Genomic DNA, 57671 nt, shown 5'->3' with positions numbered 1-57671 from the left:
GACCGTGCCGACCTGGTCGATAATGAGAGGGAAATCCCGCTTCCGGACTTTTTCCGTCTTCCATGCGCCGGGCTGAGGCTTCGCCGCCGGAGCGCCGGGCTCCACCTTGTCGATAAAGGCTCCAGCCAGCCACATCATCATGAGAACCAGGAGCAACAAGACTCCCAATCCCTTCGCGGTCTCTCGCAAAATCTTTCGCTTGTCTTGGCTTTGAGATGTTTCCGTCATTCCACGCCTCCCGGGGATTGTGGTCAGTGGCGGTTGATCGTTGGTGGGCAGTCGGCAGTGAGTGCATTCGACGACGATTCAAGGGAAAATTCCGAGCGAGATCACCTCTACTGCAGATGGTCCGCGAAATCCCCTAAAGACTCTCTCAAGAGGGCCTGCGCGATCCTTCCATCGAAAAGAGCGGCGGTATACGCAACTTCCGCCTGGTTCCAGGCGACTTCGGCCTGCAGAAGCGCATCCACGGAAGCCACCTCGTTGCGGTAAAGATGCCGGACTTCCTCCAATGATTTCTGAGCCCAGCGCCTTCTTTCCTCAGCCACTTTTATCTTTTCGGTCGATTCCTGCACCGCGAGGGCAGCCTGCTGAACCTCCAGGGCGATGTCGAGAGCAACCTGCTGCCCCCGCGCTTCCATTTCCTTGACGCGCGATTCGGCCTCACGCATTTTGGCCAGAGTGAAGCCCCCCTCGAAAAGCGGCCAGGAAGCCTGAAGCCCTATGAACCAGCTCTCGGCGCTCTCGTCCAATTCTTCGGAATCCCATTGATAGTTGACGTTGGCAGCGATTTTGGGAAGGAAACCTCCTCGAGCCGAATTCACCCGATCCCGGGAAGCCTTGATGAGGGAACGAACGGCAGCCATTTCGGGGCGCTTGTCCAGGGCCTGCTTCACCAGTGCAGGGGTATCTTCGGAAACGGTTGTGGGCGGCTCGGAAGCAACGGAAGCGGCACCGTTGGGAACCTCCTCCACTCCTATGGGACGGGCGATGAGGCGTTCGAGCCCCGCCTGCAGCCTGCGAAGCCCCGTCTTTGCCGTGACGAGATTGCTCTCGGCCTCAGTCGTCCGCACCTTGAGGCGCATGAATTCACTGGGCAGCGCCATCTCGGCCTGCACGCGCGCCGCCCCTACCTCCTCATCGGTCCTGGCCGATTCGAGAGCTTTTTCAGCGACCTCCACAAACCCAAAGGACTGCAGCCAGCGATAATAGGTTTCCGACACCTTGGCCACCAAGTGATTGCGGGCTGCGAGCAGTTCCGCATCGATGGATTTTTTCTGTCCCAATGCCGCATTGCGGTCGTACCAGCGGCTGCCTCCCTGAAACAGGAGCCATTCCCCCTGCACTTTCGATGAAAAGTTCTGCTGCCGGCCGGGTTCGTTGAAGTTCACATCGGTTTGGAGGCGCCTCTGATTGATGATGTCCATGAGGGCAAACACGGGATTGTCCGTCGCGTTGAAATCTTCGGCAAGAATCAGACGGGGGTAAAATGAGGCTTCGGCCTGGCGCACCTGCTGTTCCGAGGCATCCAGCCGTTCCCGAATCTGTTCCAGTTCGGGGCTGGCCCTCAGGGCTTCTTCTATGGCCCGATCCAGGGTCAGGAGCCCTTGACGGGCGGGTTCAACGGGAGGAGCGGACGGAGTGGATTGTTCCGGGACTTCCACGGAAGAGGGGGCTGCGGGCAAAACGGTTGATGCATTCGAACCGTCAAAGGGAACACTCTTTTCAGGAGCATGAGCGCATCCCAACAGCAATATTCCCGCCAGGAGCAAGCAGGCCCACGGGAATTTCGATTTTTGGATTCCGAAGATTCGAGACAACCGGTATCGCATGTTGAACCTCCCAATGGGCACTCACTCCTTACATTTCGGACAACGGAGGTTTGAGCAAAGTAACCGTTCCCAGTACAATCATCCATTTTTATCTAAAGAATTACCAATATACCTTGCCTTGCCTTTCACATCTTTAATGTTGCATTTATACTGATCTATCCTTAGGTTTGCAAGTAATCAAGAAAGGACTCTGTATGATGAATGCAAAACCTGTACTGATTCTCGGAGCAACCGGATATATCGGAGGCCGCCTGGTGCCCAGGCTTTTGGAGGCGGGGTACAGAGTGAGGGTGATGGCGCGATCCCTTGCCAAGTTGCAGTGCCGCCCGTGGGGTGGGCATCCCCTGCTGGAAATGGTGGAGGGTGATGCGCTGGATCCGGCGGCTCTCAAAAAAGCCTGCGAGGGATGCGGAGTCGCATTTTACCTGATCCATTCCATGATCTCGGCTGAAGGAAAGTTCGCGCATGCCGACAGGGAATCGGCTCAAAACATGGTCGCAGCGGCAGCCGAAGCTGGACTGGAACGCATCATTTACCTGGGAGCTCTCGGAAACCCCGACGACCCAAAGCTGAGCAAACACATACGGTCGCGCCACGAAGTGGGGAAAATCTTTGAATCGGGACCGGTTCCCGCCACCGTTCTTCGAGCCGCCATGATTCTCGGCTCCGGCAGCGCATCCTTCGAGATGCTCAGATATCTCGTCGACCGCCTTCCGGTGATGCTCACACCTGCGTGGGTGAGAACCCCCGTTCAGCCCATCGGCATAGGAAATGTCCTGGAATATCTCCAGGGATGCCTGGAAAACGAGGAAACCGTTGGAAAGAGCTTCGATATCGGAGGTCCCGAGATCCTGACCTACGAACAGCTCATCCACATTTATGCCGAAGTGGCGGGCCTGCCGCGCCGCAGGATCATTCCCATCCCGGTTTTGTCGCCCTACCTGAGCGCCCTTTGGATTCATATCATCACTCCCGTTCCCGCTTCCATCGCTCAGCCCCTGGCCGAAGGGCTCGCCAACGAGGTCGTGTGCCAGGAAAATCGCATACGATCCATCATCCCGATCAAACTCAAGGACTGCAGGGAAACCATCCGGCTGGCGTTGGAAAAGACTCGGCAGCAGCGCGTGGAAACGTGTTGGACCGATGCGGGAGCCTTGCTCCCGCCGGAATGGACTTATTGCGGCGATGCGCAATATGCCGGGGGAACGATCCTGGAATGCGGCCATCGGATTCGTCTGCAGGCCTCTGCGGAGGAGATCTGGGAGCATGTCGTCCGGATCGGTGGAGAGACCGGATGGTATTTCGGGGACCTGCTCTGGAAAGTGAGGGGGACCCTGGATCGCTTGATGGGAGGCACCGGATTGCGGCGCGGAAGGCGCCATCCCAGTCAACTCTATACGGGCGACGCCCTGGATTTCTGGCGCGTCCTGGAAGTGGATGCCCCCCACAGGCTGCTTCTGCTGGCTGAAATGAAAACTCCGGGAGAAGCCATCCTGGAATTCAAGCTCACTCCCATGGGTGAAAACCAGACGGAACTCCAACAGCTGTCGCGTTTCCTCCCCAGAGGGCTTTTGGGAATCCTGTACTGGTATATACTTTATCCTTTTCATGTCTGGATATTCGGCGGTATGCTGCGCACCCTTTCGAAAAACATTGGAAAACCCATACTGAAAGGACCCGAGCGCTTCACGCCGAAACTGAAAACCACATGCAGGATCTGATGCCGAAGGCAGGTCTGTTCGAGAACGCTCCCGATTTTTCACGGCGCCGATGAATAGGGAGACGAGAATATCCGGGGGGATGATCTTATCTTCAGGTTAACGACCATGCACATTCGGAATTCACATAATGAACGGAGGCATCTCGATGAAAATCAGCGAATATTTCAAGAATGTGAAAGGAAGAGGCGTTCTGGCCACAGCCGATGCGGAGGGCAGAGTGGATGGAGCAATCTACGCGTCGCCCCATATCATGGATGAGGAAACGGTGGCATTCATCATGCGGGACCGGTTGACTCACAGCAACATTCAGTCAAATCCTCATGCGGCTTATATTTTTTCGGAAGACGGCCCGGCTTATAAGGGCATGAGACTCTTTCTCACCAAAATACGCGAAGAACAGGACACGGAACTTCTTTTCTCTTTGCGTCGAAGAGACTATAGAGAAACGGATAAGGACCGGGGCCCCCTTTTCCTGGTCTTCTTCAAGGTCGACAAGGTCCTACCCCTCATCGGGGCGGGAGACGAGGAATAAAAATACCTTTACTCCGGGAAGAGAGGGCAATAAGAACCTATCCAAAAACCTACCTCGGCAGCGGACACCCCCTTTAATTCCCCCCTCGAGGGGGGACCAAGGGGGGTGTCGCAAAGTCCACAGGGGGTTTCCGGATAGGTTCTAAGAAGTCGTCAAACGATAACCTATGGTTTTATGGATTGGGTCTTCAGAACAAACAAGTTGTTCCTTGACAATTCTTCAATCGACTGAACTCACCGCATTGCCGGGAGGAAATGTGAGGCGCGTGAATACGCCGCACAGCCGGCACGAAGCGACGCGGTGAGTTCAGTCGAATTTTTCGGTCATTGCAGGAGGGGTGTAAAGATGACGAGGCAGGATATCGGCGCAACGAACCTGGCGGCATTCGTCGCTAAAACAGAGGGGAGGCATTCTTTGTTCGAAGAGGCCATAAGGGACTTACCCATTCCCGTCTGTTCGGTTTTTCTCGATAAAGACGGCAATATCGGACCGGCTTCATTTGTAGAGACTCAAACCGCTTTCACCTGCCAGGAGCACGGCCGCATCCAGGAAGTGTTCCCCAGGACCATAGCCAAAAGCAGGAACATCATCCTCGAGGCGAAGCCGGATGCAAAACCGCCCAGGGCGGCGGGCAAGCGGGTGGCGGTGCTCTTTTCGGGAGGACCCGCGGCGGGAGGGCACAATGTCTTGGCCGGCCTCAAGGCGGTTCTCGGAAACGAAAACACTCTGCTCGGCATCAGGAAGGGGCCCAAAGGCCTCATCAACGGGGATGTTTTCGAGATCAAAAATTCCGATATCCAGGCCATTATCAATACCGGCGGTTTCAATTTTCTCGGCACGGACCGAACAAAGATCAAGACTCCGGAGCAGTTTGAAAGAGTCAAGGAAACGGTTTTGAAGAATCGGCTGGATGGGTTGATCATCGTCGGTGGCGATGACTCCAACACCAACGCGGCCTTCATTGCCGAATACCTGGAAGAGCAGGGAATCACCTGCAGCGTCATCGGCATTCCCAAGACCATCGACGGGGATATGGCCGCAGGCAACTATCTTCCCATTTCCTTCGGCTACGACACGGCCACCAAAGTCTATTCCGAACTGACGGGCAATCTTGCCCAGGATGCAGCCTCCGCCGTGAAATACTACCACTTTGTCAAGCTCATGGGGCGTACCGCCAGTAAGATCACCCTGGAAGTCGCCCTGCAGACCAAGCCGGCCATTGCACTCATCTCGGAGGAAATCGCAGAAAAGAACATGTCCCTCGAAGCCATCGTGGATGAAATCGTCCGCATCATCGTTCTTCGACGCCTCAAGGGCATCAATCACGGCCTGGTCCTGGTCCCCGAGGGGCTCATCGAATTCATCCCCGAAATGCGGACCCTGATTCAGGAACTCAACAAGATCCTGGCGGAATACGAACGGGACATCAAGGATCTCCCCACTCTCAAGAACAAGCAGGAATTCATTTATCCCCACCTCTCGCCCCAGTCCGCTCAGCTCATGGCTTCCCTGCCCGACGAAATCGAGGAAATGCTCATCCTGGACCGGGACGAGCACGGCAACGTCAAGGTCTCGCAGATCGAAACGGAGAAGCTTCTCATCGAGAAGATTCGATACAAGATGTCGGAAATCAAACGCCACACGGAAAGATACTTCGGCGACCAGGAGGGAAAGATTCCTGCCACGGAAGACCAGATCGAAAAATTCAAGGCGGCGACTTTTTCCACCCAGTCGCACTTTCTCGGTTATGAAGGCCGAAGCGGCAAGCCCACTCTTTTTGATGCAGCCTTCACCTTTGCCCTGGGCCTGACCGCAGGATCTCTTGTTTTGGCCGGGAAGACGGGTTATATGGCCGCGGTGACCGATTTTGACAAGGGCGGGAGAGTGCTGGCTCTTCCTCTCACCGGGTTGATCGCCTGTGAGATGCGCAAAGGCAAGGAGGAGATGGTCATCAATAAATCCCTGGTGGAGACTTCTTCCCCGGCTTTCAAGGTCTTCGCTGAAAACCGCGAGAAATGGGCGACCGACGATTTCTTCAGCAGTCCCGGTCCCATCCAGCATTGGGGGCCGGCAAGCAAGCAGCTGCCGATGACCGTGGCTCTAAACCAGGGATACGCGGATTACAGAACTTTCGACCTGGGTGAAGAACGGAAAATCCGGTTCGATTGATCTGCGGAACGGCCTCAACGAGTCATGAAAGTGCGGGTCGGAATCCTTTCCAGGCATGAAAGCCTCTGGTAGGGAAACCGGCCTGCCGTTTTTAGGGAGTGAGTCGCTCTTGAAATCCCTATTTGGTTGCGGCTTTGGCCGCGCTGTGATCTCTGTACCTCCGTAGTGAATAACGGGATATTGGAATCCGCCCACCCCCTTATATCCGAAAGACAACAGCACATGCTTCTGATTCATCCCCCCGTGGTCAAACCCTGTGAACCTCCTCCCGGCATTGCAAAAATTGCAGGGGCGATGCACCGTAATGGAATACACTGCACAGTGCTCGACGCCAACATGGAAGGGCTGCTCCACTTGATGGAGGGTCCCCAAAGGTCCTCCGACAAATGGACGGCGCGGGCAGCCCGCAACCTTTCGAACCACCTTCATTCCTTGAGAAGCCGTGACGTCTACGACCATTTCGACCGGTACAAGCGGGCTGTCCTGGACCTGAATCGCCTCGTGGAAATGTCCACAACGGTTTCAGAGGGCTCCAGGGTGGGGTTGGGCAACTACCAGCACGCGGAGCTCTCTCCCGTTCGAAGCGAAGATCTTATCCGGGCGGCGGAGCGCCCCGAAGAAAACCCTTTTTTTCCCTATTTCAGCCGAAGGATCGGGCAAATCCTGGATCACCGCCCTTACAAGGTGGTGGGGCTTTCCCTGAATTTTTTGAGCCAGGCCTTGTGCGCCTTCGCGATGATGGGATTCATCAGGAAAGAATACCCTGAATTGACGCTGGCCCTCGGGGGAGGACTGGTTACCTCCTGGATGAGGAGGCCGGGATGGCGAAATCCCTTTGGCGGCCTGGTGGATGAAATGGTGGCCGGACCGGGGGAAGAGGCTCTCCTCTCCCTCCTGGGAACCGGGGGGAAAAGCATGGAACACTGCACGCCCACCTACGAAGCCCTTCCCATGGAAAAATATCTCTCTCCGGGTGCGATCCTTCCCTACAGCGCCTCGAGCGGATGCTACTGGAACCGTTGCGCCTTCTGCCCCGAAAGAGCGGAAGGCAACCCTTACGCGCCCCTTCCCGTAAAGAGGGTGCTCCAAGATCTGAACATTCTGGTGGCGCAAACCAGGCCGGTCCTGATCCATCTCCTCGACAATGCCGTCAGCCCCAGGCTCATGAAAGGCCTCGCCCTCGATCCCCCCGGGCCTCCCTGGTATGGATTCGCCAGGATCACGGATCATCTCGCCGATCCGGATTTTTGCATGGCCTTGAAACGCTCGGGATGCGTCATGTTGAAACTGGGTTTGGAATCGGGGGACCAGGAAGTGATCGACCGGGAAGAGAAAGGGGTGGACCTCGCGGTGGCATCCAGGGCCCTCAAGACCCTGAACCAAGCGGGCATTGCAACCTACGTCTACCTGCTCTTCGGCACACCCTCGGAAACACTGAACGCGGCAAGGAACACGCTCCTTTTCACCGTGAAGCACAGCGACTGCATTCAGTTCCTGAATCTGGCCATTTTCAACCTGCCCGTCTATGGACCTGAAGCTTCCGGGCTTGAAACGAAAACGCTTTACGAGGGAGATCTCTCTCTTTACACGGGATTTTCACATCCGCTGGGGTGGGATAGAGGTGTGGTGCGGCAATTTCTGGACAAGGAATTCAAAAGGCATCCGGCTGTCGCGAAAATCCTGAGAAACGACCCTCCGATTTTTACCTCGAATCATGCTTCGTTCTTCAGGAAGCTCACAATGCCTTCCACTGCCTCGGAGATCTCTGCCTGCAGATCTTCGGCAATCTGAGAGGTAACACCGAGTGCTTTGAAAACGGGATCCGTTTCCGGGTCGACAGCATCCCGCGGCTCCCGCGACTCCTGCATACCATTGACCAGCCGATCGGCAATGTAGACGATGGCCGCCATGTCCTGATCGGTTTTGGCCTTTTGAGGAAAGTGATGGTTCCCGATGGCAACGGTCACTTCGGGGGGAAAATTCCAACTGCGCGCAATGAGCTGCCCCAGTTCCTGGTGGTCTATTCCCAATGCCCTCCGTTCCGCCTCGATGAACTGAATGCCGCTCTTACGGATCTGGTTCAAATCGATGTGCAGATAGATCTTGGCATACAGATCCAGGACCGTCTTGCCGATATCGTGCAGCAAACCCGCCGTGTAGGCCGTGAGCACCCTCTTCTTCCTGAAGCGCAGCGCAAGCTTTTCGGACAGAACCGCCGTGGAAACCGAATGGCGCCACAGTTCGCGCTCATTGAGACGATACCCCGAAACCTGGCCCCGGAAGTAGTGAACGGCACAGGCGGCCAGGATCACTTCCACCAGCTTCTGATTTCCCAGGACCACGATGGCATCCTGCAGGGAAGAGACTTTCCCTGCGCGCCGGTAATATGCGGATTGGCTCAGGGAAAGGATTCGAGCGGCAATGGTCGGATCATATTTGATGACGGATTCTATTTGCTTGACGGAAGCCATTTTCCGGATGAGGCCGAGCACCTTCCATGCCACATCGGGAAAAGGCGGCAGCTTCTCCGCAGCGGTGAGAATATCCTTCAACAGGAGTTCGTAGTTGAGCGCCTTGACTTCATACCCATCGAGTTCCTGGACCATCTATCACTTGCTCCCGTTGAAAAAGGGACATCCGCGGATTTTTTAGCCTTGAGAAACAAAACGGACCACGTAAAACGGGTGGTATTCCACCTTCATAGTCGGATACCACCCGTTACAACTTGAATGCAAAATATGCAATGATTTTTTGAAGCGATTTCGATGGGTTCTGAAAGACCCGCATCATGCGCCGGCTGCGGCCTCCTTCGGAGCCTCCTTCTTCGGAACGATGGCGCTCACCGGGCAGATTTCCACGCAGGCTCCACAGGTAGGACAGGGAAGCTTTGCCGGATCCTGCTCTTCCCCACAGTAGGTAATGAAGGTGTTGATCCCGTTCTTCACCGCCTTCAGGATGGAATAACCTTTTTCCTTACACACATACAGGCACTTATGGCAAAGGATGCACCGTGCCGGGAGAAGATCGAAGCAGGGATGAGTCGGCTGGACCGTCAGATCGCGCCCCAGTTCTTCGGGCTTTTTGGCCTTGAGACGGATGCCCAGGAATTTCGCGATCTTCTGAAGTTGACAGGTTTTCCTGGAAAGGCAATTCTTGCAATCCATGTGGTGGGCGGAAAAAAGGAGCTGAAACACGTTTTGCTGCAGCTGCCGTACTTGTTCCGTGTCCGTCCGCACGACCATTCCTTCTTGAACCTTGCGATTGCACGAAGTGACGGGTTTGCTTTCCCCCTCGATCTGTACGAAACACATCCTGCAGGATGTGGGGGGATGTTCCATCTCTTTCATGTAGCACAAGTTGGGAATAAAAATGTCGTTGTCGAGACATGCCTGGAGAAGGCTGGTTCCCTCTTGTGCTTCGATCTGCTTTCCATCGACGGTAATTTTAATCATGAGCTCTCTCTCATTCCTTGTGTAAGCAGATGACAGGACGGAGGCGGGCCGCCTGCCCTTGATCCATGCCGAATGCGCCACCCCATTTACAATGCGGTCAACTTCCGCATCCCCTTAGACCGACCTGCAAAAAACTTCTCGCTCTCCAAACGTTTACCACACGATTTCTTTCGGGTAAAGCCGAAAGAAACACCCCCCAGGGATTCCCCCCTTGAGGGGGGCAAGGGGGGGTGTTCACTTTTCAAAACGAGAACCACTGAAACGCCCCATTCCGAGGTCACGGCTTTCGCAGCTTAAAAGTAACTTCGAAAAGCCGGGGCCACAATTTGCCCGTTACAAAAATGCGGTCATTTTTGGAATCGTAGGCAATGCCATTGACGACGTCCAACTGCCTGACAGGCCCCAGAGCCGCCCGCAAAGAAGAAAGATCTATCCACCCGAGGACCTCTCCCGACCGGGGAGAAATCCTCGCGATGGCGTCGGTGCGCCAGACATTGGCCAGGATCTCACCCCGAACGAACTCCAGTTCATTGAGATTCTGGACAGGGATTCCGTGATCGCTCACCTCCAGCCGCCGGGTTTCCTGGAATGTCACAGGATCCAGAAAGCGCAAAAGGGAACTGCCGTCACTCATGATGAGCGACACTCCGTCGTGCGTGATCCCCCACCCTTCAGTGGCATAAGTGAATTCCCCCTTTTTCTGGAACGTCTCCCTGTCGTAAATGAAGCCGATCCGGGATTTCCATGTCAACTGGATCAGGTTTCCTTCCCACTGGGTCAATCCCTCCCCAAAAAATTCATCCGGAAGAATACATTTCTTCAGGACCTCTCCTGTTTCGAGATCGATTTTCCGCAGCGACGACTTGCCGTTGCGACCGGTGCTCTCGAAAAGAAAACCATCCGCGAAGACCAGCCCCTGCGTGAAGGCATCCGGATCGTGAGGATAGACATGCACAATCTGGAAATCATAAATGGGAGTCACAGGCTGCGGTGGAGCCGTTTTCCCTTCAGGATGCCACAGCAACAAAATCGGCAGAACCGCCAATGCCGGCAACACACTGGTTCTGCTCAAATACCGAGACCCTTTTCTCAACCCTCCTCCGCCCTTTACCTGCCGGTTACGGCGGCCCTTCCCACGCTGTAATAGTCGAACCCGTTTTCCGCCATCATCCTGGGCATATAGACATTTCTAAGGTCCACAAAAACGGGCCGCTTCATCACTTCTTTGATCCGTTTCAGGTCCAGGGCACGGTATTCGTTCCATTCCGTCATGAGCACCACGGCATCGGCCCCTTCACAGGCCTCGTAGGGATTGGAACAGAACGTAACGCCATCCAGCACCCTGGCGGCCTCCTTCATGGCCTGGGGGTCATGAGCGCGGATGATGGCTCCATGTTCCAGCAGGGTGGAAATGATGGTCAGGGCGGGCGCATCCCTCAGATCGTCCGTCTCCGGCTTGAATGCCAGGCCCAGGACGGCGATGGTTTTCCCGCCCTCGTTGCCTCCCACGGCTTTACGGATTTTCCGGGCCATGCGGGCCTTCTGGGCCGAATTCACCTCAACGACGGATTCCACGATGCGGCAGGCCACACCGTTTTCCTGGGCGATGCGAAGCAGTGCGTGGGTATCCTTGGGGAAACACGATCCTCCATAGCCCGGCCCCGCATGGAGAAACTTCTTGCCGATGCGTCCGTCCAGACCTATGCCCCTGGCCACGTCCTGCACATCGGCGCCGATTTCCTCGCAGATGTTGGCGAGCTCATTGATGAAGCTGATCTTGGTTGCAAGAAACGCGTTGGCCGCGTACTTGATCAATTCCGAGGTTTCAATCCCCGTGATCACGAAGGGAGTTTCGATGAGGTAGAGGGGACGGTAAATCGCCTTGAGCACCTCCTGCGCCCTTTCGGAATCCACGCCGATCACCACGCGGTCGGGATGCATGAAATCCCGGATGGCAGCCCCCTCCCTCAGGAACTCGGGATTGCTCGCGACATCGAAGTCCGCACCGGGGTTCACTTCGGAAACGATGCGAGCCACCTGGCGCGCCGTTCCCACGGGGACGGTACTCTTGTTGACGATCACCGTATACCCCTGAAGATGAGAAGCCAGCTGGCGGGCTGCATCGTGGACATAGGTCAGGTCCGCATAGCCGTCGCCCCGGCGGGAGGCGGGAGTCCCCACAGCGATAAAAATCACCTGGGCCTCGGGGATTCCGGGGTTGAACTCGGTGGTGAAAATCAACCGCCCGGCCGAGATGTTTTTGTGCACCAGCTGGTCCAGACCAGGCTCGTAAATGGGGATTTCCCCGCGCTGCAGGCGGGCGATTTTTTCAGCGTCCTTGTCGATGCAGGTAACTTCGTGGCCGAATTCGGCAAAACAGGCTCCACTCACCAATCCTACATATCCAGTTCCAATAATGGCTATTTTCATCTTGCTCTTTTCCCTTTATGCTGCCAATAAACTGGGTCGTTCATGCGACGAATCCAAAGTTTTAAGTGATAAAAGGCGCTTACGCCACCAAAGCAAATATTGTAAAACCTAAATTCCAAAACCTCAATCTTTATATGAAAAAAGGCTCATGGTTCATAGCTCATGGCTTATGATAACATCGCTTTTCAAGAGCGTTTCCCGCTTTCCATATTGGCTTGCATCTCTTTGCCTTTTTCATTTTTCGTTGTGACCGCTCCGGTCATGGAGGTTAAAAAGCAGCTCCCTTATCATGAGACGAAGGAGTATTCAAAATGCATGTCAAAGGCACAAACAGTTTCAGAACGCTTGCCACGCTGAACGTGGGCGGCACCCGTTTCATTTATTTCCGCCTGGCCGAACTGGAGTCTCAAGGCTGGACGCAGGCGGCGAGACTTCCCGTTTCCATCAAGATCCTGCTTGAAAATCTGCTTCGAAACGAAGATGGCCGCATCGTGACCTGCGATCACATAGAGGCCCTCCTCGCCACCGCCGCTTCTCCTTCCGGCCCGGTGCGGGAAATCCCTTTCATGCCCGCTCGCGTCCTCCTGCAGGACTTCACAGGAGTTCCCGCCGTAGTGGACCTTGCCACCATGCGCAATGCCATGAAGCGCCTGGGGGGCGATCCCGACCGCATCAATCCCCTGGTGCGGGCAGACCTGGTGATCGACCACTCGGTGCAGGTGGACGCTTACGGGACCCGCGATGCCTTGGATCTGAACGAACGGAAGGAATACGAAAGGAACCATGAACGCTACGGCCTTTTGCGCTGGGCTCAAAAAGCCTTCCACAACTTCACGGTGGTTCCCCCCGGAAGAGGGATCGTGCACCAGGTGAACCTGGAATACCTGGCCTCCGTCGTGATGATGGCCTCCAACCCTCAAACCGCTTCCCCGAACGGCGAAGGGATGCTCTATCCCGATACCGTGGTGGGAACGGATTCCCATACCACCATGATCAACGGCCTGGGGGTGCTCGGCTGGGGAGTGGGAGGCATCGAGGCCGAAGCCGTGATGCTCGGGCAGCCCTATTACTTCCCCATTCCACAGGTCGTGGGAGTGAAACTGGAAGGCGAACTCCGCCCGGGCATCACCGCAACGGACCTGGTTTTGCACGTCACGGAACTGCTTCGAAACAAGAAGGTGGTCGGCAAATTCGTGGAATTCTACGGACCGGGTCTTTCCGCCCTCAGCCTCCCCGACCGGGCCACTCTCGCCAATATGGCCCCCGAATACGGAGCCACCATGGGATTTTGCCCGGTGGACGAGAAGACCCTCGATTACCTGCGCCTCACAGGACGGGATGCCTCCCTTGTAAACCTCGTGGAAGCCTACACCAAGGAACAGGGGCTCTTCCAAACCGCCGACAGCCCGGAACCCATTTTTTCGGATACCGTTTCGCTGGATCTGAGCCGGGTGGAAGCCAACCTGGCCGGTCCCAAGCGTCCCCAGGACAGGGTCCCCCTGGCGGCGGCATCCTCCGCCTTCAAGGAAGCGCTGGGCAGGGAAATTTCCCAGTGGGGCTTCGGGTTGAGCGAGGAAGATCGAAAAAAACGGGTCACTCTCCGGCTGAAAAACGAGGAAGTGGAACTCTCCCACGGGTCCGTCGTCATTGCAGCCATCACCAGTTGCACCAACACTTCCAATCCGGCCGTCATGCTCGCGGCGGGAATCCTCGCGCAAAATGCGTTGAAAAAGGGCATCCGGACCAAACCCTGGGTCAAAACCAGCCTCGCCCCCGGTTCCCGCGTGGTGACGGACTACCTCGAAAAGAGCGGTCTCCTTCCCGCCCTGGAAGCCCAGGGATTTTTCCTCGTGGGCTATGGCTGCACGACCTGCATCGGAAACAGCGGCCCCCTTCCGGAACCCGTCCAGCGCGCCATCGAAGAGGGCAACTTGGTGGCGGCCTCGGTTTTGAGCGGCAATCGCAACTTCGAAGGGCGCATCCACGGCTCGGTTCGCGCCAACTACCTGGCATCCCCACCCCTCGTGGTGGCCTATGCCCTGGCGGGGCGGCTCACCATCGATTTCGAAAAGGAGCCTCTCGGCCGGGATGAAGCGGGAAACCCCGTTTTCCTCAAAGACATCTGGCCCGGCAGCGAGGATATCGCCCGCGTGATGAACGAAAACCTCCGAGACGAGTTCTTTTCAAGCCGCTACAAGAACATTTACGAAGGAGACGCCGCCTGGCGGAACCTTTCCGTTCCGGAAGGCGGCATCTATGCGTGGGACACTCAGTCCACCTACATTCGCGAGGCCCCCTTCTTCGAAAAACTCACCCAGGAAGCCGCTCCCATCGAGGACATCGTTGCGGCCAGGGTACTGCTTCTCCTGGGGGATTCGGTCACAACGGACCATATTTCCCCCGCGGGAGCCATCCCGCCGGACAGCCCCGCCGGCCGGTATCTCCAATCCCTTGGAATCGCCCCTGAAGATTTCAACTCCTACGGCTCCCGCCGGGGCAATCATGAAGTCATGATCCGCGGGACCTTCGCCAATACGCGCATTCGAAACCGTCTTCTCGAAAATGTTTCCGGAGGATTCACACGGCATTTTCCGGGCGGGGAGCAGATGACCGTCTGGGAAGCCGCAAGGCGATATGCCGGGGAATCGGTCCCCCTCATCGTGCTCGCCGGCAAGGAATACGGAACCGGGAGCAGCCGCGACTGGGCCGCCAAGGGAACGGCGCTCCTGGGAGTCAAGGCCGTTGTGGCCGAGAGTTATGAACGCATCCACCGGAGCAATCTCATCGGCATGGGGGTTCTCCCCCTGCAGTTCGTCGAGGGGGAATCCGCAGAATCCCTCGGCCTGACCGGCAGTGAAGTCTTTTCCTTCAAAAACCTCGAGGAAAGGCTTGCCTCGGGAAAGGAAATCGAGGTGGAAGCGGCGGCGGCCGACGGCAGCACCAGGTCCTTCACCGTGCTGAGCCGCCTCGACACCCCCATAGAACTGGAATACTACCGCCACGGGGGGATTCTCCCGAAAGTCCTGAGGGAAATGATGCGAAGCGTTTAGGGAGCCGACGGATTCCAGTATCCCTTTTTATTCACCACGGAGACACGGAGGACACGGAGAAGATCTTGGAATGCTTATGTGATCTCTGTACCTCCGTGGTAAATGGGGAAATCCCCCTTTGAAGGGGGACTTTATCCTGAAAATTCCCCCCCTCGAGGGAGGGCAGGGGGGGTGTAAGTTTTTCAAAATGAGAATTGCCGGCGATGATAAGCGCCATGTTGGCTTTTTTTCTCAAAAAGTGTAATATCATTGCACAAAATGAAATCTTGACACCTCCCTGCCCCCCTCGAGGGGGGAATTTTTAAACGGGCTTTAAGCATGCAAGCTTTTTCCACTTCCCTTGAACAGGATCGTGGATTCAAAGTTTCCTCATCTCCGCAAACCCTGCGGAGGAGGGAAGAAGAGGATGTCCTTTGGCAATCATTCGGCGTCAGAAGCGCAACAGATCAAAAGAATACCCTCCTCAGGAAGAGTCGCTTTCTCTATCCAGGAAAGAACAGCCGCGCTTTGAATTTAAGATTCACCGCAGCCTTCGGCCGGTGCTCGAGCGGATCAAGGTCCCCGAGCCCCAGCCCTTCGTTCCGGACCCTTTTCAGACGGAAGCGTTGGAAACCCTGGAAGAATCGGATGTGCTGACGACCGCTCCAACGGGCGCGGGCAAGACGTACATCGCCGTGAAGGCCATTGAAAAGGTCTTTCAAAAGGGGGGCAAGAGCTGGTACGCGTCGCCGCTCAAGGCCCTTTCCAACGCCAAGTACGAGGAATTTTCAGACATTTTCGGTCCCGAGAACGTGGGAATCCTGACGGGGGATAGAAAGGAAAACGCCCAGGCCCCCATCATCGTGGGCACGACGGAAATCCTTCGCAATCAACTCTACGACACGATGCACATGGGGGAAGACATCCAGGTGGACCTGGTCGTCCTGGACGAGGCCCACTACCTGGGCGACAGGGACCGGGGCGTGGTATGGGAAGAGGTCCTCATTTACCTGCCCCCGCGAGTGCGCCTCCTGCTGCTTTCGGCCACCATTCAAAACGCCCGGGAAATCTGCGACTGGCTGGAATGGCTGCGCAAAGCCCCCTGCAAGTGGGTGGCCGCCTTCGAGAGGCCGGTTCCGCTTTTTCCCCTCTATCTCTTTCCGTCAGGGGAGTTGACCCCTCTTGGAACGCGCCGCGGGCTCTTCGCAAAAATTCGAACGGTGGACAGGAGGTCCTTTTCACGAAGCGATTTCCCCAATATCCCCAAGGTGATGGAAGTACTGCGCCAGGCCGATCTCCTGCCCGCCATCTTCTTTCTCAAATCCAGGGCGGACTGCGAAAAAGCCATTTCCCTCTGCCGGCCGGTTCCCGCCCTTCGAAAAGGCAGGAGCAGGGAATCGGATCCCTTTTACAAACGGCTGGACGCACTCCTGGAAAAGTACCCCTTTCTGCGCCGGCACCAGCACCTTTCCATTCTGAAAAACGCACGGGTGGGAGCCCACCACGGCGGGCAGCTCCCCCACTGGAAGCTGCTCCTTGAAAAGCTCATGCAGGACGGGTACCTGGAGGCCATATTTTCCACATCCACCGTGGCCGCGGGAGTGAATTTTCCCGCCCGGACGGTCGTCGTCTTTCAGAGCGACCGGTTCAACGGCAAGGAATTCGTGCAGCTCTCGGCCACCGATCTTCTCCAGATGACCGGGCGCGCCGGAAGGCGGGGAATGGACGAAATAGGATTCGCCCTCGTGGTTCCCGGCCCCTTCCAAGACCCCCAGCTGGTTCACGACCTCTTCAAATCCCCTCCGGACCCCATCATCAGCCAAATCCGCGTCAATCATTCCATGGTGCTCAACCTTCTCCTCTCCCACGAACCCAGAGAAATCCGCTCTCTTTTCGCTTCCTCGCTCGCCACCTATCAAAACCTCAGCAGCGAAATTCAGATCACTCAGGATTTCAAGAAGGCCGAGCAGGAAATGGAAGAATGGATTCCGGACATGGCCTGCGGGTCGCTCGACCGGCTGGCCGAGGTGCGGCCCCAGTTTGCCCTTCTGAACGAAGAATTGAAAAAAACCCGAAAAATCTGGAAACGCCAGGCAAGCCTCGATTCCCTATGCGGTTTGATGATTCCCGGGAGAATTTTTCTCAGCCGTAGAGGAACCCCCTACATCGCCGTCGACGATCCCGACACGGAGCGGGAATCGGTGGAAGCCGTACGCATGGCAGTTCCCCTGCGTCTTCGAAGGGGACAGGTGCGCACCTACCAGGTGGGATTTCACCGGGTGCACCACCTGGGAGAAAAACTGGATCGCCTGCCTCCCCTGAGAGCCAGGAAGGAATGGGAGGCACTGGCCGAGGAATTTGCCAGGGAACCCTTCCGCCTCATGAGCCGGAAATCCGCCGGGGAAGAATCCCCCTCCCTCGAAGCCGTCAATCGGGAGATGGCCAGCCTGATTCAGCTCAAAGCCAAACTGCCCTGCAACCACTGCGTTCTCTTCGGCCCCTGCCAGAAAAACACGTCGCATCCCTTCGCTTCCGCCCTGCAAAGATATCTCAGCTACCAGGCGCAGATGCATTCCATCCAGGACCAGCTCTGGCAGTCTTTTCTGCAGCACCTGAGTCTTCTGCAGGAGGAAGGCTACGTCAACAGCGAGGGGCATCTCACGGACGACGGCCTCTGGGCGTCCAAGCTTCGCCTGGACCAGCCCCTGCTCATTTCCGACTGCATCCGAAAAGGCGTTTTCCCATCCGATCAACCGGAGCTCCTGGCGGCCCTCATCGCCCCCTTCGTCATGGACCGGGAGCGCCCCGGAGACATCCAGCTCTCCACTCTCGTCTGGAAGTATCCGGACCTGGCGGCCCCCTTTTTCAAGATGCTCAAAAGCCTGCAGCCCCTGCGGGAACACCTGCAGGCCGAGGGATTCCCCATCCCTCCCCTGCCCTTCTGGGCCGTCATCACCGCGTATCACTGGGCCCTGGGACACACGTGGGAGGAAGTGAGGGAAATCTCGAGCATGGATGAGGGAGACCTGGCCATGGTCATTTTGCGAACGGCCGAACACCTGCGCCAAATCGAATCCCTCACGGACACGCACCCCCGCCTGGCCGCCTCGGCCCGCCGGGCCATCGATCTCATTTTGCGCGAACCGGTGTTGGTGGCGTAGCTTCGCTACGCCACCAACGGCTGATGGCTGATGGCTGATGGTTGATGGTTGATGGTTGATGGTTGATGGTTGATGGTTGATGGCAAGTAGCTCATGGCTGATGGTTCATGATTGGATGATTGGATGAAAGGAATTTTATCTACTACAATGAGGTTACGACGAGGAGGGCTGAATGTCCGAAGGAGATGGAAAGTTCGCGTTCGAAGAACTGGATATTTGGCATGAGGCGGTTGAATTTGCCGATCAATGTCTCAGTATTGCGGAGAACATGGAAACGGACAGGAAGCATTATCGTCTTATCGAACAAATGGAGAGCGCCGCAACATCTCCTGCACTCAATATCGCCGAAGGAAAAGGAAGGTTCTCCAGGAAAGAATTCATTCAATTTCTCTATATTGCAAGGGGTTCGCTGTTTGAAACCGTTACCCTTCTTGAAGTTTTCCGACGCCGGAACTGGATAAGCCTGGAAAAGTTTTCCAACGTCAAAGGGCATGCCTTAAAACTTGGCAAGCGCATCAGCGCGTTGATCAATTCCATCAAGCCCGATTGAGAGCTAAGAACCTATCCGAAAACCTACCTCGGCAGTGGACACCCCCCTTGGTCCCCCCTCGAGGGGGGAATTAAAGGGGGGTGTCGTAAAGTCCATAGGTGGTTTCCGGATAGGTTCTAAGTCCCTAGACAGAAATTTTTTAACATTTTTACACCGTCATACCGGCGAAAGCCGGTATCCAGAGAATGCAGCGTGTGGCTGGATTCCGGCTAAAAGCATGCCGGAATGACATAATCAATAAGGCTCAAGAATGTTAAATAACTTCTGATCAGGTGTTTATGAGCCAAAAAGCAACTGCCATGAGCCATCAGCCATCAGCCATCAACCATCAGCCATCAACCATGAGCCATTCGCTATGAGCCATGAGCCATGAGCCATCAGCCATGAACCATGAGCCATGAACCATTCGCTATGAGCTATGAGCTATGAGCCATGAGCCATTCGCTATGAACCATCAGCCATGAACCATGAACCATGAACCATCAACCATGAGCCATTCGCTATGAGCCATTCGCTGCAATCTCCCATTGCCATCCTTTCCGATATTCATGGAAACCTGGAAGCCCTGGAAGCGGTCCTGGAAGCTCTGGAAGCGGACGGCATCAAACATTTGATCCACCTCGGCGATCTGGTGGGCTACAATGCCAATCCCAGGGAATGCCTGGAAATTTTACGCCGGCGCAAGGCGCTTTCCATTCTGGGCAACCACGACCTGGGGGTCGTCGATCCTCGATCGTCGGAAGGATTCAATGTGCTCGCCCATGAAGCCCTGCTTTATTCGCAGGAACAGCTCTCTCCCGAAGACAGGCGGTATCTCGAGAATCTGCCCCGCACCGAGATCATCGAAGAGCGGTTTCTTTTTTGCCATGGAACCCCCGAAAACATCGACAGCTACATCCTGAATGTCTTTCAAGCCAAGCGCGTGTTCAACCTCATCCGCAGGCGCCACCCGGCCGTCCGCATCTGTTTCCACGGCCATACCCATATCCAAAGGCTCTGGGTCAGGGATCAGCGGGGGAAAGTTTCCGCCTCGTCGGCCGTATATTCTTCCGTCATTCTGGACGATCAGGTCACGTATCTCATCAACCCGGGAAGCGTGGGGCAGCCCAGGCAGCAGGACAACCGCGCCCGCTACCTCCTTTTTGATCCGCATCGGGGCATCATCAAGTTCAAGGCGGTGCCCTACGACATCAAAAAGGCCCAGAAGAAAATACTGGATGCCCGGCTTCCCGAATATCTGGCCCTTCGGCTCCAGGAAGGAGTTTGATCCCACGGCCCTTATAAAGTGACACAACAACAAATCTTACCCGGGAGGTCTCCACCATGATGTTTGGCGTCAAAGAAGGAATCTTGAAGGATGGCACAAAGATAACGCTGCGTTTTATGGTAAGGGAGGACGAAGAGGCGCTTTACAATTTTTTTCAGACCATCCCGGAAGACCTGTTGATTTTTATCCGTCACAACGTGAAGGACAGGAACGTCATTCACGACTGGGCGATGCGGCTCAACTACGACAGGGCCCTGCCCCTGCTCGCCCTGGTGGACGACAAGATCATCGGCGATGTCACCCTGCACCGGGTTCCTCATGGATGGAAACGCCACATCGGCCGCATCCGGGTCGTCATTTCACCGGAATACCAGGGAAAGGGTCTGGCCACTTTGATGCTCAACGAGATGGTGGGGCTGAGCTACGAACTGGGGCTCGAAAAGCTCTGGGCCGAAATCCCCCTGGATTCCGTCGCGGCCATCCGAGCGTGCAGGAATTCGGGATTCGTGTGCAAGGCCGTAATAGAGGGAATGGTAAAGGACGCCCGGGACCGGAATATCGACATCCTGATCATGACCTGCGACATTTCCTCCTACTTCGACAGGCGGTGGGAGAGGGAAACCGACTGATCCCGGCCACGGCGGGCAAACCGCATCCACCATTGGCATATCCGCAGATTACGCCGATTCTCGCAGATTGAAAAACCTTGCTACGCGCCGCATCCCATGCAGTGAACCTCATCCGGGCAGCACTTTTCCTTCTCCAAAACGTGGGAAACGCAGCAGCAGCTCCGCACGCAGTTCTCCTGCCGACCGATAGCGATTGCGCCAGTCCTTTTGAAGACACTTGAGAATGATCTTTTCCAGCTCCCCGGGCACTTCGGGCTCCAGGTGGCATGGCGATTCCGGCTCCGTTTCCAGGATGCTGTCCATGAGCTCCTTTTCATTTTCGGCATAGAAGGGAAGAAACCCCGTGGCCAAGGCGTAGAGCACCACTCCCAGCGCCCATACATCGCTCGTGAGGCGGCTCTCCCCCATGATCTGTTCCGGGGCCATGTAAGGGCGTGAACCGATGACCGTGCTGCTGATGCTCCGGCGCGTCAAATCCTTGGCCGTTCCGAAATCCAGGAGCTTGAGCTGCCCTCCGGGAGTGAGGAGGATATTCTCGGGCTTGATGTCGCGGTGCATGATGTTTTGTTCGTGACCGTGAGACACGACGTTCAGGAGTTCAAGATAAGCCCGCTCTTTCGCGGCGGGATCCATCCCTTCATCGAGCAGATCCTGGAGGGTTTTCCCTTCCACGTATTCCTGGATGAGGATCACCTTTCCATCCGCCCGGACGACATCCAGCACCTGCACCGCGTTGGGATGACCGGCGAAGTACCTGAGGATGGCCGCTTCCCGAATGAATTTCAGGTTCAACTTCGGAGTGTGGGGTATCTTGGCAACCGCCAGCTTCTCCGTTTCCTTTTCCTTCACGAGCCAGACATCCCCGAAGCTTCCTCCACCCAGGCGGCAGACCTCCACCCATTTGCCCGCAATGAGGTGGGCGGCGTCCGGGGTCAATCTTTCCCGTCCTCCGTAAAAGATACGCAGCAGCCATCCCCTGACACATTCCAGCATCCCCGAAAGCAAAAAGGCAAGACCGCCTTTTCCCGCCCGCCCGGCGCGCAGCATCCCTTCCCTTTCCTCCACCGCGGACTGAGCCCACTGCAGCAGGACATAGAAGCGGGCGGGAAAGGCCTTCGAATCCAGCGGAAGAATCCAGAATTCATCCGACCCGGCGCGAAGGTATTTTTTTATCCTGGAAGCCTGGTCGGGAGTGACCAAAAGCAGCAGGGGAACCGATGGTTGCAGGCAGTTCCTCAGGAGCCGCACATCCTGGTCCGGCCTTTTGCGGCGCCCATCCACGCGAAGGATGGCCAGGAGAATCTCACCCTCGCAGGCAAAGTTTTTCAGGTCTTCCATTTCCTCAAAGGCCATGGATTCCACGGGCATGTCCAGGTGGGAGAGCAGGGCTTGAACCTGTTGGACTTCTTCCGGGGTGAGACGAATGAGCAGCACCGTTTCGGGAAGCATCTTCTGAGGATCGTTGGAATCGTCATCCAAAGAGATCATGAAAGAGCCGCTCATTCAATCGTATGGGTGGAGGACAAGAAAAATCCCCAACGGGGATAAAGCAGAGATGTCCCCCTTTGAAGGGGGACTTTATCCTAAAAATTCCCCCCTCGAGGGGGGGAAGGGGGGGTGTAGGTTTTTCAAACCAAACGACTTCTTGACAATTCCCTATCTGGCGGGTTGATGGGCGGCGCCCGTCTTTTCACTTTCGAGGACCGGCCGTTGAATGATACGGCTCACGATTACCGCCGCTACCAGGATCAGCCCTGAAAGATAGAAGGCATAATCCAGGCTCCCGGTGGCATCCTTGATGTACCCTGCCACCTGCGGCACAAAGAAGGCCAGCCCCCAGCCGATGAAGACCAGCCCGTAGTTGAAGCCGAGGTTCTTGGCACCGAAAAAGTCGGCCGTGAATGCGGGAATCAGGGACAGACCGCCGCCGTACTGCCAGTAGGCAATGCCCACTGCCAGGAAGAGCAGGAAGATGCTTCCGGATTTCATGATGGCGGGCATGGCGAAGAGGCAGACTGACGAAATGATGCCGTTGAGGACATAGGCATTGGAGCGGCCGATTTTATCGGAATAGAGCCCCGTGCCGATACGGCCGGAGGCGTTCACCAACCCCCCGTATGCCGCCAGAAGCCAGGCATTGGCAGCGAAGAAGGCTACTGTGGCGGCTGTCTTGCCCAACATGGGAGTCGCATTGGCGATGACCAGAAGGCCCGACTGGGAACATCCCATGAACATGAAGATCAACGCATAGAATTGAATGGTCTTGACCATATCCGAAGCCGTCCAGTCCACCTTGGTCATGCTCACGGCTTTGCTCGCGGTGGCAGTGGCCGGGGCTCCCGGGGGCACATACCCTTCGGGAGGCCAGGCGAGAAGCTGGCCGGCAACGATCACCACGATGGCGAAGGCCACTCCCAGGGTAATGAAACTTCCCGAAATGCCGTAATTGGCGATGAGCCATTTGCCCAGCGGAGCGATATAAATGGCGGCTCCTCCGTATCCGCCGACCACGAGTCCCACGATCAGGCCGCGTTTGTGGGGACCGAACCATTTTACGGCCGCCGGCGTGGGAGCGGCATAACCGATTCCCATTCCCATTCCGCCGAGCAATCCAAAACCGATCACGAGGCCCGTGTAGCTTTTCATGAGCCCCGCAACGATGCAGCCGAGAGCGAGCAGAAGCCCTCCCAGCGTAGCCCCTACCTTGGCCCCGTATTTATCCTGAATACGTCCGCCGGGGATCATGAACAGAGCGAAGACGACTCCGCAGATGGCATAGGCCCAGGTCGCCTGGGCATCCGTCAAGTAGACCCACCCTTCGTTCAAGCCCGTCATGGCCTCTCCTGCCACGTGTCCCGGGGGAGGAAGCAGGTTCGCCTTCCATACGCTCCAGGCATACAGGATGCCCAGACACAAGTTGATAGCCGTACCGGCAAAAGTAACCACCCACGCCTGTCCGGGAACTTTGTCCACTGCTGCTGCCATGTTTTCCTCCTTCATTCATTAAAGCCTACCCGAAAACCTTAAAGCCTATCCGAAAACCTTCCTCGGCGGCCTTCAATTGCCCCCTTGAAGGGGCAATCCCCTCATTCCCCCTCGAGGGGGGACTAAAGGGGGGGGGCGCAAAATCCACAGGAGGTTTCCGAACAGGTTCTAAATGCTTTGGCCGGACAACCTCTCGAAGCAAACTCCCAAAAGAGGCGCATCGAGGTTGCCATTCGCCCCCCGACAACCAGGCGGGAGAGACAAAACAGCCCCAAGCCCCGAATCGGTCTCACGCAAGACTGCGGAGACGGGCAGGTTTTGTTTCATTGCCTCGAAGCCCTGGCTGATCCAAAGGGCGCTTTGTTGGGCATTTAAAGATTAGAAGTGCTGATTTTATTCAATGATGAAAAAAATGATACGACTCAAAAGTTGCAGATCTGGATGAAGATCCGGACGATTTTGGAGGTGCAGCCGCCGCTCAGACACACAAAAACGCGCATCTCGCGCTCTACAGTAGAAGACGGGAAGATCTTTGAACCTTACGGAACAGCATCCGTAATATTTCTGAACGGAAAAATCAAAAGGAGCGTTGTACCTGGCCGATGCCTAAAACGATACCGACTCTTAACTGCCTCACCTCCTTTTTTTGAAATTGCGTTCACTCCCATTGCTGGCTCTCCCCATACAATTGGTTTCATTTATGACATATGCCAATGAGGAGTGTCAAGACAAATTCCAATATTTTTAGATTGTTATGAATTACACAATCATCGAAAGCAAAATGGATCCTTTTGCCGCACCCACGGAAGTCAAAACAATCTGCTCACATACAGGGGTGGATGAAAGGATAAAGCGGCTCAAAAGGGCTTCTCGAAAGGCTGCAGATGAACATGCTCGATATCGGGTTTGAGAAAAAACCGGCTCTCCTTGACCTTTTTTTCAAGATGCCCCGTGGTGAAGATGACCTTGTTCGCGCATTCGAAACTGCTGAGGCTTTTGACGGCCGCCAGGGTCACCACCGTATCGAAGCAGACGGCATAAAGGATTTCGTGTCCTTCCTTTACGGCGATGAGATCGATGGGGCGGTCCATGATCCTTGGAGGCATGTAGTCCGCAACCACCCGGTATCCCAACTCCTTCAACCGGTCAAAAAGAAAACACTGCAGGGTTCGGTGCACCGTGCGCTCGTTCCGAAAAGGCTTGGGGATCTCTCGCCAGGCCTCTTCCAATTCCCTTTTCCACCTTTCAAGATATTGAAATGCGTCATCCTGCATGTTTCGCCTCCTGAACCAGATAGACTGTCAAAATCCCGTCAGCTGTCTTCCTATAAAAAAAGCGGCGCCGTGTCAACAGGGCAACCGTTCACCTCCCGCAAAGCAAACCCCGCAAGGTGCACATGCCGGCAATTCTCATTTTGAGAAGTGAACACCCCCCTTGCCCCCCTCAAGGGGGGACTTTGCCTTGTCCGTTGATGAGGGTCGCCTTGATACCGCCTGCCCCCTCAAGGGGGACTTTGCTCGAAATACACGGTTTCTGAGGATAACACCCCCCTGCCCCCCTCAAGGGGGGACTTTCCGGGGTAAATTCCCTCCTCGCGAGGGGGGCAAGGCATTCACGGGATCAGTGATGGCAACCGACGCTGTAAATTCCCCCCTTGAGGGAAGCAGGGTCCAGGAAGGCGGCTATGTCGAGAAACTGGGGTAAATTCCCCCCTTGAGGGGGGCAAGGGGGGTGTAAAATGAGAATCGCTGCACACATACGATCTCCCATTGCCCCGCTATAACGAATGGTGTATTAAAACGCATCCCCCCATGAATTTCGGCAACGCGACGGCATGAAATCGAACCCGGCGCCCTTGTATATTAAAAATGGCTCATAGCTCATAGCTCATAGCTGATGGCTCATGGCTGATGGTTCATGGCTGATGATAACATCGCTTTTCAAGAGCGTTTCGAGCTTTTCCTGTTGCCTTGTATCTCTTTGCCTTTTTCATTTTTCGTTGTGACCGTTCCGGTCATGGGAGTTCATTATATTAAACCATGTGAAATCAAAAGGATACCCGATGATCGTCCCCGTCATTTTATCCGGTGGTTCCGGAACCAGGTTGTGGCCTCTTTCCCGGGAGCTTTTCCCCAAGCAGTTGATGCCCATCCTGGGAGGCGAATTTTCTCTCCTCCAATCGACAGTCCTGAGGCTGCGGGGCATTCCCGAAACGGCCCCTCCCATAGTGGTCTGCAATGAAAACCATCGCTTCATGGTCGCGGCGCAGCTGCAGGCCATCGGCATGCCTCCCTCGGCGATCATCCTGGAACCCGTGGGGCGCAACACCGCCCCTGCCGCCGCGGTTGCCGCCTTCGAAGCCATGCGGGACGGATCGGACCCCACCCTGCTCATACTGCCCGCCGACCACATGATCAGGGAAAATACCCCCTTCTCCTCCGCGGTTCAGATGGGGGAAAGGATGACTGCAGACGGCGGTATGATCACCTTCGGCATCCATCCCCATGGACCGGAGACCGGCTACGGGTACATCAAGAAGAGCGGCGCCGTCGATACCGGCGCTACCCCTGGAGACGACGAGGCACGAGCCTACCACGTAAGCGAGTTCGTCGAAAAGCCCGATCACGAAACCGCCTGCGCCTATGTGGCTTCGGGAGGCTACCTCTGGAACAGCGGCATGTTCATGTTCCGGGCGTCCACCTACCTCCGGGAACTGGAGCGGTTGGCCCCGGAAATGATCTCCCCCTGCAAAAAAGCCTTCCTCGAGGCGAAACGGGACCTCGACTTCCTGAGGCTGGACGCGGCGTCTTTTCAATCCTGCCCCGGCGACTCCATCGACTACGCGGTCATGGAGAAGACCTCAAAGGCAGTGGTCATTCCCCTCGTCGGCTCCGGGTGGAGCGACGTCGGGTCCTGGCCCTCCCTGCACGAAGTCCTCGATAAGGACGAGCAGGGAAACGTCGTCATCGGTGATGTGATGATGGAAGATGTCCGCAACTGCTACCTCCATTCCAGCGGCAGGCTGATTGCGGCCGTCGGGATGGAAAACCACGTGGTCGTGGAAACCAAGGACGCGATCCTCGTGACATCCCTCGACAGGGGCCAGGATGTCAAATCCATCGTGAAACGGCTCAATTCCGCGAAACGGGAAGAGACCATCCTGCACCCCAGGGTGTACCGCCCCTGGGGCTCGTATGAATGCATCGACTGCAGCGAAAGGTTCCAGGTCAAGCGCATCACGGTCAACCCGGGAGCCACCCTTTCCCTGCAGCTCCACCACCACCGGGCGGAACACTGGGTGGTGGTCAGGGGAACGGCCCGCATCACTCGAGGCGATGAGGTCATCCTTCTGAGCGAGGATCAGAGCACCTACATTCCCCTCGGCACGAAACACCGGCTGGAAAATCCGGGCAAGATCCCCCTGGAACTCATTGAGGTGCAGACGGGCAGCTACCTGGGAGAAGACGACATCGTGCGGCTGGAAGACGTATACGGAAGATAAAAAACGAATTTTCGTTGTGACCGTTCCGGTCATAGGAGTTAATATTGAATCCTGGTTTCACGACGCTTGTCCGAAATGACGATGCACCCGGAGGAGAGCATCATGAGTGACACAGCCGAAAAAGACGATCAGCGCAAAGAGAGCAAACCGGAGGAAACACTGATCAACCAGCGCACGATCGACTTGCTTGTTGCCAACATTATTCCGACGACCAAGTATTTTGAAAGCCGCTTCGACTTCATGCAGCATCAGATCAATGAACTGCGGGAGGGGCAAAAGCAGCTTCAAGATACGATGAACCTGCGTTTCGAGCAGGTGGATAAACGCTTCGAAAAGATCGATGCGGAGATTCGAGATTTCAAGACCACGGTCGATAAACGCTTCGAACAGGTGGACGCGGAGATCCGTGACTTCAAGACCGCAGTCGACAAACGCTTTGAACAGGTGAACGCGGAGATCCGTGACTTCAAGACCGCAGTCGACAAGCGCTTTGAACAGGTCGACAAGCGGTTCGAACGGATCGATGCGGAAATTCGAGACTTCAAGGCCGCGGTCGACAAGCGATTCGAGCAGGTTGATAAAAAGTTTGAACAGGTAGACAAACGGTTCGAGCAAATCGAGAAGCGCCTGGACCAGATTGTAGCCTCCATTGACCGCCTGACGGATAAGCTCGACCAGCGCGACGAACGTCAGCGCAATTTTACCATCAAGATGTTCAGTATTGCCATTTCCATTTCATTTCTGGGGGTCCTGGGAGTCCTTCTAAAAATCGTCGGGGTCATTTGATTTTTGATTGAGGGTTGATCCTGATTGGAACCGGACGTCAGGGACTGGTTGATGAAAGAACCACGGAGGCACGGAGGGCACGGAGTTGAAATCTTCTTTACCGGCCGGGAGGCGGCCGGTAAAAAGGATCTCCTTTGCTGACAGGTGGAGGCTCTTATGGATTCTGACCGCTCTGCAACACCGATTCCTTCCGAACTCAATGAACTCGTCGGCCAGGTGATCGGCGCAGCCATAGAAGTCCACAAAGCCTTGGGACCCGGACTCCTCGAATCCGCCTACGCAACCTGCCTCTGCAGGGAACTGGATCTCCGATCCATTCCCTACGAGAAAGAAAAGCCGCTCCCCATCGACTACAAGGGAACAAAACTCGACTGCGGATACCGCATGGACCTGCTCATAGACAATCAACTCATCCTGGAACTCAAATCCTGCGACCGCCTCCAACCCATCCACGAAGCCCAGCTCCTCACATACCTCAAACTCACAGGCATCAGAGTAGGGCTCCTCATAAACTTCAACGTTCCCCTCCTCAAGCGCGGAATAAAACGACTCTCACTCTGATCAAAAAACCTGAAGGCATGCCTTCTTACCGGCCGCCTCCCGGCCGGTAAAGAAAGATCCCAACTCCGTGCCCTCCGTGCCTCCGTGGTGCGATATCTTTTCCTGGAACTCAAATCCTGCGACCGCCTCCAACCCATTCACGAAGCCCAGCTCCTCACATACCTCAAACTCACGGGCATCAGAGTAGGGCTCCTCATAAACTTCAACGTTCCCCTCCTCAAGCGCGGAATAAAACGCCTGTCTCTCTGATCTCAAAAACTGAAGGCATGCCTTCTTACCGGCCGCCTCCCGGCCGGTAAAGAAAGATCCCGGCTCCGTGCCCTCCGTGCCTCCGTGGTGCGATATTCCAACCAGGCCTGCACAGCGCGTAACAATCGAACAAAACTATTTTCCTTTGCGATCTATAAAAATCCCCCCTTCAGCACCCCCTCAGCACTCCCGTCAGCACTCCCGTCAGCGTCCCCAACACCCCTCTTTTCATGTCAATTATCCAACGCATTCCAAGACAAAATCGAGCCTCCCCCCTCCATTCAGGGCCATAAAACGTCAACACTTTGACTTAATCCCCCTCCCCTCCCCAACCGCCCCGGCACTGCGGAGAACCGAAACAACCTTGTCATCCCTTCAATTTTCCTCTATAAAGGTTGCCCGGAAACCGGGCAACCTACCCCCTCCGGCTCATCCAGGCAATGGCATGCCCCTTGCTTACGAATTCCGGCGCAGCGCCGGTGGTTCAAAATGTAACCGAGTTGGCGGAGCTGTATGTAAAGGCGGTAAATCACCCCGATCCCATCTCACAAAAATCACCCTAAAAAAATCAGCGTCCTTCAACGCACCTTCAGCGTCATCAGTGTCCCGCTTTGCTGCCACCTGCGATACGGGAGACCGTTTGCATTGGAAGCTCACCCTGGTTAAAATACTGTGTCACAGGGAATTCATACACAGCCCGGGCCGATGTGCACCGGTAACCGATGAGAGGAGATCCGCCAAGGTGGACACGCACGATATTTCAAGAAATGAGCTCAAAGAACTCATAAGAGAAGCCATCATCAGCACGCTCACCGAGAGAAGAGACCTATTGGAGGACGCTTTTGCCGAAGCCATCCTGGACATGAAGTTAGGACTCGCCATAGAGGAAGGCGACACCGGTGAATACAGCGAGGAAGAAAATGTTATCTCCAAACTTGCGGATTAGCCGGTGAAGGTCCGATATGCAAAAAGTTTTGATAAGGATATCGATGGGATCAGGAATAACCCGCAGGTCAAAAAGCGTCTTTTGGAGGTCATTGTAAGACTCAAGGAGATTGACTCGCTGGACGAAGTTCAGGGCATCAGGAAAATCGAAGGGTATGCCGGATATTATCGCTTAAGGATCGGTGGTTTTCGCCTCGGCCTCAAGTTGATCGAAGATACCCTGGAGCTGATTCGTTTTTTACACTGTAAGGACATCTATCGACGCTTTCCATAGAGACTTCAGCAAGGGCATACCCAGGGGCTTCTCCAAAATTCCGGCGAGAATTTTATCGAAATCCTTGGGATAATGCTGTGGAACCAAGGATAACCCCTTAGCATTTTCCAAAAAAAAAAATCAGCGTTTTTCAGCGCCCCGTCGGCGTTATCAGGGTCTTTCCGTATTGCCTTGACAACCGATAGCGTTCCAGGGACCCGCAACGAGAGACTCACCCATGACTCAGCCTCAAACCGACTACGACAGTGCCTGGAAAGAAGTGCTGGAGCGTTACTTTGAAGAATTCATCTCCTTTTTCTTCCCTGAGGCTTATGCCGGAATTGACTGGGCCATGGGCTATGAATTTCTCGATAAAGAACTCCAGCAGGTGGTGCGGGATGCTGAACTGGGTCGGCGCCTGGCGGACAAACTGGTCAAGGTCTGGAGCAGGGACGGCGAAGAAGCCTGGGTACTGGTGCATGTGGAAGTGCAGGGGCATGTGGACCGGGAATTCGCCAAACGCATGTATGTCTACAACTACCGTCTCTTCGACCGGTACGATCGCAAGGTGGTGACTCTTGCGGTGTTGGCGGACACCCATCCCACCTGGCGGCCCGGCGGATTTGGCTACAACCTTTGGGGCTGCAGGGTGCGGATTGAGTTTCCCGCCGTCAAGCTCCTGGATTACGATGCTCAGTGGAGCGAGCTTGAACAAAGCATCAACCCCTTTGCCGTCATCGTGATGACACACCTCAAAACCCAGGCTACATACCGCGATGCAGAAGGCCGTTTACACTGGAAGCTCACCCTGGTTAAAATGCTCTATCACCGGGGTTACACCAGGGAAGATATTTTAGAGCTTTTCCGTTTCATTGACTGGCTCATGGTGCTTCCGGAGGATATTGAATCCAGTTTCACGGAAGCCCTCAAGCAATATGAGGAGGACATGAAAATGCCTTATGTCACCAGTGTCGAACGCAGGGGAATTCAAAAGGGAATTCAAAAAGGAATCCAGCAGGGAATAGAAAAAGGAATAGAAAAAGGAATAGAAACGGGAATAAAAAAGGGAATCCGGCAGGGACTTCTCCAAAACTCGCGCGAAAGTATCATCGAAATCCTGGAAGCCCGGTTTGAAATCGTTCCCTCTTCCATTTCAAAAAACATAAGCGCCATGGAGGACCTTTCCCTCCTCAAAATGCTCCTCAAGAAAGCGGCAACGGTCGATTCCCTGCAAAAGTTCAAGGAAATCCTTGAAAAAATGCTGCAAAATAGAGAATAACCTTCGACCTTTTACCCTGTCCGCCGCGTGAATCGATGGAGGATCAGGCAATGTATCTATCTGTACGTATTGAAATATTCAAGGAGGACGACGCATATGTTGCTCTTGCTCCGGAGCTTAACGTATCGAGTTTCGGCAGCGACATTGACGATGCCAGGAGGTCTTTGAAGGAAGCGATCGAAGCCTTCCTCGAGGAATGTGAAGAAATGGGATCACTGGAAGGGGTTCTGGAGGAGTCTGGATTTTCAAAAACCGGTGATTCCTGGCAACCACGAAAAACAGTCGTATGGTCTGATTCACAAATTGCTTCTGATGAGGCTATATTTCGAGGAAAAAGGATCATTCCTGATCTATCAAAGAATTTGGATCTCTAATGCGAAAATGTCCAGTTGGACTGGATGGGATAAGGGGATAGCCATGCACACCGTTACGCTCAAACAGGCGGATAAAGATTTAAAAGGCATCATACAGAGAGCCATCCGGGACAAAGACGAAGTGATTATTGCTTCAGATGAAGGTGCCGTCGTTGTTTTGGATGAGGTCGAGTGGTCGAACATCAAAGAGACACTTCGCCTGCTCAGCGATAAGCGGTCCCTGGCTGCCTTGCTCGAATGCCATGAACTGAGAGACAGAGGAGAACGCCCGGAAGGTATAAGCCCCGAGGAAGCCTTCAAAGATGTATAAAATTCTCATAGCGAAGAAAGCTCAGGCAGACTTGGACTGGTTCAGAAAAAATGATAAAAACAGCTATCTCAAGTGTTTTGATCTGGTGCGAGAAATAATGGTGAACCCGAGAGAGGGAACGGGGAAACCGGAAAGGCTCAAGTATTTTGAAAAGGAAGTCTACAGCCGCCGGATAAACCATAAAGATCGATTGATTTATACCATTTACGAAGACATTAAAGAGATAGACATCTCCTCTTTCCGCGGGCATTATGACTGAATCATATAAGGCATCAGGTAACCAAGAGCATATGGGTCGCTGAAAGTCGCTGTTCAAAAAACTCTTTGTGTAAAAAGCGTCCAGGCGGCAAGGCAAGCAAGCCTCACCACCATTCCCGGCATCCTGATCGCCCGAAGACGTCCTCGATTGGCTGGAAAAAAACCGGCAAGAAGCTTTCCGCCATCGATACCACAACCTACACCGACGACCAGAAAGCCGTTCTTGCCGTAGCCCTGGCAAGCCTGCAGGCGACCCTCGAGTCCCTGCTGCGCCCCCAGAGGTACCGGCGGAGAATCAACCCGTTTAGCCCCCTCATCCCCCTGAGCAACAGCGGGCCGCACGAAGCAGAACCCCTGGAGTTATCAAGCTCCTGGATGTCTCCCGGGCTCACGGCTCTGGGGTGGACCGCACGGATCGGGCTGGAAGAAGGCATCCGCAGCACCTATGCGTGGTTTCTAAAAAATGAGGCGCAGGCGCGGCTGGGCTGAATCGCTCGATACATTTGATGTGTCGATTCGGTCCGATCCCTCTACCCGCCAGGCAGGGTGCCGGGACGCAGATGCATCGCTGGAAACCACCAGCGATATAGAAAGCCATTTACACTGGAAGCTCATTTTGGTTAAAGTATGAATTGTGTGAAAATATCATCGAAATCATCGAGACCCCGTTTGAAATCGTTCCTTCTTCTATTTCGAGAAACATAAACGGCATGGAGTATCCTTCCTTACTCAAAATACTCCTCAAGAAAGCGACAGCGGTCGACTTCCTGCAAAAATTCAATGAAATTCTTGAAACAATTCAGCAAAATAGAGAGTAATCCTTATGACTTACAAAAACCAGCGTCTTTCAGCGCCCCGTCAGCATCATTAGTGTCCTAAGAGCCTATCCCAAAACCTACCTCGGCAGCGGACACCCCCTTCAATTCCCCCCTCGAGGGGGGACCAAGGGGGGTGTCGCAAAGTCCACAGGGGGTTTTGGGATAGGCTTTAAGGAGAGTCCCATGAACATTGCAGAGGTCATCTGCCGTGAAGCCAACCGTCTTCCGGAGAATCTGGCTTATGAGGTGCTTGATTTCATCCAGTACCTTCAATTCAAACACGCACTGAGGGACTCCGCCGGTGATTCTTTAAAAACCGCACAACAACCGGTGATGAACCGAATTTGGGATAACCCCGAGGACGAGGTTTGGAATGAACTGTAACCCCGGTGATCTCGTCGGCATACCTTTTCCCTATTCGGATCTGAGGACAAATAAACGAAGACCGGTCTTAGTCATCACCTCCCCGGATCACCACGGCGACTTCATTGGACTTGCGGTCACTTCTAGTCCCGACACAAGGCTGGACTGTTCCGATTGACGAGCAGTCCATGGCCTCGGGCCGCCTTCCCAAACCGAGTTGGATTCGTTGCGATAAGGTGTTCACTCTGCAACAAGAAGACATCGCGGGAGGCTATGGGACACTGAAGGCTGAAGTATTTCATGAAGCGATACGGATAATGTGCAGAGGCCTCGGATGCCGATAACATCCTCTTTCTTGAAGGCGACATCCGCGATTTCCAAACCTGCCGTACCGCGTGCACCGGCGTCGACTACGTCCTCCACCAAGCCGCCCCCGGTTCCGTGCCCCGGTCCATCGAAAATCCGATTTCGACCAACGACGTCAATATTACCGGGTTCCAGAACATGCTCACAGCGGCCCGCGATGCTAAAAACCTATCCGGAAACCACCTGTGGACTTTGCGACCCCCCCCTTGGTCCCCCCCTCGAGGGGGGAATTAAAGGGGGGTGTCCGCTGCCGAGGTAGGTTTTCGGATAGGTTCTAAGTACTGGTCTTCATAATTGTGCAGCCGTTTACCCATACGTTTTCGTAGGAGCGGCATCCTGCCGCGACAAGGTGTGCGGTTGCCGGTTCCTGTCACGGCTGGAAGCCGTTCCTACAAGGAACACGGAGTGCTTCAACGGCTCGCGAAGACCGGCAGCGGGCTTATCGTTATCGATATTACCTCCTCAACCGAGAAACCCCGTTCCCTCAGCGCCATCAGCGTCCAAAGGAAAAATATGCCCAAATCGGCTCTCATTACCGGCATCACCGGCCAGGACGGCGCCTATCTGGCCGAATTCCTGCTCGAAAAAGGCTACACCGTCCACGGTGTCAAGCGCCGCGCATCCTCCTTCAACACCCAGCGGATCGACCATCTCTACGAAGACCCCCACGTGGAAAACCGCCGGTTCATCCTTCACTACGGAGACCTCACCGATGCCACCAACCTGATCCGCATCATCCAGGAGGTCCAACCCGACGAGATCTACAACCTGGCGGCGCAGAGCCACGTTCATGTCTCTTTCGAATCTCCCGAATACACGGCCAACGCCGATGCCCTGGGCACCCTGCGCCTGCTGGAATCCATCCGCATCCTGGGGCTGGAAAAGAAAACCCGTTTCTACCAGGCCTCCACTTCGGAGCTGTACGGACTGGTGCAGGAAGTCCCCCAGACCGAAAAGACCCCCTTTTATCCGCGTTCCCCCTATGCCTGCGCCAAGCTCTACGCCTACTGGATCACGGTCAACTACCGCGAGGCCTACGGAATCTACGGCTGCAACGGCATCCTCTTCAACCACGAATCCCCCCTGCGCGGCGAAACCTTCGTCACCCGCAAGATCACCCGCGCCCTGGCCCGCATTTACCTGGGCCTGCAGGACTGCCTCTACCTGGGCAACCTGAACGCCCTGCGCGACTGGGGCCATGCGCGGGATTATGTGGAGATGCAGTGGCTCATGCTGCAACAGGAAGCTCCGGACGATTATGTCATCGCCACGGGGGAACAGCATTCGGTACGGGAATTCGTGCAGACCGCGGCCAGGGAACTGGGCATGGCCATCGCCTTCGAAGGCGAGGGCGTGGATGAGCGCGGTGTGAACCTGGCCAACGGCAAGACCGTGGTCTCCGTGGACCCCCGCTATTTCCGGCCAACGGAAGTGGAGACGCTCCTCGGCGACCCCTCCAAGGGCAAGGCCAAATTGGGATGGTCCCCCAAGGTCGGCTTCGAAGAGCTGGTGCGCGAGATGGTCCGGGCCGACCTGGAAGAGGCCAAGAAGGAAGAGTTGTGCCTGCGGGCGGGATTTGCCGTCAACACCCCCCAGGAATAGGGGACATGCCGCCCTTTCAGCACGTAGGAATTCCATAAGAATTCCATAATCTTCTCCGTGCCCTCCGTGCCTCCGTGGTGAATAACGGGATATTGGAATCCGTCAACTCCCTTACGGAACATGCCGCGGCCGGTGGTCGAAGGAAAATCATGAATCGTACGGAAAAAATCTTTGTTGCCGGAGCCGCCGGGATGGTCGGCAGCGCCCTCGTGCGCGCCCTGGTGGCCCAGGGCTTTGAAAACATTGTCGGCTCCATCCACCGCTCCCGGCCGCCCCTGGATGCCGGAACCGGAGAGCGCATGCGCCTCGTGCCCCTGGACCTGCTGGACCAGCAGGCCGTGAAGGGGTTTTACACCCGCGAACGCCCCGCCCATGTATTCCTGGCCGCGGCCAGGGTGGGCGGAATCCACGCCAACAACACGTATCCGGCGTCCTTTATCTACGAAAACCTGGTCATACAGTCCAACATCATTCACGGGGCCTACGAATGCGGGGTCAGCCGGCTCCTCTTTCTGGGTTCGTCGTGCATCTATCCCAAGCTGGCCCCGCAGCCCATGCGCGAGGAGCACCTGCTGACCGGTCCCCTGGAGCCGACCAACGAGCCCTACGCCTTGGCCAAGATCGCCGGCATCAAGACCTGCGAGTCCTATAACCGCCAGTACGGCACGCGCTTCGTGGCGGTCATGCCGACCAACCTCTACGGGCCGGGCGATAATTTTCATCCGCAAAATTCCCATGTGCTGCCCGCCCTTTTGCGCCGCTTTCATGAGGCGCGCCAAAACCGCGCCGAACGGGTCACCGTGTGGGGAACAGGCAAGGCCATGCGCGAATTTTTGCATGTGGACGACATGGCCGAAGCCTCCCTTTTCGTCATGAACCTGCCCGATGACGCGCTGCAGCGCGAACTGCTCTCCTACCCCAGACCCTGCTTTGTCAACGTGGGCACCGGCCAGGATGTGACCATCCGCGAATTGGCCGAAACCGTGGCCAATACCGTGGGCTACAAGGGAGAGCTGATCTTTGACGCGTCCAAACCCGATGGGACGCCGCGCAAGCTCCTGGATGTCTCCCGGCTCACGGCTCTGGGGTGGACCGCACGGATCGGGCTGGAAGAAGGCATCCGCAGCACCTATGCGTGGTTTCTAAAAAATGAGGCGCAGGCGCGGCTGGGCTGAATCGCTCGATACATTTGATGTGTCGATTCGGTCCGATCCCTCTACCCGGCGGGCAGGATGCCGTCAGCGTTTTCAGCGCCCTGGAAAAAGGAGAGTGTTCAAAATGATTGCTGTCGCCCCGACCTACCAAAAAGGCCGGCTCTACACCCTGGACCTCTCGCAGCTCCAGCCCGACCCCAACCAGCCCCGCAAGTCCCTGGACCCTGCGGCCCTGGAGGAACTCGCCGCGTCCATCGCGCAGCACGGCGTCCTGGAACCCATCCTCTTCCGCCTGGATGAAAACGGCGGCCTCATCATCGTCGCCGGGGAACGCCGCGTCCAGGCCGCCAGGCAGGCAAACCTCACTACCATTCCCGGCATCCTGGTGGACGGCAACCACGCCGAAATCGCCCTGGTGGAAAACCTGCTGCGCCAGGACCTCACCGCCATCGAGGAGGCCGAAGCCCTGAGCAGCAGCGGGCCGCACGAAGCAAAACTCCTGGAGTTATTAAACTTTATCCAAACATATCAACAGGTTCACCCATGTCGGCACACCGACACCATAACACTTTGAATTTGCTAAAAAACCAGCCCATCCTCGGATTACACAGATTAACGCAGACTGAATAGCCGCCACCGCCAACAACATAAAAAGTTTTTTTAATCTGTGAAAATCTGCGTAATCTACGGATTCAAAAGAGGTAAGAATTTGTCACGCCCCATGCACTTCCTCATCATCGGCCTTCTGCTCCTTGTGGCTCCCGTTCTCACCTTTGCTCAGGACATGGCCGAACTGGAAACAGACCACGCCCTCACCTTCGAATTCGAAACCCCGCACACCGACTGGGCAACGCCCTACGCTCAGGGCAAAACCCGTGTGCTCTTCTTTACCGACGGCACCGGCACCCATCCCCGCGAATGCGTCGAGCTCATGGAGCGTTTCGACCTGGATGCTCAGGCCGTCTTCTGGGCCAGAATCGTGGACAGCAAGGAGAGCCACTGGCACGGCGGCAAACTCGGTGAGGAGCGCATGCAAAAACTCCTGGAGCAAGATTGGGACTGCTTCGTCTTCCTGAACATCCCCATGAGCAACCTGCCTCAAGTTGCAATGGCCCGAATCCTCGAAGCCGTCGAAAAGGGCGCGGGAATCGTGCTCGTGGGAGTGGACAGTGCCGGCATTCCCCAGGAAAAGAAACGCCTGGATCAAACACCCCGGTTCCTTTCCCATGTTCCTCTCGAGGAAACCCTCACCTTCCACCAGGGCCGCATCGCCCGTCTCTCGAGCGAACCCAAAATCGAATATCACGAGGGATGGGAAGTGGACTACGACTACTGGGAGGAGCGGTTCGGCCGGGCGGTTTTGTGGGCTGCGAAAAAAGAACCTTCCATGAACCTTGAACTGGCCGTTTCCGCCTCCCCTTCAGCTCCCCATGCACCCGGTCCGGCTCCACGCTTCACCGATTCGCCGGAGACTCTGACCCTGAAAATCTCAGGCCAACCCAAGGGAGACAAGCCCACCCTTCACCTTTCCCTGCGAAGACCGGCCGATAAGCCGATTTCTTTCCCTCCCCGTGAGCTTTCAAATGGGCAAACTGTTTCCATTGATCTCCCCGCCCTTCCCGCGGGCGACTACCACGCCGACGCCATAGTGAAAAGCTCCGCGGGCGTGGAAACCTGGGCTACCCTCCCCTTTGCCGTGGAATCAGGGCGCAAGGTGAAGGAGATCAAGCTGGAGCGCGAATGGGGTGAACCGGGTGAAAACCTTGCGGGCACCGTGACCCTGGCGGGGGAACCGCTTCAGGGAGAGAGCGTCCGTGTTCAGTTGCTCGACCGCCGAAGACGGCAGCTCCTGAGGCAGGACCTGGTTCCCGACGGCGACACGGGCCGCTTTTCGTTCGAGATTTCCCACTGGATGCCCATGCTGGTCACAGTGGAGGCTCAAATCCTTGTAGGCGACACGGAAATATCGCGGGATGACCGATATTTTCGCGTGACGCACCGCAGCCGGGACCGCTTCAACTTTCTCGTCTGGGACACTCCAACGGGAAACCTTGCTCCCTACGCCGAAGAAAGCCTTGCCAATACCGGCATCACCTTGCAGCTTGCCTGGGGAAATCCGCCTCTGTATGTCTCAGCGTTTGATGTTGCCTGGGTCCCGTACACAACCCACATTTCGACTCCAAAGACCCAGGAAGGAGTCATGCAACCCTTCTGCTGGAACGACGAAGAGGCGGTGGAAAAGCACGTTGCCGCACTGGCTGCAAAACATGCGGGCTCGCGTGAGCACGGAGCCTTCGTTTATTCCCTCGGCGATGAAAACAAAACCCTCGGCTGCTGCCTTTCCCCTCACTGCGCAACCGCCTATCGAAAGTATCTTCAAGAAGTCTACGGAAGCCTGGAAGCCTTGAACCGTTCCTGGAGTTCCGATTTCAAGGCCTGGGACGATGTCGGCCTCTCCAAGGAAGACGACAGTGAAGAAGAAAATTCCCTGAAAGACAAAAACTACCCGCGCTGGTTCGATCGGCAGGCGTTCAAATCCTGGAATTACGTCAGGTACTGTGAGAAGTACCGCGAAGCTTACAAAACCCTGGACCCGCAGGCCAGGACGGGCTTCGAGGGGGCCGGTGGATTCGCGAAGGGAGACGACCTGGATTTGATCGTGCGCAGTATGGACTTCTGGTCGCCCTACCCGGGACTGGCCGATGAGGTCATCCGATCCATCGCGCCGCGCGGCTTCATTCGTTCCAACTGGATGGGATACACCAAGGACGCCGATTCCCTGCTCCGGAAGTACTGGCGCATGGTGACCCTAGGCATGGATTCCGTCTGGTGGTGGCGGTGGGACTGCATCGGCAAATTCCACGGCTGGCTGGCGCCGGACCTTCGCCCCTATCCGGCGGTGAAAGAGATCCTGGAAGACACCCGGGTCCTGCGCGACGGCCTGGGTGACCTGCTGCTGCAATCACAAATGCAGGATGACGGCATCGCCATACTCTACTCCTATCCTTCCACTTTCGCCTGCAGGCTGGACGAGGGCGCGAGCTATGGAGGCTACGAGGAAGCGCACCAGGCAATCATCAAGGCTTTGAGGAACCGGGGATTGCAGTTCCGGTACGTCACGGACCGGATGCTGAAACTGGGCGAGTTCGATCCGTCCAAAACTAAAATATTCATCCTGCCCCGCGCTGAAGCCATGGGCGACAAGGAAGCGGAAGTCATTGGGAAGTTCGTCGAAGGCGGCGGGACCGTAGTGGCGGATCTCCGCCCCGCCATCTACGACGACCACTGCAAGCCGCGCGAAAAGGGAGTGCTGGACGACCTTTTTGGAATCAGCCGGGAAATGAGATCGCCGGCTCAAGTCACCACCAGCCTCGAAGGAGTTCTGGGGTTCAAAGCCGTGGTGGATCCGGGCATCCGGGTAACCGGTGCCTCGCCCGCTCAGAAGCTGGGGGAGACACCGATACTGCTCTCTCGAAAAGTTGGAAAAGGGACTGTGATTCTTCTCAACTGCGATATGAACACGTTCGCACGGCTCTCCGCCGCGCTGTTTTCAAGGGGAGATGCAGCCACGGCCGAAACGGAAGCACTCCGTGAAGCTTTCGCCGGGGTTGCACCGCAGATCACTCTTGAAGGCCACGAAGGCAAACATCCGGAAGATATCCAGGTCACCCGGTGGCGGAATGGAGCCATGGAGATCGTCGCTCTTTTCCGTGAAACCGGGTCCAAAGAGGACGTGACGGTGGTTCTGCCCGAAACGAAATACATTTACGACTTGCGCAACCGCAAGTCCCTGGGGCAGCAGGAACGTTTCAGCACCACGATCCTTCCGTCACGGGCAAGTTTTTTCGTCCTGTCACCGAATGGGGCTCCCGAACCAAAACTGGACATCGATACAACCACGGCCGCACGCGGCACTGTGGTGAAGGCATCACTCTCCGTGCCGGGAAGCGAAGGGCTCCATGCCTTGCGGGTGCGCGTAAAATCCGGAGCCGGCGAACTGGATGGGCTCAGCCGAATTCTGGTTGTAGAACGGGATACAAAGGAATTAGATATCCCCATTGCATTCAATGATCCGGTCGGCATGTATGAGATCCAGGCAACCGATTTATTTTCTGAACAAACGAAAACCGTCCAAATAACGGTTCATTAGTTCATTCTGACCATCTCAACCATGTGGTAACGCTTTCGCAGAATCCTATTACTTCCGTCACCTCCAGTGTTTAAGAGGCAAGCTCACTGCAACATCATCAGTGACCTGTTTTGCCATAACCCGTGTTATGGAGGCTTTTTACAAGCGTTCATCAACATCCCATTTTTGAACGCAGTCCGATACACCCGTTATCAAAAATATACTGCCAGCCACAGGGATCTTGTAGGTTCCGCTTTGATTCACTGTCTCGAAGCTCAGGACTACACTCAGTTGCTCTTCCGCATTCACGCTGAACTCGATTTAGAGCCTATCCGAAAACCCAGTCTGCGCCTAGCAGAATCAATGGCTTACGGAGTTTTCGGATAGGCTTTTAGTAGCCGCCACATCTTGGCTCAGAAGAATTTAGTGAGGGCCAAAAACCGGGCAACGAATTTAAGGTGATTTGGGCCTTTTTGGACGATCCAAGATAACGCCATCTCAAAAAATCAACATTTTTCATCGCCCCGTCAGCATCTTCATCGTACCGAAAAGGAAAGCGTCATCTGCTTATGAAGCCAATAAGGGGAAGTTTTTCTTTAAATATTGCGACAAACATTTTCAATTTGGCACTAAATATTATCGTCGGTCTGTTTTTGGTTCCGTATTTGATCCGGAGGTTAGGCGTTGAGGCCTATGGAATTATCCCTCTCGCAAATTATTTTATACAATACCTATCCTTGGTGTCCTTAGCTCTGAATTCAGCGGTAGGAAGATATATTGCGATTGCTCTAGAGAAAGGGATGAAAGAGGAATCCAACCGGATCTTCAATACTGCGTTCTGGAGCAATCTGGTTGTTGTCTCTCTACTGCTCTTGATCAGTATCCCGATCATCATTTTTCTCGACAAAATCATCAACTTGCCAACCAGTATAGAACAGGCATCCCGCTTCCTTTTTATATGTACATTTCTAGGTTTTTACCTTTCTATAGCTACATCTGCCTTTGCTGTATCTTCCTGGTGTCTCAACCGTTTCGATCTGCTCAACGGTATCAGCATCATTCGCCAGACTGTTTATCTCTCCCTTATTATGATTCTTTTCAGTTTCTTCCAGGGCAATCTTTTTTCGGTAGGAATTGCGATTTTAGGCGGCGCTCTGACAACGACGACATTGAACTATGTGTTGTCCCGACAACTATTGCCTCATCTTCGTATCGGCATTCGCTATTTTGAGAGGGCTTCCCTGAGAAAGCTGCTATCTACCGGAGGATGGATCAGCATCAACAAGATTGGCTCCATCCTCTATTTACAAATTGATCTATTTGTTCTCAACCGCCTCCTTGGAACATTCATTGCGGGACAGTATGCATCCATACTGCAGATGTCCATGGTCGTACGGATGCTCGGTGCTGCCATCAGTTCAGTCTTTGGACCACCCATGGTTTATCTTGTTGCGCAAAACAATAGAAGTGAACTCGTTCGTTATACCCGGCGGTCACTGCTATTTCTTGGGATGTCTATGGCCTTACCCATAGGTTTGATTTGTGGCTTTTCCAAGCCCTTGCTGTCATTGTGGCTTGGAAACGATTTTTCCACCCTATCGACACTGCTCATTGTTCTTACTGCTCACCTTTCCGTAAACGTTGCCGTCTATCCTTTCTTTGAACTGCAGACAGCCACCAATAGAGTGCGATGGCCGGGTCTCATTACTTGTATTATGGGTGCTGCAAATTTCGCATTAGCGCTTTCCCTGGCAGGCTGGACAAGTTTGGGCATGTATGGGGTAGCTGCCGCTGGGGCTATCATGCTGACTCTCAAGAACGCTCTCTTCACACCGATCTATGGAGCGCTGATAATTGGTCAGTGCTGGTATCTTTTTCTAAAAGAATTGATTCTCATCACCTTCCTAACCTGTGCTGTATTCCTGGTGTCAACATCACTACTGACATTTATCAAAATCGATACTTGGATAGAATTGATACTGTCGAGTGCCTTTATCAGCGCAACCTATTGCTTGGTGGTTTGGACCTTTCTGCCGAAAGAAGAGAAAAGGCTGATCGTGGAGAAAGTTGGAGAGATTTTTGGAAGGATGGGCATTGCCTATGCAGGAAAATAATGTATGTAGCAAAACGGTGGCTCAAAATCTGTGCGTGGGATGCGGTGTCTGTGCTGGAATTTGCCCCCACAGCAATCTCATTATCCAGGAAAACGCTGAAGGTGGATATAATCCTGTTAGCCTGGGGCACTGCCTTTCGTCTTGTTCCGAATGCCTCCACGTTTGCCCCTTCCAGGATCATGACTTCAATGAAGACTCTATAGGGAAAACGCTCTATGGTGAAACAGCAGGGATTCGACACAGAATCGAAACCGGCTATTTCTTGAATACCTATGTCGGACATGTAGCAGACTCCGTTCACCGTTGGCGTGGAGCTTCCGGAGGCATGGCAACATGGTTTCTGAAAACCCTCCTCATCGAAAATATCGTAGATCATGTTATCTGTGTGACACCCCAGCAAGATCCACATAAGCTTTTCGCCTTTGAGATTATTTCTGATCCTGACGACATCCTGCGCTCTGCCAAGTCCGCCTACTACCCGGTTGAACTATCCAGTGTTCTTCAGTCTGTTTCTGAAAGGCCAGGCCGATATGCACTCATAGGATTGCCGTGCTTCATCAAAGCGGTCCGTTTGGCAACACTGCGAAACTCCAAGTTAAGAGAGCGTATTCTTGTCTATGCCGGGCTCGTCTGCGGGCAACTCAAGACGAAAGGGTTTACTGAGAGTTTGACTCGGAAGATGAACCTTGATCCTAGAAAGATTCGACACTTCTGTTTTAGACATAAAACTCATGAAAGACCGGCATCGAATTTTTCGATGACTGCGTCCGATGATAGAACTACTGCCACCGTTCAGTGGAGTGACTTTTGTAGTTTGGCATGGATGTCCGGCATGTTCAAACTCAAATCCTGCAATTTCTGCGACGATGTTTTCTCCGAACTTGCGGACATTTGCTTTATGGACGCATGGCTGCCGGAATATGCGGAAGAAAGTGCCGGTACCAGTTTGGTGATCACCCGGTCTGCCCTCGCAGAGCGGATCATTCGGGAAGCTGGGATAAAAAACGGCAAATGCGACCTGCAAGAGATCCCTGTAGAGAAAGTCATCGAAAGCCAGTCATTTGTCGTCATAACCAAGCGAGAAATGCTCCAGCACCGTCTTTGGGTTGAATCAAAAAAGGGACGAATCATCCCTCAAAAACGTGTTACCCCGAAAAAACCCCATCCACTCGATTGGCTGCATATTTTAAACGCAGAGGCCATTCGTTCACGAAGCTTCATGGCACTTTCTAAACAGAGGGCTAGTAGGGATGTTGGCCTTGCGGTCTTCTTGAAGCAAATGAGAAAGGATTTATACCTTCGAAAGTGGCTGTATCGCTTCAATCGCGAAAATTTTAAAGCGGGGATCAAGCGCCGAATCGATAATGTTCGGAAGCGTATCAGGCCTCTGTTGAAGCCGTAATTCTTGTGCAAAAATCTAAAGAGGCCATTCATTTGTTGAGTGTGCCTAGATGTTTTGTCTGCAAGTAGAAATGAACATTTGTTCAGAGGGTACTTTATGAATGTTGGTATTCTGACTTTTCATTGGGCATACAATTACGGTGCAGCCCTTCAGGCATATGCTCTATCTCAATCAGTTAAGAAACTTGGACATACCGTCCAATTCATCGATTATGCGCCGCCTGCCCTTAGACTGCCTTGGTGGCAGGGATGGGGGTTTCGCAGTGGGACTGAACTTCTTTCGCGTACCTGCTGGCGTTTGCGATTCGACCTCTTCCGATACCGCTGCTTACCCACAACGCGTCGCTGCTGCTCCAAGGAGGAATTGCAAGCCACCGCAGACGAATTCGATGCTGTAATTGTCGGCAGTGATCAGGTGTGGAACGGCAATATCACCGAGGGATTCGATCCAACGTATTTTTTCGATTTCGTAGAGAATCCGAAATGCCGCAAAATAAGCTATGCCGCGTGTTTCGGGAATTCCACACAACCTGCGGAGACAATATCGAAGGCAGGTGCCTTGCTGAACCGTTTCGATTTTTTGTCCGTGCGCAATGAGATGAGCGCCAAGCTTGTTCATGATATCTCCGGAAGGAAGTCCGAAGTAGTCCTCGATCCGACATTGCTACATGATTTTGGCGAACATCTCAGTCCACCACTTAATAAAACTGGTTATATCGCTGTTTATCATCTTTCTGGACAGCACATTTCTATTGGCGAGGATATCTTGCGCATCGTTAAGGATAAAATGCGGTTGCCAGTTATCCTGATTGGCACAAAGAGTAATGTCAAAGGGATTGACCGGTATATCCCCTCCGCAGGACCTGTGGAGTGGTTGAGAATCCTCCAAAGAGCATCATTCGTGTGCACTGATTCCTTCCACGGTACGTTATTTTCCATTAAGTTCAGAAAACCCTTTATTGTCTGGAGTGGTTTTAGACCAAAACGGATCCGGGATTTCCTGACAACCTGTGGACTTCAAGATCGGCTTTTGACTGCTCCCATTGAATCCGATGTAGTGCGGCTTATCAATGAGAACATCGATTATGATGCGGTCGAAGACCGACTCTCTCCCAAAATTTCCACCTCACTTGATTTTCTGAAGAAGGCTCTTGCGTCATAGACCATGAAAATATCTATCGTCATACCCTTATACAATAAAGAAGACTTCATAGGCCGCGCCTTAGCTTCCGTAATAGCGCAAACCTATGGAGATTGGGAATGTATCATAGTGGATGATGGGTCCTCCGACCGTAGTCTCGATGTAGTTTCAGGATTTCAAGACCAAAGGATCAAAATCGTCCGACAGCAAAATGCAGGGCCTTCCGCAGCAAGAAACAGAGGCGCAAAAGAAGCCCATGGAGAATGGATCGCCCTTTTGGATGCCGATGATTACTGGTTGAATGATCATTTATCCGTATTGACCGATTTAATCGTCTGCTTTCCTGAATGCAACGTCGTCGCTTCCAACTGGTGGAACGAAGACATGGAAGGAAATCGTACGGTAGCCAACAAATTCTCGACGCAGAACGACACAACCATCGAAGAATATATCGAGTTTGTAGCAGGAGGTTTCGGCCCCCTGGTGCACAGTTCCTCTGCAGCCGTCAGGAAATCCGCATGGGTTACTGTGGGCGGGTTTCGCAATCAGTTCCGTCTGGCAGAAGACGCCGATTTCTGGTGCCGTCTCTCCCTGCAAACTCGGTTTGCTGTATCTCACAGGCCAAGTTCTGTCTATTTTCAGGATCTAACCGGCAATTCCACCCGGTCGTGCCTCTACGTAGGCGATGCCCCATTCATTGACCTTCGCAGGAAAATTCCCACACATCGAAGAAAGAGCTTCGAGAAATATCTCGCAATCTTGCGGGTGAACAGCTTGGCCTTGGGCACTCTTCTGAGTGGCCAGAAGAGATTAACCCGCAAGATGTCCATGGAGTCTTTCCGGCATACAGCACGAAGCAAGGCGTTAGCGTTGCTGTTACTTTCACTTTTACCAACGGAACTTTGCAGAAAATTGTATGCGTCCTTTCGAAGAATAAAGGGATGTTCTCCTATATCGAGTTTCATTTCAGTTCGGCGGTAGAGATAGAGCATTAAAATAGCCATCGGAGGAATGATTAGAATATTCATATGATTTCAATCATAGAAAATACAAAGATATCACAACGCAACCTCAATCAAGGGCGATTATCTTATATCCTTCTTCTTACAATAATTATTTTTTCTGTATGGCCAGAACTTCGAATATCACCATCAGGATTTGAAGTATCTTTTCAGCAAGGGGCAGGCTCGGTAGGAGGAGTTCAAGGCTACCCTAGAATGGTAGAGCTAATGAGCCTAGGTTTCTTAATGACTTCTATTTCTTATGCCTTGAGAAGCGTTAAAAAATTCAACATTGCAAAACTAGCTCTTGTTTTCCTATTTTTCATCAGTCTTATAAGAATTTTTCATTTCTCACAATTTGATGTTCTGAGATCTGGATTTATAATACCTTTGACAGTATTTATATCTTGCCTGTCTATACCTCTTAACACCAAGAGATGTACGACTTTTATATCCTTTATTATATTCGCGGCAATGATTAGTAGCTTAGCGATTTTTTTACAATCATTAAACTTAATACATCTTCCTGCTATTGAAATTTACGATATTTCATCTCAAAAGGTTGGTTATCGTTACGCAGGACTAGGCAACTCTTATGCGTATGAGTCAGCATATCTATGGATTGGAGTTTCAACAGTACTCGGAATTTTATTTCAAAAGCTAAAACCAAAACAAATGTTATTTTATTTATTAATAACTGTAATCATATTTATAAGTGCAATATTTACTGGTGCTAGAACAGGTTACGTAGCAGGATTTATTACTAGTATCTATGCATTATATAAAAACAATTTGATTAGAAATATTAAAAATGTTGTTGTTACAATATTAATTTTTACAATATTTGTCGGTATGATTTTCACAATTAATAAAGAATTTCTTAGTGGCGGTATCATTTCAACACTGAGCGGAAGGCTACAACTTGAAGATAATCGATTAAGGGCTTGGATAGATGGTCTAACTGTGGCATTAAGTTCACCGGTCATTGGAGTAGGCAATTATCAAAGCGCAGCATCGTCACAAGGAATTGTAACTATTGCACATGAACAAAATGGATTCATTGCACTGATAAATTATAGTGGCATATTATCATTTATATTATATATATTCATACTTTTAAAAATATTTCAGTATTTAACAAATCCACATAGTCGTTTTGATGTGTTATCCACCGCATTAATAAACATATCATTATATACAATGATAATTTATATAATTTTTATGATGACCGAAATTATGTATACTTCAGGTCAAATACAGATTATTATTTTTATAATATTTGGAATTACCCTCAATTACATAAGGAATGCTAAACCTGTTGAAAATCATTGCCCGCATCAAAGGCGGCCTCGGCAACCAACTCTTCTGTTATGCCGCTGCCCGTCGACTGGCTTTGGTCAACGGTGTGGAACTGGTCATCGATGACGTGACCGGTTTTGTGCGCGATCTGCAGTACCGCCGCCGGTACGCCCTGGACCACTTCCAAATTCCCTGCCGCAAGGCAACAGCGGCAGAACGTCTTGAACCCTTCGAGCGCTACCGGCGAGGCGTGATGAAATGGTTGTCCCGCAGAAAGCCTTTTGAAAAAAGGCGCTATGTAGAGCAGGAAGGGCTGGATTTCGATGAACGTCTTCTCAGCTTGAAAGTAAGGGGAACGCTCTATCTGGATGGTCTGTGGCAAAGCGAAGGCTACTTCAAGGATGTGGAACGGACCATCCGCGAGGACCTCAAGATCATTCCTCCTACGGATGCACATAACCAACGCATGGCGGAAGAGATTCGCAGCAGCGAGGCCGTGGCCCTGCATGTGCGATGGTTCGACGCTCCTGGCGGTACAGCGACCCACAATATTTCAGTCGACTACTACCAGCGCGCTATCGCCCTAATGGAAAGCACGATTGACTCGCCGCATTACTTCCTCTTTTCCGATGATCCGGAGGCAGCCCGTGCAAAGCTTAGCCTGTCCGAAGCCCGGGTGACTTTTGTTTCCCACAACCGAGGTGACGAAAACGCCTATGCCGATCTATGGCTCATGAGCCAGTGCAAACACTTCATTACCGCCAACAGCACCTTCAGTTGGTGGGGGGCCTGGCTGGGGTTGCATAAAGAGAAGATTATCGTGACACCTGATCTGATGATTGAAGGCAAAGCGGCATGGGGTTTTAAGGGGTTGATCCCAGATGAATGGATAAGAGTATGAACAAGGCATCTTGTAGTACAAATCCTGAGATCACTGTGCTGATGTCCTGTTACAACGCCGGCCGCTGGTTGCATGAAGCAATCGACAGTGTGCTGCAGCAAACATTTAAGAACTTCGAGTTTATCATTCTGGATGATGGCTCAGAAGATGAGACATGGAATATCATTCAGTCTTATTGCAGTAGGGATAAACGAATCGTCGCAATCAGAAAAGAAAATACTGGCCTTGCTGACTCACTAAATGTTGGCATTGCACATGCCAAGGGTACATGGATTGCCCGACTCGATGCCGACGATCTTTGTGAGCCGACCCGGTTGGAAGAACAGATCGCGTTTATTAGGAAGAATCCTGAAATAGTACTACTCGGAACGGGGTTTCTCGAAATCAATGACAGTGGATCAGTACTGAAGAGACACAGTTATCCTGCTAAGCATGATCAACTTCTACATCGTTTGAAAAGATCCATGGCTTTTTTCCCTCATTCATCAGCATTCTATCGTACTGATTTGGTTCAGCGTGTTCACGGATATAATCCACGTATCAAAAGATCTGAAGATACCGATCTGTGGCTACGGTTATCTGAAAAGGGCAAGCTTGGTTGCTTTAAGAAGCCACTTGTGAGAATACGCAAGCATTCAGAACAGATCTCTCTCGATCAGGCAGGAAAACGACAACTATGCGATTCTACGGCGGCAAGAGTCTGTTATTTTCTGAGGTCATCGGGCATCCCTGACCCATCTGCCAGTAATGAAGAGGCAGATTGGAGCAGTTTCTTGGAGTGGGTTGAGAATCGAATCGATCAAGAAAGTGTTTGTGAAAAGCGCAAGGCATGGAATGCTGCACGCTCTGAGTTTCTTCAGGCGAAAAACAGGCTGACAGGTATAATTAGATTTAGCAATAGACTCCTCCACTCATCCCACACTAGAGAGCTGTTAAGCGAAAAGTTCTTTGGTTCTTCGCTGCCGCAACGCTTGGCTTCTGAATGGGTCAAGCACTATATAGAGGAACACTCTTGAACGTCCGGCTCAGAGAACTTGAGAGCAATTCGAGAAAGGTTATATGTGTGGTAAGTAATTGTGCATAAATAACCTATTCATTTTTCAGGTAAGATCGATCCATCTTATGGAAGATGAAAACATAGGAATTTCAGAATAATAGTCCGCTTGCACTGCGTATCCCCAAGCTTGCGTGTGTAATATTGGGACGCCCTTAACTTACTAACTTAAGCCAGGTCCGGCTCCTCTATTCTTGAGATCTCTGCTCCTCGGGCGACCAATTTTCTCACAGCAATCTGCCAAGTTAATAAGTTAAGGGCGTCCCCAACTCCTCCACAGGAGGGTATTTCTCTTCTTCTGGTATTGGCTCCCTATAAAACGATCAGCTCTGGTGACGGTGATATCAAATTCCACGAAGGAAGACCTCCTCCGTTATGTCAAGGTCGATCCTCAGAAGGTTCGCGTCGTTCATGACTGCGTATCCGCAGCCTTCAAGCCCACGCCCAAAGAGTTCAACATCACTAAGCCCATCATTCTTCAAGTCGGTACAGGACCAAATAAAAACCTGGAACGAGTGGCGGAGGCGCTTCAGGGGATTCCGTGTCACCTCCGTGTGATAGGCACGCTGACTGATCGCCAAACAACAGTATTGCAGCGGTTTGGAATCGAGTATTCGTCGGCATCAAATATTTCAGATGAACAGATTGTCGAGGAATATTGCCGCTGTGATATGCTCGTCTTCGCTTCCACTTATGAGGGCTTTGGCCTGCCGATTGTGGAAGCCCAGGCAACCGGTCGACCGGTTGTCACCAGCAACATCCTCTCCATGCCCGAGATAGCGGGTGAATCCGCCTGTCTGGTTGATCCGTTTGACGTGGCGAGCATCCGAGCGGGAATTCTAAGAATATTGAAGGATTCAAACTATCGTGAAGATCTCGTCCAAAAGGGCATTAAGAATGTACAGCGCTTTCAACCCCGAGCAATTACTGCCCAGTATGTCAAACTTTATCGAGAATTACTGGATCAGTGTTGAGCGCTGAAGCCTGTAAGCCGAAGGATATCCGACACATGTGCAGCATAACTTGGTTAACAGATTAGCGCATTGCTGAACAACAAAGAGCAATTCGAGAAAAGTCACATTTGAGGCAAATATGATGAATGTGTTAGTTCTTTGCGCATATTATCTTCCAGGTTTTAAAGCTGGAGGCCCCATTAAGACGATTGCGGGAATGGTCGATCGCCTAGGAGATGAATTTCATTTCAGTATCATTACGAGCGACCGGGACACTCAAGATACAGACCCTTTTCCTCACATCAAGGAAAACAGTTGGCAACAGGTAGGGAAAGCCCAAGTCTATTACATTTCTCCGACGGACAAGACAATCAGAGGTTTCCGGAGAGCGATAGTTTCAAAGCCCTATGACATCCTGTATCTGAATAGCTTTTTTGATCCTCAGTTTACTGGAACTCCATTGTTTTTGCATCGGCTGGGTTTGATTCCGCAGACCCCTGTCATCGTAGCGCCGCGTGGCGAATTCTCAGCGGGAGCCATCAATCTAAAGAAACCTAAAAAACATGCTTACCTTCTAGCTGCACAAATGGTAGGCCTCTATTCGAAAGTCCAATGGCAGGCCAGTAGTGAATTTGAGAAACAAGACATACTTAGAGAATTCTTTAGATGTCCTAATGGATTGAGACACCACAACCTGAAATCAGGAGGTGCGGCAGCACCCGACATTACTCTGGCACCCGACATTACTCTGGCACCCAACATATTAGCATCGTCCAACGAAGAGCTGTTGCCATTTGGAAAGTATGGGCATAAGCCCTTGAGAATCATCTTTCTGTCTCGCATCACCAACATGAAGAACCTTGGATATGCATTGAACGTTCTGGCCAAAATCCAGGCGGATATAGATTTTGATATCTATGGCCCGGTCGATCGGGACAAGGATTACTGGTACGAATGCCAAAGGCTCATCTCGAAACTTCCGAAAAACATCCAGACTCGCTATCTCGGTCCGGTAGAGGCAAGCAAGGTGCAGAAGGTTTTTTCCGAGTACGATCTTTTCTTCTTTCCTACAAAAGGCGAGAACTTCGGCCACGTCATTTTGGAATCCCTTTCTGCAGGATGTCCGGTCCTGTTGAGTGATCAGACACCTTGGCAGGACCTTGAAGAGCATAACGCCGGCTGGGTGGTTCCACTTTCCAAACCGGAGGAGTTCCGCAAGATCATAGAAACGCTTGCTCAATACTCTCAAGAGGAGTTGAGCAAGTTTTTTACCGGAGCTGCACGCTACGCTTATGAAAAACTTGATGATCAAGAGGTTATAGAGCAGAACCGCGCACTGTTTTACGGTGCGAGCATTTAAAAGTTTGTGATTAAATATGTCTCATCCAACCAGTGCTGCAAAAAGAGTTTCGTCCCACCGCTCGGCTTACTGAGACCTGGAAATTTCTGGCTTATGAAACCATTGAATCACAACCTCGCCTTTCAGTCGATATTGATCGGTACAAAATGGAATTCTGGGTTTCTTCTGCCACACCGGAATAAAGACAGTTATCTGATTGAAGTTTCAAAAAATGTCGTCTTGTATCCGATTTCAAATCAATATTTTGTCAGGCGAAATAGCCTTCGCATGGTTTTTAATTACACGAAGGAAATAGGTTTACGCGAAGTTGTACGCAAAATCATTTCACGCAGGAAGGAAAAAGCTCGCAACGCAAAGGCGATGGTTGCCGGTATTGGTCGTGTGCTCGCCGGTCCTGCAGGAGGCATTCCCGCCGATTCTACTGTTCTCTTTATAGGAACTAACGTTCATGCCGAGATGTTCGCGGCACCCCTGATGATGAAAGGTGGTATAAAGGGAGCTGGCGAGGGCGAGGTCGCGCAAGTGAATACGTGGCTTGGACCCAGTCAGCTAACGAGACCCATTGTTTCGCATCGCACCCCGGATTGCTTCTATAGAGAGCGCACGGTAATAGGGCCACGGGTGCCGGGCACCCGCAGGTTGATTCGAAACATGTCCTCGCCATCTCAACATACATTTTACAGGAGGAGTCGAGGACATGGAACTGGAACCGATCCACAAGAGCGCTATAGGCCTTGATGTTCATCAAAAGCATGTGACGGCCTGTCTGATTGCGGAACAGGAAGACGGATCGATCCACACGGAAACACTGACTTTCGGTACGTTTAAGCGGGATCGGCGAGCTTTGGCCAGGTGGGCCAGAGACGCCAACCCCGAAATTGTGGTCATGGAGAGCACGGGCATCTACTGGAAGAGCATCTACTCGGCCTTGGAACGCGAGGGAATCGTTGCCGCCGTTGTCAATGCCCGACACGTCAAGCAGGTTCCCGGTCGCAAAACGGATGTGGCCGACAGTCGCTGGCTGGCCATGCTGGCCCGTTGCGGCCTGCTTCGCGGGAGCTTCATTCCTCCAGAAGAACTGGGAAACCTCCGTCTGATTTCCCGTGAGAGACAGAAGCTGGTTGGGATGCTTGCCAGTGAAAAGAACAGGCTTCATAAAGTCCTCACGGATGGCGGAATACGTCTTTCCGTGGTGGTCAGTGATATTCACGGTCAAGCCGCCCGGCATATGATCGAATGTTTGATCGAGGGCGGAACACCCCTGCAGGCGCTGGAGTTTGCCAACTCCAGGCTCAAAGCCACTCCCGAGGAGTTGCTCGACGCACTCGATGGCGATTTGACTCCCGCCCATCGATTCGTCCTGCGCGAAATCCTCCAGCACATCCGTGAGCTCGAGGCCCGTATCGCTCGATTCGACACCCAATTGCTGGCTGAACTGGAGTCTCACCGCTGGGCTCTGGACCTTCTCCAGACCATACCTGGAATCGATGCCGTGGGTGCGGCTATGTTGATCGTCGAGATCGGACTGGACATGGAGGCCTTCGGCTCCCCACAGCGTCTGGCCTCGTGGGCCGGGGTCTGCCCTGGCAATAACGAATCCGCCGGAAAGCGAAAAAGCGGTCGCATTCGCAAGGGCAACCCATATGTACGACGACTGTTGTGCGAAATGGCCAATGCCGCACGTCGTACCAAAAGCATGTTCCAAAGCAAGTATTCGGGGCTTGTCATACGCCGGGGACACAAGCGCGCCATTATTGCTTTGGCTCATAAGATTCTGAAAATCGTTTTCATTCTGCTCAGTCGCAGGGTACCTTATCGAGATTCACAGGTGGATTACAAAGAGCTGATGGTTCAGCGCAATGCTCCTCGATGGATCGCGGCTTTGCGCCAGTACCATATGCTGCCCACTGCGATCTGAACAGACCTTACCACAACTCAGGTTTTTTTCAATCCGCCCAAAAGCGGAGATGGTGGACTGTTCCCGAGAGCTCATAGTACTTTCACGGTAACCATCCATACTGTTCGGAGGTGATTTCAATTCCATCACAGTTGGTTCGGCTTTGGGGCGGGCCTGAACAGTTCAATGATAGTGAAAGTATTATCCACTGGGATTGGCAAGAACACAATCTTTGGCAGAGAATAACGACGTTGGATGCTCTACATGGCTGGAACCCCTATTCCGGCTTCAATCTTGACTGTGCAGCATGCTCCGCGGCCTTGGATGAGGTGGAAGCATGGCTAACGCATGTTGATCGATCTTCCGGAAAAAAGTTTCCTCGCAGTAAGAACCCATCAGAAAAACAGCCACCGCCACCATCTCCCCAGGAGAGCGTGGAATGTTCTCAGATACGACCTGAAATCCTATATCGTTTTTTAAACCTACAATCTGCTAAACTAAAGGCAAAAGAACTGTCGGCAGTACTATACGGTCTGGGCAATTACGCCAAAACAATCATTTTGCCCAACACCCCAAGAGGCGTTTGTATTAAGTCCATTCATGAAATAGACACAACCCAAATCGGTCCCAATCCATCATCTCACATAACCTGGAGCACCGCCCCCTACCCTGCCCCTGATGACAGGGCAGATGTGTATTTTATCGCCGGATTCCATCATACACATGCTCCAATTGCCATTCATGCGCTTCGCCATGATGCTGTTGCAGTGGTCGAAAAACCAATCTGTACCACGCACTCCCAACTGGAGGAACTCCTGGAAGCAATGCATGGTGGAGGCAAACTCTACGCATGCTTCCACAAAAGATATCTGCCCTTTAACGACTTTGCTTTTGAGGACCTGGGGCAGCGCGCTGATGCGCCGATTAACTACCACTGCATCGTATATGAGGTGCCATTACCGGCACTGCATTGGTACAATTGGCCAAATTCCTGCACTCGTCTTGTTTCCAACGGTTGCCACTGGATTGACCATTTCCTTTATCTCAACCGGTTCTCATCAGTACAATCAGCCAGTGTAAAGCCTTTTACAAATGGTTCGCTAAACGTGACTATCGAATTAATGAATGGTGCCGTTTTCACGATGACCCTCACTGATGAGGGTAGCCAGCGGGTTGGTGTTCAGGATTACATCGAACTTCGGGCAAATGATGTAACCGTTAAGATGACCAATGGATCAGAGTACCAGGCTGAAGGGCGGAACCGCATCCTTCGGCGCAAAAGAATCAATAAAATGCTAACTTATCATCTAATGTATCGGACCATAGGACAACACATTCTTGATGGCAAACCCGGTGACAGTCTGGAGAGCGTCGCATGTTCGACAGGAGTTATTCTTGACCTGGAGGATCAACTGAAATCGTTTATTACGAACTGAACCGAATGTTTTTTTTAATATTTACTGTAAGATGAACAAGCAAAACCCAGAATGCTGGCTCCACTCAATTCTGCATACAATGAGTTTGTAGTTGACTCATTTCATGAGGCAACCTGTATGGCGGAAGGATTACCCCTACATTCACCCCGGTGAAGTGCTCCTGCACGAATTTCTAAGACCCATGAACATCAGCCAAAACAGGCTGGGCCGCGAGATCGGCGTTCCACCCCGGCGGATCAACGAAATTGTGCTCGGCAAGCGTGCCATCACTGCGGACACTGCTCTGGGGCTGGCCCGCTGCTTCGGGATGAGCGAAGGCTTCTGGATGGGGCTTCAGACTGACTATGACCTGGAGGAGACCCGCCGCCGGCTTGGCGACCGCCTGGAAAAGGAAGTCCGGCCATACGCCACGTAGCACTGGGGATTGGGTGGGCAAAAAAATTCCATCTGCAGATTACGCAGGTTGACGCAGATTGAACTTGTGCCCTCTCGGGATTAGGGTTTTGTGATCGATTGCGCCTGGGAATAGGCTCATCTTCAATTCGTGGACATGGTTTTATGGCAACTCATGACGGATTTCGCCTCAATTTGTGAGACAGAATAGAGATCATTCAAGGATCAATATAGCTTTTATTATTGATTAAAAGTTATATCGAGTTATATTACCTCCACAATGAAAGTCATCTGGCAACCCAAGGCGCTTAAGCAGATTAAGAAGGGAGGAAATCAGCATTGTCGGCATTGAGGAGGTAAAAAAACGCGATGAGCACACCTACTGACTACCAAACGATCAAACACGACGGAGAACCCGCCTTTGTCCTGGTACCTTGGGAAGAATGGCGTCGCATCAAGCCCCTTCTGGAAGCCGAAAAGGCTCGCGCCTGCGGCATACCCCAGGAAGTCGTCGAGGCGCATGTCCTGCGGAATGAGCCACTTGTCAAAGCTTGGAGGGAACACCTCGGTATCACTCAAAAAGAGCTGGCAACCCGTATGGGAGTGTCTCAGGCGGCTGTCGTCAAGTTCGAGCGTCCCGATGCCCGGCTCCGTACCTCTACTCTCAAGAAAATTGCCTCGGCTCTGGGACTCAACACAGAACAGCTGCAAGCCTGATAGATTCGTAAAAAGTCGTCACCCCGGTGAAAACCGGGGTCCAGATGTTTTGTAAGTAACTAAAAACACTGGATTCCGGCTTTCGCCGGAATGACGAAATAAGGCCTTTTGCGACTTTTTGCGAGACTATCAAGCTTAAGTACCGAAAATTGTAAGTGCGCGGCCAATTTTTTGTACGAACGGCTTCCAGCCGTGACAGGAACCGGCAATTGTATACTTTGTCGCGGCAGTATCTTATGATCCTTTCCATCCGCAGATTACGCAGATTTTCGCAGATTAAGGACCTTGAGATAGTGGGATATTGTCAAGATGACGCAGGGATGTCGCAATGCAAAAAGCGTCCGCACGCAGAAAGCAAGAGCTGCCGTGCCCGAAATCATCCCGTTGGGCACGACGTGGAGAACTCATGCAGGCGCACGACCACAATTTCAAGAATGTCTTCCTGGATTTCCCGAAAGAGGCCCTCTCCTGGTTGTTGCCGGAAGCGCTGCAGGCCTACGGACAACTCGAACGTATCGAATTTGTGAGGCAGGAGGTTGGCGGCGCCGATGTTGTTTGACAAGTATGTGGACTTCATCGATGTCTACGCGGAAATCCTGGACGAGGAACGTAAAGCCATCTACCGCCTGATGACGGAGAGAGAGGAGACCGCCATATTGGCTCAATACATAAAGGATAAGGGGTTTCAGGAAGGAAGGCGGGAAGGAAGGCGCATCGCCGAAATTCTAACAAGCAATGTTCAACAAGCCACAACAGATGAAAACCACGGAATATTTCACCTATAGCGTGCTTTTGCGGCGGCCTTACCTTAAGATGGAATGGATTCAATACGTTTTAGATCATCCCCTCCGCACGGAAAGACAGCCCAACGGGAGAATTCGGCAATGGGCCTTCATTCCTGAATGGGGCAAGTACCTTCGCGTCGTCACGGAGCCGGATGGGCAAACAGTCCATAATGCCTTTGCCGACCGGCGATTCAAACCTTGAAAGAGGATAACCCGATGGTTTTTCAATATTACCCTGATGATGACATGCTTTATATAGAATTTACAGACGGCACGAGCATCGAATCGGAAGAAGTGGCTCCAGGAATTGTTCTGGACTTCGATGAACGGGGCCGAGTCGTCGGTATGGAGATTGAGGATGCCGGTCAACAGGTCGACCTTTCCAAACTGGAATTGAATTCCATGCCGATCGCTACACTGATCTTCACCAAACGACGAGAAGCAGAAGGCGTGCAGACTCAGAGAGTCAACAAAGAAATGTCTGTCTGAGCCGTCGAATGACATCTAAAGCTG

52 protein-coding genes and 1 pseudogene (1 of these 53 cut by a window edge) are annotated in these 57671 nt (G+C 53.2%); 43 read left to right on the top strand and 10 right to left on the bottom strand.

Going from position 1 to position 57671, the window contains the following annotated elements; genetic code table 11:
* A protein-coding gene (locus QMG16_RS19425) for an efflux RND transporter periplasmic adaptor subunit (protein WP_281797005.1) crosses the window boundary here: on the bottom strand, positions 1-228 show its 5' portion. 1086 nt of this gene lie to the left of the window's left edge; 228 of the gene's 1314 nt are visible here — the first part of the coding sequence; its start codon is at positions 226-228; its stop codon lies beyond the left edge, outside the window.
* Positions 229-335: 107 nt separating this feature from the next.
* On the bottom strand, positions 336-1853 hold the full coding sequence (locus QMG16_RS19420) for a TolC family protein (RefSeq protein ID WP_281797004.1): 1518 nt from the start codon (positions 1851-1853) through the stop codon (positions 336-338).
* 176 nt (positions 1854-2029) lie between these two features.
* On the opposite strand from QMG16_RS19420, the gene QMG16_RS19415 reads away from it, so the two are divergent.
* The 4 genes from QMG16_RS19415 (at position 2030) to QMG16_RS19400 (ending at position 8045) form a co-directional block, all read left to right on the top strand.
* The gene (locus QMG16_RS19415) at positions 2030-3553 is read left to right on the top strand and encodes an SDR family oxidoreductase (RefSeq protein ID WP_373878762.1); all 1524 of its coding nucleotides are present in this window, start codon (positions 2030-2032) and stop codon (positions 3551-3553) included.
* A gap of 145 nt (positions 3554-3698) precedes the next feature.
* A complete protein-coding gene (locus QMG16_RS19410; protein ID WP_281797002.1) occupies positions 3699-4085 on the top strand; it encodes a pyridoxamine 5'-phosphate oxidase family protein in 387 nt (128 codons plus the stop codon).
* 345 nt (positions 4086-4430) lie between these two features.
* Positions 4431-6254 (top strand): diphosphate--fructose-6-phosphate 1-phosphotransferase, encoded by a 1824-nt coding sequence (locus tag QMG16_RS19405; RefSeq protein ID WP_281797001.1) that lies wholly within the window; start codon positions 4431-4433, stop codon positions 6252-6254.
* A 222-nt stretch (positions 6255-6476) separates the two neighbouring features.
* A complete protein-coding gene (locus tag QMG16_RS19400; RefSeq protein WP_281797000.1) occupies positions 6477-8045 on the top strand; it encodes a B12-binding domain-containing radical SAM protein in 1569 nt (522 codons plus the stop codon).
* On the opposite strand, the gene QMG16_RS19395 is transcribed toward QMG16_RS19400, so the two are convergent.
* The 4 genes from QMG16_RS19395 to QMG16_RS19380 all read right to left on the bottom strand — a co-directional run bounded on the left by QMG16_RS19395 (position 7967) and on the right by QMG16_RS19380 (position 12136).
* Positions 7967-8860, bottom strand: a complete 894-nt coding sequence (locus tag QMG16_RS19395) for an HDOD domain-containing protein (RefSeq protein WP_281796999.1) — start codon at positions 8858-8860, stop codon at positions 7967-7969. The two genes, QMG16_RS19400 and QMG16_RS19395, sit on opposite strands and share 79 nt — an antisense overlap.
* 180 nt (positions 8861-9040) lie before the next feature.
* Positions 9041-9706: a 2Fe-2S iron-sulfur cluster-binding protein gene (locus QMG16_RS19390; protein ID WP_281796997.1), complete on the bottom strand. Its 666-nt coding sequence runs from the start codon at positions 9704-9706 to the stop codon at positions 9041-9043.
* 277 nt (positions 9707-9983) lie between these two features.
* Positions 9984-10778, bottom strand: a complete 795-nt coding sequence (locus tag QMG16_RS19385; RefSeq protein WP_281796995.1) for a glutaminyl-peptide cyclotransferase — start codon at positions 10776-10778, stop codon at positions 9984-9986.
* Positions 10779-10813: 35 nt separating this feature from the next.
* Positions 10814-12136: a UDP-glucose dehydrogenase family protein gene (locus QMG16_RS19380; RefSeq protein ID WP_281796992.1), complete on the bottom strand. Its 1323-nt coding sequence runs from the start codon at positions 12134-12136 to the stop codon at positions 10814-10816.
* Positions 12137-12447: 311 nt separating this feature from the next.
* On the opposite strand from QMG16_RS19380, the gene acnA reads away from it, so the two are divergent.
* The 5 genes from acnA (at position 12448) to QMG16_RS19355 (ending at position 20772) form a co-directional block, all read left to right on the top strand.
* Positions 12448-15186, top strand: a complete 2739-nt coding sequence (gene acnA / locus QMG16_RS19375) for an aconitate hydratase AcnA (RefSeq protein ID WP_281796990.1) — start codon at positions 12448-12450, stop codon at positions 15184-15186.
* A 413-nt stretch (positions 15187-15599) separates the two neighbouring features.
* Positions 15600-18326 carry a DEAD/DEAH box helicase gene (locus QMG16_RS19370; RefSeq protein WP_281796988.1) on the top strand — a complete coding sequence of 909 codons (2727 nt, stop codon included), beginning with the start codon at positions 15600-15602 and terminating at the stop codon, positions 18324-18326.
* A 172-nt stretch (positions 18327-18498) separates the two neighbouring features.
* Positions 18499-18876, top strand: a complete 378-nt coding sequence (locus QMG16_RS19365; RefSeq protein ID WP_281796987.1) for a four helix bundle protein — start codon at positions 18499-18501, stop codon at positions 18874-18876.
* Between the two features lie 502 nt (positions 18877-19378).
* Positions 19379-20143: a metallophosphoesterase family protein gene (locus tag QMG16_RS19360; protein WP_281796984.1), complete on the top strand. Its 765-nt coding sequence runs from the start codon at positions 19379-19381 to the stop codon at positions 20141-20143.
* Positions 20144-20199: 56 nt separating this feature from the next.
* A complete protein-coding gene (locus QMG16_RS19355; RefSeq protein ID WP_281796982.1) occupies positions 20200-20772 on the top strand; it encodes a GNAT family N-acetyltransferase in 573 nt (190 codons plus the stop codon).
* A 108-nt stretch (positions 20773-20880) separates the two neighbouring features.
* Here QMG16_RS19355 and QMG16_RS19350 read toward each other — a convergent pair whose 3' ends face one another.
* The 3 genes from QMG16_RS19350 to QMG16_RS19340 form a co-directional block, all read right to left on the bottom strand.
* Positions 20881-22260 (bottom strand): serine/threonine protein kinase, encoded by a 1380-nt coding sequence (locus QMG16_RS19350; RefSeq protein ID WP_281796979.1) that lies wholly within the window; start codon positions 22258-22260, stop codon positions 20881-20883.
* 168 nt (positions 22261-22428) lie between these two features.
* Entirely contained in the window at positions 22429-23757 is a 1329-nt protein-coding gene (locus tag QMG16_RS19345; protein ID WP_281796978.1) for an L-lactate MFS transporter, read from the bottom strand.
* 857 nt (positions 23758-24614) lie between these two features.
* Positions 24615-25031: a hypothetical protein gene (locus tag QMG16_RS19340; RefSeq protein WP_281796976.1), complete on the bottom strand. Its 417-nt coding sequence runs from the start codon at positions 25029-25031 to the stop codon at positions 24615-24617.
* A gap of 788 nt (positions 25032-25819) precedes the next feature.
* On the opposite strand from QMG16_RS19340, the gene QMG16_RS19335 reads away from it, so the two are divergent.
* The 3 genes from QMG16_RS19335 to QMG16_RS19325 all read left to right on the top strand — a co-directional run bounded on the left by QMG16_RS19335 (position 25820) and on the right by QMG16_RS19325 (position 28606).
* Entirely contained in the window at positions 25820-27259 is a 1440-nt protein-coding gene (locus tag QMG16_RS19335; protein ID WP_281796975.1) for a mannose-1-phosphate guanylyltransferase/mannose-6-phosphate isomerase, read from the top strand.
* A gap of 102 nt (positions 27260-27361) precedes the next feature.
* Complete coding sequence (locus QMG16_RS19330) at positions 27362-28045, top strand: hypothetical protein (RefSeq protein WP_281796972.1); 684 nt, start codon at positions 27362-27364, stop codon at positions 28043-28045.
* A 156-nt stretch (positions 28046-28201) separates the two neighbouring features.
* The gene (locus tag QMG16_RS19325; RefSeq protein WP_281796970.1) at positions 28202-28606 is read left to right on the top strand and encodes a GxxExxY protein; all 405 of its coding nucleotides are present in this window, start codon (positions 28202-28204) and stop codon (positions 28604-28606) included.
* Here QMG16_RS19325 and QMG16_RS19320 read toward each other — a convergent pair whose 3' ends face one another.
* Positions 28607-28747, bottom strand: coding sequence for a hypothetical protein (locus QMG16_RS19320; protein ID WP_281796967.1), 141 nt, complete (start codon positions 28745-28747; stop codon positions 28607-28609).
* On the opposite strand from QMG16_RS19320, the gene QMG16_RS19725 reads away from it, so the two are divergent.
* From QMG16_RS19725 to QMG16_RS19170, 31 genes and pseudogenes are all read left to right on the top strand, one after another.
* Positions 28691-28855: a GxxExxY protein gene (locus tag QMG16_RS19725; protein WP_373878692.1), complete on the top strand. Its 165-nt coding sequence runs from the start codon at positions 28691-28693 to the stop codon at positions 28853-28855. The two genes, QMG16_RS19320 and QMG16_RS19725, sit on opposite strands and share 57 nt — an antisense overlap.
* Positions 28856-29597: 742 nt before the next feature.
* Positions 29598-29801, top strand: coding sequence for a hypothetical protein (locus tag QMG16_RS19315; protein ID WP_281796964.1), 204 nt, complete (start codon positions 29598-29600; stop codon positions 29799-29801).
* A 3-nt stretch (positions 29802-29804) separates the two neighbouring features.
* Positions 29805-30074: a type II toxin-antitoxin system RelE family toxin gene (locus QMG16_RS19310; RefSeq protein ID WP_281796953.1), complete on the top strand. Its 270-nt coding sequence runs from the start codon at positions 29805-29807 to the stop codon at positions 30072-30074.
* 217 nt (positions 30075-30291) lie between these two features.
* Positions 30292-31332 carry an RpnC/YadD family protein gene (locus tag QMG16_RS19305; RefSeq protein WP_281796950.1) on the top strand — a complete coding sequence of 347 codons (1041 nt, stop codon included), beginning with the start codon at positions 30292-30294 and terminating at the stop codon, positions 31330-31332.
* Positions 31333-31382: 50 nt separating this feature from the next.
* A complete protein-coding gene (locus tag QMG16_RS19300; RefSeq protein ID WP_281796948.1) occupies positions 31383-31706 on the top strand; it encodes a type II toxin-antitoxin system HicB family antitoxin in 324 nt (107 codons plus the stop codon).
* A 43-nt stretch (positions 31707-31749) separates the two neighbouring features.
* The gene (locus QMG16_RS19295) at positions 31750-32016 is read left to right on the top strand and encodes a type II toxin-antitoxin system Phd/YefM family antitoxin (protein WP_281796946.1); all 267 of its coding nucleotides are present in this window, start codon (positions 31750-31752) and stop codon (positions 32014-32016) included.
* Entirely contained in the window at positions 32009-32275 is a 267-nt protein-coding gene (locus QMG16_RS19290; protein WP_281796943.1) for a Txe/YoeB family addiction module toxin, read from the top strand. The genes QMG16_RS19295 and QMG16_RS19290 overlap by 8 nt, the downstream gene beginning before the upstream one ends.
* 65 nt (positions 32276-32340) lie before the next feature.
* The gene (locus QMG16_RS19285; RefSeq protein WP_281796941.1) at positions 32341-32763 is read left to right on the top strand and encodes a hypothetical protein; all 423 of its coding nucleotides are present in this window, start codon (positions 32341-32343) and stop codon (positions 32761-32763) included.
* A 512-nt stretch (positions 32764-33275) separates the two neighbouring features.
* Positions 33276-33476, top strand: coding sequence for a hypothetical protein (locus QMG16_RS19280; protein WP_281796939.1), 201 nt, complete (start codon positions 33276-33278; stop codon positions 33474-33476).
* Between the two features lie 327 nt (positions 33477-33803).
* Positions 33804-33986 (top strand): annotated as a pseudogene (locus tag QMG16_RS19275) (NAD-dependent epimerase/dehydratase family protein); the annotation flags it as partial.
* A gap of 348 nt (positions 33987-34334) precedes the next feature.
* On the top strand, positions 34335-35423 hold the full coding sequence (gmd, locus tag QMG16_RS19270) for a GDP-mannose 4,6-dehydratase (protein WP_373878761.1): 1089 nt from the start codon (positions 34335-34337) through the stop codon (positions 35421-35423).
* Positions 35424-35572: 149 nt separating this feature from the next.
* Positions 35573-36598, top strand: coding sequence for a GDP-L-fucose synthase family protein (locus QMG16_RS19265; protein WP_281796935.1), 1026 nt, complete (start codon positions 35573-35575; stop codon positions 36596-36598).
* A 103-nt stretch (positions 36599-36701) separates the two neighbouring features.
* On the top strand, positions 36702-37151 hold the full coding sequence (locus tag QMG16_RS19260; RefSeq protein ID WP_281796933.1) for a ParB/RepB/Spo0J family partition protein: 450 nt from the start codon (positions 36702-36704) through the stop codon (positions 37149-37151).
* Between the two features lie 135 nt (positions 37152-37286).
* Positions 37287-40727, top strand: coding sequence for a beta-galactosidase (locus QMG16_RS19255; protein WP_281796931.1), 3441 nt, complete (start codon positions 37287-37289; stop codon positions 40725-40727).
* Positions 40728-41275: 548 nt separating this feature from the next.
* Positions 41276-42820, top strand: coding sequence for an oligosaccharide flippase family protein (locus QMG16_RS19250; protein WP_281796930.1), 1545 nt, complete (start codon positions 41276-41278; stop codon positions 42818-42820).
* On the top strand, positions 42807-44222 hold the full coding sequence (locus QMG16_RS19245; RefSeq protein WP_281796927.1) for a Coenzyme F420 hydrogenase/dehydrogenase, beta subunit C-terminal domain: 1416 nt from the start codon (positions 42807-42809) through the stop codon (positions 44220-44222). Before QMG16_RS19250 ends, QMG16_RS19245 begins: the two co-directional genes overlap by 14 nt.
* Before the next feature lie 96 nt (positions 44223-44318).
* Entirely contained in the window at positions 44319-45383 is a 1065-nt protein-coding gene (locus QMG16_RS19240; protein ID WP_281796924.1) for a polysaccharide pyruvyl transferase family protein, read from the top strand.
* Positions 45384-45386: 3 nt separating this feature from the next.
* A complete protein-coding gene (locus QMG16_RS19235; RefSeq protein ID WP_281796921.1) occupies positions 45387-46343 on the top strand; it encodes a glycosyltransferase family 2 protein in 957 nt (318 codons plus the stop codon).
* 47 nt (positions 46344-46390) lie between these two features.
* Positions 46391-47788, top strand: coding sequence for an O-antigen ligase family protein (locus QMG16_RS19230; protein ID WP_281796919.1), 1398 nt, complete (start codon positions 46391-46393; stop codon positions 47786-47788).
* The gene (locus QMG16_RS19225) at positions 47682-48563 is read left to right on the top strand and encodes an alpha-1,2-fucosyltransferase (protein ID WP_281796916.1); all 882 of its coding nucleotides are present in this window, start codon (positions 47682-47684) and stop codon (positions 48561-48563) included. The genes QMG16_RS19230 and QMG16_RS19225 overlap by 107 nt, the downstream gene beginning before the upstream one ends.
* On the top strand, positions 48560-49579 hold the full coding sequence (locus QMG16_RS19220) for a glycosyltransferase family 2 protein (protein WP_281796914.1): 1020 nt from the start codon (positions 48560-48562) through the stop codon (positions 49577-49579). The genes QMG16_RS19225 and QMG16_RS19220 overlap by 4 nt, the downstream gene beginning before the upstream one ends.
* Before the next feature lie 370 nt (positions 49580-49949).
* Positions 49950-50591, top strand: coding sequence for a glycosyltransferase family 4 protein (locus QMG16_RS19215; protein WP_281796912.1), 642 nt, complete (start codon positions 49950-49952; stop codon positions 50589-50591).
* Between the two features lie 118 nt (positions 50592-50709).
* On the top strand, positions 50710-51930 hold the full coding sequence (locus QMG16_RS19210; RefSeq protein ID WP_281796910.1) for a glycosyltransferase family 4 protein: 1221 nt from the start codon (positions 50710-50712) through the stop codon (positions 51928-51930).
* A 93-nt stretch (positions 51931-52023) separates the two neighbouring features.
* Complete coding sequence (locus QMG16_RS19205) at positions 52024-52668, top strand: hypothetical protein (protein WP_281796907.1); 645 nt, start codon at positions 52024-52026, stop codon at positions 52666-52668.
* Entirely contained in the window at positions 52628-53848 is a 1221-nt protein-coding gene (locus tag QMG16_RS19200) for an IS110 family RNA-guided transposase (protein ID WP_281792048.1), read from the top strand. The genes QMG16_RS19205 and QMG16_RS19200 overlap by 41 nt, the downstream gene beginning before the upstream one ends.
* Before the next feature lie 110 nt (positions 53849-53958).
* Positions 53959-55263: a Gfo/Idh/MocA family oxidoreductase gene (locus tag QMG16_RS19195; RefSeq protein WP_281796904.1), complete on the top strand. Its 1305-nt coding sequence runs from the start codon at positions 53959-53961 to the stop codon at positions 55261-55263.
* A 103-nt stretch (positions 55264-55366) separates the two neighbouring features.
* Entirely contained in the window at positions 55367-55678 is a 312-nt protein-coding gene (locus QMG16_RS19190; protein WP_373878760.1) for a HigA family addiction module antitoxin, read from the top strand.
* Between the two features lie 347 nt (positions 55679-56025).
* Positions 56026-56373 (top strand): helix-turn-helix domain-containing protein, encoded by a 348-nt coding sequence (locus QMG16_RS19185; protein ID WP_281796900.1) that lies wholly within the window; start codon positions 56026-56028, stop codon positions 56371-56373.
* Positions 56374-56701: 328 nt separating this feature from the next.
* Positions 56702-56932 carry a hypothetical protein gene (locus tag QMG16_RS19180; protein WP_281796897.1) on the top strand — a complete coding sequence of 77 codons (231 nt, stop codon included), beginning with the start codon at positions 56702-56704 and terminating at the stop codon, positions 56930-56932.
* Positions 56922-57158, top strand: coding sequence for a hypothetical protein (locus QMG16_RS19175; protein ID WP_281796896.1), 237 nt, complete (start codon positions 56922-56924; stop codon positions 57156-57158). Before QMG16_RS19180 ends, QMG16_RS19175 begins: the two co-directional genes overlap by 11 nt.
* Before the next feature lie 216 nt (positions 57159-57374).
* Entirely contained in the window at positions 57375-57647 is a 273-nt protein-coding gene (locus QMG16_RS19170) for a DUF2283 domain-containing protein (RefSeq protein WP_281796894.1), read from the top strand.
* Positions 57648-57671: the final 24 nt, after the last annotated feature.

Source organism: Desulforhabdus amnigena, assembly GCF_027925305.1.
Classification (GTDB): domain Bacteria; phylum Desulfobacterota; class Syntrophobacteria; order Syntrophobacterales; family Syntrophobacteraceae; genus Desulforhabdus; species Desulforhabdus amnigena.
This window is presented reverse-complemented; position numbering and strand designations above follow the sequence as displayed.

Excerpts from the sequence above, each read along its gene's own strand:
- QMG16_RS19415 (WP_373878762.1), top strand. The coding sequence starts at position 2,030 with ATGAATGCAAAACCTGTACTGATTCTCGGAGCAACCGGATATATCGGA.
- QMG16_RS19410 (WP_281797002.1), top strand. The coding sequence starts at position 3,699 with ATGAAAATCAGCGAATATTTCAAGAATGTGAAAGGAAGAGGCGTTCTG.
- QMG16_RS19405 (WP_281797001.1), top strand. The coding sequence starts at position 4,431 with ATGACGAGGCAGGATATCGGCGCAACGAACCTGGCGGCATTCGTCGCT.
- QMG16_RS19400 (WP_281797000.1), top strand. The coding sequence starts at position 6,477 with ATGCTTCTGATTCATCCCCCCGTGGTCAAACCCTGTGAACCTCCTCCC.
- QMG16_RS19395 (WP_281796999.1), bottom strand. The coding sequence starts at position 8,860 with ATGGTCCAGGAACTCGATGGGTATGAAGTCAAGGCGCTCAACTACGAA.
- QMG16_RS19390 (WP_281796997.1), bottom strand. The coding sequence starts at position 9,706 with ATGATTAAAATTACCGTCGATGGAAAGCAGATCGAAGCACAAGAGGGA.
- QMG16_RS19380 (WP_281796992.1), bottom strand. The coding sequence starts at position 12,136 with ATGAAAATAGCCATTATTGGAACTGGATATGTAGGATTGGTGAGTGGA.
- acnA (WP_281796990.1), top strand. The coding sequence starts at position 12,448 with ATGCATGTCAAAGGCACAAACAGTTTCAGAACGCTTGCCACGCTGAAC.
- QMG16_RS19365 (WP_281796987.1), top strand. The coding sequence starts at position 18,499 with ATGTCCGAAGGAGATGGAAAGTTCGCGTTCGAAGAACTGGATATTTGG.
- QMG16_RS19360 (WP_281796984.1), top strand. The coding sequence starts at position 19,379 with ATGAGCCATTCGCTGCAATCTCCCATTGCCATCCTTTCCGATATTCAT.
- QMG16_RS19355 (WP_281796982.1), top strand. The coding sequence starts at position 20,200 with ATGATGTTTGGCGTCAAAGAAGGAATCTTGAAGGATGGCACAAAGATA.
- QMG16_RS19350 (WP_281796979.1), bottom strand. The coding sequence starts at position 22,260 with ATGATCTCTTTGGATGACGATTCCAACGATCCTCAGAAGATGCTTCCC.
- QMG16_RS19345 (WP_281796978.1), bottom strand. The coding sequence starts at position 23,757 with ATGGCAGCAGCAGTGGACAAAGTTCCCGGACAGGCGTGGGTGGTTACT.
- QMG16_RS19340 (WP_281796976.1), bottom strand. The coding sequence starts at position 25,031 with ATGCAGGATGACGCATTTCAATATCTTGAAAGGTGGAAAAGGGAATTG.
- QMG16_RS19335 (WP_281796975.1), top strand. The coding sequence starts at position 25,820 with ATGATCGTCCCCGTCATTTTATCCGGTGGTTCCGGAACCAGGTTGTGG.
- QMG16_RS19330 (WP_281796972.1), top strand. The coding sequence starts at position 27,362 with ATGAGTGACACAGCCGAAAAAGACGATCAGCGCAAAGAGAGCAAACCG.
- QMG16_RS19325 (WP_281796970.1), top strand. The coding sequence starts at position 28,202 with ATGGATTCTGACCGCTCTGCAACACCGATTCCTTCCGAACTCAATGAA.
- QMG16_RS19305 (WP_281796950.1), top strand. The coding sequence starts at position 30,292 with ATGACTCAGCCTCAAACCGACTACGACAGTGCCTGGAAAGAAGTGCTG.
- QMG16_RS19300 (WP_281796948.1), top strand. The coding sequence starts at position 31,383 with ATGTATCTATCTGTACGTATTGAAATATTCAAGGAGGACGACGCATAT.
- QMG16_RS19295 (WP_281796946.1), top strand. The coding sequence starts at position 31,750 with ATGCACACCGTTACGCTCAAACAGGCGGATAAAGATTTAAAAGGCATC.
- QMG16_RS19290 (WP_281796943.1), top strand. The coding sequence starts at position 32,009 with ATGTATAAAATTCTCATAGCGAAGAAAGCTCAGGCAGACTTGGACTGG.
- QMG16_RS19280 (WP_281796939.1), top strand. The coding sequence starts at position 33,276 with ATGAACATTGCAGAGGTCATCTGCCGTGAAGCCAACCGTCTTCCGGAG.
- gmd (WP_373878761.1), top strand. The coding sequence starts at position 34,335 with ATGCCCAAATCGGCTCTCATTACCGGCATCACCGGCCAGGACGGCGCC.
- QMG16_RS19265 (WP_281796935.1), top strand. The coding sequence starts at position 35,573 with ATGAATCGTACGGAAAAAATCTTTGTTGCCGGAGCCGCCGGGATGGTC.
- QMG16_RS19260 (WP_281796933.1), top strand. The coding sequence starts at position 36,702 with ATGATTGCTGTCGCCCCGACCTACCAAAAAGGCCGGCTCTACACCCTG.
- QMG16_RS19250 (WP_281796930.1), top strand. The coding sequence starts at position 41,276 with ATGAAGCCAATAAGGGGAAGTTTTTCTTTAAATATTGCGACAAACATT.
- QMG16_RS19245 (WP_281796927.1), top strand. The coding sequence starts at position 42,807 with ATGCAGGAAAATAATGTATGTAGCAAAACGGTGGCTCAAAATCTGTGC.
- QMG16_RS19240 (WP_281796924.1), top strand. The coding sequence starts at position 44,319 with ATGAATGTTGGTATTCTGACTTTTCATTGGGCATACAATTACGGTGCA.
- QMG16_RS19235 (WP_281796921.1), top strand. The coding sequence starts at position 45,387 with ATGAAAATATCTATCGTCATACCCTTATACAATAAAGAAGACTTCATA.
- QMG16_RS19230 (WP_281796919.1), top strand. The coding sequence starts at position 46,391 with ATGATTTCAATCATAGAAAATACAAAGATATCACAACGCAACCTCAAT.
- QMG16_RS19220 (WP_281796914.1), top strand. The coding sequence starts at position 48,560 with ATGAACAAGGCATCTTGTAGTACAAATCCTGAGATCACTGTGCTGATG.
- QMG16_RS19210 (WP_281796910.1), top strand. The coding sequence starts at position 50,710 with ATGATGAATGTGTTAGTTCTTTGCGCATATTATCTTCCAGGTTTTAAA.
- QMG16_RS19205 (WP_281796907.1), top strand. The coding sequence starts at position 52,024 with ATGAAACCATTGAATCACAACCTCGCCTTTCAGTCGATATTGATCGGT.
- QMG16_RS19200 (WP_281792048.1), top strand. The coding sequence starts at position 52,628 with ATGGAACTGGAACCGATCCACAAGAGCGCTATAGGCCTTGATGTTCAT.
- QMG16_RS19190 (WP_373878760.1), top strand. The coding sequence starts at position 55,367 with ATGAGGCAACCTGTATGGCGGAAGGATTACCCCTACATTCACCCCGGT.
- QMG16_RS19185 (WP_281796900.1), top strand. The coding sequence starts at position 56,026 with ATGAGCACACCTACTGACTACCAAACGATCAAACACGACGGAGAACCC.
- QMG16_RS19180 (WP_281796897.1), top strand. The coding sequence starts at position 56,702 with ATGCAAAAAGCGTCCGCACGCAGAAAGCAAGAGCTGCCGTGCCCGAAA.
- QMG16_RS19175 (WP_281796896.1), top strand. The coding sequence starts at position 56,922 with ATGTTGTTTGACAAGTATGTGGACTTCATCGATGTCTACGCGGAAATC.
- QMG16_RS19170 (WP_281796894.1), top strand. The coding sequence starts at position 57,375 with ATGGTTTTTCAATATTACCCTGATGATGACATGCTTTATATAGAATTT.